55 protein-coding genes and 1 pseudogene (1 of these 56 only partly in view) are annotated in these 55,338 nt (G+C 73.5%); 26 read left to right on the forward strand and 30 right to left on the reverse strand.

From position 1 onward, the window contains the following. The 6 genes and pseudogenes from ACWERV_RS25340 to ACWERV_RS25365 all read right to left on the reverse strand — a co-directional run. Positions 1–476, reverse strand: a pseudogene (locus ACWERV_RS25340) (type VI secretion protein); the annotation flags it as partial. Between the two features lie 9 nt (positions 477–485). Next, complete coding sequence (locus tag ACWERV_RS25345; RefSeq protein ID WP_398192143.1) at positions 486–1,904, reverse strand: ATP-binding protein; 1,419 nt, start codon at positions 1,902–1,904, stop codon at positions 486–488. A 31-nt stretch (positions 1,905–1,935) separates the two neighbouring features. Continuing rightward, positions 1,936–3,480 (reverse strand): SCO6880 family protein, encoded by a 1,545-nt coding sequence (locus ACWERV_RS25350; protein WP_398191966.1) that lies wholly within the window; start codon positions 3,478–3,480, stop codon positions 1,936–1,938. Further along, positions 3,477–4,829 (reverse strand): hypothetical protein, encoded by a 1,353-nt coding sequence (locus ACWERV_RS25355; protein WP_452937009.1) that lies wholly within the window; start codon positions 4,827–4,829, stop codon positions 3,477–3,479. The genes ACWERV_RS25350 and ACWERV_RS25355 overlap by 4 nt, the downstream gene beginning before the upstream one ends. Continuing rightward, positions 4,819–5,697: a hypothetical protein gene (locus ACWERV_RS25360; RefSeq protein ID WP_452937012.1), complete on the reverse strand. Its 879-nt coding sequence runs from the start codon at positions 5,695–5,697 to the stop codon at positions 4,819–4,821. Before ACWERV_RS25360 ends, ACWERV_RS25355 begins: the two co-directional genes overlap by 11 nt. Before the next feature lie 238 nt (positions 5,698–5,935). Beyond that, the gene (locus ACWERV_RS25365) at positions 5,936–6,244 is read right to left on the reverse strand and encodes a hypothetical protein (RefSeq protein WP_031524459.1); all 309 of its coding nucleotides are present in this window, start codon (positions 6,242–6,244) and stop codon (positions 5,936–5,938) included. Between the two features lie 361 nt (positions 6,245–6,605). On the opposite strand from ACWERV_RS25365, the gene ACWERV_RS25370 reads away from it, so the two are divergent. Both ACWERV_RS25370 and ACWERV_RS25375 read left to right on the forward strand, forming a co-directional pair. Further along, the gene (locus ACWERV_RS25370) at positions 6,606–7,613 is read left to right on the forward strand and encodes a bifunctional lytic transglycosylase/C40 family peptidase (protein WP_398191971.1); all 1,008 of its coding nucleotides are present in this window, start codon (positions 6,606–6,608) and stop codon (positions 7,611–7,613) included. A gap of 368 nt (positions 7,614–7,981) precedes the next feature. Further along, positions 7,982–8,680 carry a phosphatase PAP2 family protein gene (locus ACWERV_RS25375; RefSeq protein ID WP_452937015.1) on the forward strand — a complete coding sequence of 233 codons (699 nt, stop codon included), beginning with the start codon at positions 7,982–7,984 and terminating at the stop codon, positions 8,678–8,680. 82 nt (positions 8,681–8,762) lie between these two features. Here ACWERV_RS25375 and ACWERV_RS25380 read toward each other — a convergent pair whose 3' ends face one another. Both ACWERV_RS25380 and ACWERV_RS25385 read right to left on the reverse strand, forming a co-directional pair. Next, entirely contained in the window at positions 8,763–10,355 is a 1,593-nt protein-coding gene (locus ACWERV_RS25380; RefSeq protein ID WP_452937018.1) for an FAD-binding oxidoreductase, read from the reverse strand. Positions 10,356–10,475: 120 nt separating this feature from the next. Continuing rightward, entirely contained in the window at positions 10,476–10,646 is a 171-nt protein-coding gene (locus ACWERV_RS25385) for a hypothetical protein (RefSeq protein ID WP_398191977.1), read from the reverse strand. An 84-nt stretch (positions 10,647–10,730) separates the two neighbouring features. Here ACWERV_RS25385 and ACWERV_RS25390 point away from each other — a divergent pair, with 84 nt between their 5' ends. Next, positions 10,731–11,585: a hypothetical protein gene (locus ACWERV_RS25390; protein ID WP_452937021.1), complete on the forward strand. Its 855-nt coding sequence runs from the start codon at positions 10,731–10,733 to the stop codon at positions 11,583–11,585. A gap of 338 nt (positions 11,586–11,923) precedes the next feature. Beyond that, on the forward strand, positions 11,924–12,079 hold the full coding sequence (locus ACWERV_RS25395; RefSeq protein WP_398191980.1) for a hypothetical protein: 156 nt from the start codon (positions 11,924–11,926) through the stop codon (positions 12,077–12,079). Positions 12,080–12,106: 27 nt separating this feature from the next. Here ACWERV_RS25395 and ACWERV_RS25400 read toward each other — a convergent pair whose 3' ends face one another. After that, the gene (locus tag ACWERV_RS25400; protein ID WP_398191982.1) at positions 12,107–12,481 is read right to left on the reverse strand and encodes a metal-sensitive transcriptional regulator; all 375 of its coding nucleotides are present in this window, start codon (positions 12,479–12,481) and stop codon (positions 12,107–12,109) included. Positions 12,482–12,670: 189 nt separating this feature from the next. On the opposite strand from ACWERV_RS25400, the gene ACWERV_RS25405 reads away from it, so the two are divergent. Both ACWERV_RS25405 and ACWERV_RS25410 read left to right on the forward strand, forming a co-directional pair. Then, entirely contained in the window at positions 12,671–13,291 is a 621-nt protein-coding gene (locus ACWERV_RS25405) for a DUF47 domain-containing protein (protein WP_398191984.1), read from the forward strand. Positions 13,292–13,296: 5 nt separating this feature from the next. Next, on the forward strand, positions 13,297–14,292 hold the full coding sequence (locus ACWERV_RS25410; protein WP_452937027.1) for an anion permease: 996 nt from the start codon (positions 13,297–13,299) through the stop codon (positions 14,290–14,292). A gap of 107 nt (positions 14,293–14,399) precedes the next feature. Here the strand turns inward: ACWERV_RS25410 and pstB are convergent, their stop codons facing one another. The 14 genes from pstB to ACWERV_RS25480 all read right to left on the reverse strand — a co-directional run bounded on the left by pstB (position 14,400) and on the right by ACWERV_RS25480 (position 31,220). Further along, positions 14,400–15,176: a phosphate ABC transporter ATP-binding protein PstB gene (gene pstB, locus ACWERV_RS25415; protein WP_398191988.1), complete on the reverse strand. Its 777-nt coding sequence runs from the start codon at positions 15,174–15,176 to the stop codon at positions 14,400–14,402. Positions 15,177–15,230: 54 nt separating this feature from the next. Then, positions 15,231–16,307, reverse strand: a complete 1,077-nt coding sequence (gene pstA, locus ACWERV_RS25420) for a phosphate ABC transporter permease PstA (protein ID WP_452937030.1) — start codon at positions 16,305–16,307, stop codon at positions 15,231–15,233. Further along, the gene (gene pstC / locus ACWERV_RS25425) at positions 16,304–17,290 is read right to left on the reverse strand and encodes a phosphate ABC transporter permease subunit PstC (RefSeq protein WP_452937033.1); all 987 of its coding nucleotides are present in this window, start codon (positions 17,288–17,290) and stop codon (positions 16,304–16,306) included. The genes pstA and pstC overlap by 4 nt, the downstream gene beginning before the upstream one ends. A 112-nt stretch (positions 17,291–17,402) precedes the next feature. Further along, entirely contained in the window at positions 17,403–18,569 is a 1,167-nt protein-coding gene (gene pstS / locus ACWERV_RS25430) for a phosphate ABC transporter substrate-binding protein PstS (RefSeq protein WP_452937035.1), read from the reverse strand. Positions 18,570–18,967: 398 nt separating this feature from the next. Further along, a complete protein-coding gene (locus tag ACWERV_RS25435; protein WP_398191996.1) occupies positions 18,968–19,432 on the reverse strand; it encodes an NUDIX hydrolase in 465 nt (154 codons plus the stop codon). Then, positions 19,429–20,499 carry a CHAD domain-containing protein gene (locus ACWERV_RS25440; RefSeq protein ID WP_452937038.1) on the reverse strand — a complete coding sequence of 357 codons (1,071 nt, stop codon included), beginning with the start codon at positions 20,497–20,499 and terminating at the stop codon, positions 19,429–19,431. Before ACWERV_RS25440 ends, ACWERV_RS25435 begins: the two co-directional genes overlap by 4 nt. A gap of 241 nt (positions 20,500–20,740) precedes the next feature. Continuing rightward, positions 20,741–22,972 (reverse strand): RNA degradosome polyphosphate kinase, encoded by a 2,232-nt coding sequence (locus tag ACWERV_RS25445; protein ID WP_452937041.1) that lies wholly within the window; start codon positions 22,970–22,972, stop codon positions 20,741–20,743. A gap of 553 nt (positions 22,973–23,525) precedes the next feature. Continuing rightward, positions 23,526–24,452: a mycothiol synthase gene (gene mshD, locus ACWERV_RS25450; protein WP_398192002.1), complete on the reverse strand. Its 927-nt coding sequence runs from the start codon at positions 24,450–24,452 to the stop codon at positions 23,526–23,528. After that, positions 24,449–25,645 (reverse strand): MFS transporter, encoded by a 1,197-nt coding sequence (locus ACWERV_RS25455; RefSeq protein ID WP_452937045.1) that lies wholly within the window; start codon positions 25,643–25,645, stop codon positions 24,449–24,451. The genes mshD and ACWERV_RS25455 overlap by 4 nt, the downstream gene beginning before the upstream one ends. Before the next feature lie 89 nt (positions 25,646–25,734). Continuing rightward, on the reverse strand, positions 25,735–27,153 hold the full coding sequence (locus ACWERV_RS25460; RefSeq protein ID WP_452937048.1) for a sensor histidine kinase: 1,419 nt from the start codon (positions 27,151–27,153) through the stop codon (positions 25,735–25,737). Then, positions 27,150–27,914 (reverse strand): response regulator transcription factor, encoded by a 765-nt coding sequence (locus ACWERV_RS25465; RefSeq protein ID WP_452937051.1) that lies wholly within the window; start codon positions 27,912–27,914, stop codon positions 27,150–27,152. Before ACWERV_RS25465 ends, ACWERV_RS25460 begins: the two co-directional genes overlap by 4 nt. A gap of 106 nt (positions 27,915–28,020) precedes the next feature. Then, positions 28,021–29,250 carry a S1C family serine protease gene (locus ACWERV_RS25470; protein WP_452937054.1) on the reverse strand — a complete coding sequence of 410 codons (1,230 nt, stop codon included), beginning with the start codon at positions 29,248–29,250 and terminating at the stop codon, positions 28,021–28,023. 145 nt (positions 29,251–29,395) lie between these two features. Next, a complete protein-coding gene (locus ACWERV_RS25475) occupies positions 29,396–30,418 on the reverse strand; it encodes a LacI family DNA-binding transcriptional regulator (RefSeq protein ID WP_398192012.1) in 1,023 nt (340 codons plus the stop codon). 43 nt (positions 30,419–30,461) lie between these two features. Further along, positions 30,462–31,220 (reverse strand): response regulator transcription factor, encoded by a 759-nt coding sequence (locus tag ACWERV_RS25480; protein ID WP_398192014.1) that lies wholly within the window; start codon positions 31,218–31,220, stop codon positions 30,462–30,464. A gap of 93 nt (positions 31,221–31,313) precedes the next feature. Here ACWERV_RS25480 and ACWERV_RS25485 point away from each other — a divergent pair, with 93 nt between their 5' ends. From ACWERV_RS25485 to ACWERV_RS25520, 8 genes are all read left to right on the forward strand, one after another. Beyond that, positions 31,314–32,141, forward strand: a complete 828-nt coding sequence (locus tag ACWERV_RS25485; RefSeq protein WP_452937058.1) for an alpha/beta hydrolase family protein — start codon at positions 31,314–31,316, stop codon at positions 32,139–32,141. Positions 32,142–32,264: 123 nt separating this feature from the next. Next, positions 32,265–32,558, forward strand: a complete 294-nt coding sequence (locus ACWERV_RS25490; protein WP_452937061.1) for a MoaD/ThiS family protein — start codon at positions 32,265–32,267, stop codon at positions 32,556–32,558. Next, the gene (locus tag ACWERV_RS25495; RefSeq protein ID WP_452937064.1) at positions 32,555–34,075 is read left to right on the forward strand and encodes a hypothetical protein; all 1,521 of its coding nucleotides are present in this window, start codon (positions 32,555–32,557) and stop codon (positions 34,073–34,075) included. The genes ACWERV_RS25490 and ACWERV_RS25495 overlap by 4 nt, the downstream gene beginning before the upstream one ends. Before the next feature lie 101 nt (positions 34,076–34,176). Next, positions 34,177–34,896: an LmeA family phospholipid-binding protein gene (locus tag ACWERV_RS25500; protein WP_452937067.1), complete on the forward strand. Its 720-nt coding sequence runs from the start codon at positions 34,177–34,179 to the stop codon at positions 34,894–34,896. A gap of 156 nt (positions 34,897–35,052) precedes the next feature. Further along, the gene (locus tag ACWERV_RS25505) at positions 35,053–35,133 is read left to right on the forward strand and encodes a putative leader peptide (RefSeq protein ID WP_355342331.1); all 81 of its coding nucleotides are present in this window, start codon (positions 35,053–35,055) and stop codon (positions 35,131–35,133) included. Positions 35,134–35,321: 188 nt separating this feature from the next. Then, a complete protein-coding gene (locus ACWERV_RS25510; RefSeq protein WP_398192024.1) occupies positions 35,322–36,158 on the forward strand; it encodes a sulfurtransferase in 837 nt (278 codons plus the stop codon). Between the two features lie 46 nt (positions 36,159–36,204). Beyond that, positions 36,205–36,495, forward strand: a complete 291-nt coding sequence (locus ACWERV_RS25515; protein ID WP_398192027.1) for a DUF1416 domain-containing protein — start codon at positions 36,205–36,207, stop codon at positions 36,493–36,495. A gap of 175 nt (positions 36,496–36,670) precedes the next feature. Next, the gene (locus ACWERV_RS25520; protein WP_452937152.1) at positions 36,671–36,976 is read left to right on the forward strand and encodes a DUF3099 domain-containing protein; all 306 of its coding nucleotides are present in this window, start codon (positions 36,671–36,673) and stop codon (positions 36,974–36,976) included. A 45-nt stretch (positions 36,977–37,021) separates the two neighbouring features. Here ACWERV_RS25520 and ACWERV_RS25525 read toward each other — a convergent pair whose 3' ends face one another. After that, positions 37,022–37,384 (reverse strand): DsrE family protein, encoded by a 363-nt coding sequence (locus ACWERV_RS25525; RefSeq protein ID WP_452937071.1) that lies wholly within the window; start codon positions 37,382–37,384, stop codon positions 37,022–37,024. A 341-nt stretch (positions 37,385–37,725) separates the two neighbouring features. On the opposite strand from ACWERV_RS25525, the gene ACWERV_RS25530 reads away from it, so the two are divergent. From ACWERV_RS25530 to ygfZ, 6 genes are all read left to right on the forward strand, one after another. Beyond that, the gene (locus tag ACWERV_RS25530) at positions 37,726–38,421 is read left to right on the forward strand and encodes a hypothetical protein (RefSeq protein ID WP_452937074.1); all 696 of its coding nucleotides are present in this window, start codon (positions 37,726–37,728) and stop codon (positions 38,419–38,421) included. Beyond that, positions 38,418–39,446, forward strand: coding sequence for a hypothetical protein (locus tag ACWERV_RS25535; protein WP_452937077.1), 1,029 nt, complete (start codon positions 38,418–38,420; stop codon positions 39,444–39,446). Before ACWERV_RS25530 ends, ACWERV_RS25535 begins: the two co-directional genes overlap by 4 nt. Next, positions 39,446–40,327 (forward strand): hypothetical protein, encoded by an 882-nt coding sequence (locus ACWERV_RS25540; RefSeq protein ID WP_452937080.1) that lies wholly within the window; start codon positions 39,446–39,448, stop codon positions 40,325–40,327. Before ACWERV_RS25535 ends, ACWERV_RS25540 begins: the two co-directional genes overlap by 1 nt. Positions 40,328–40,605: 278 nt before the next feature. Next, entirely contained in the window at positions 40,606–41,169 is a 564-nt protein-coding gene (locus tag ACWERV_RS25545; protein WP_452937083.1) for an FABP family protein, read from the forward strand. Between the two features lie 99 nt (positions 41,170–41,268). Beyond that, complete coding sequence (locus ACWERV_RS25550; RefSeq protein ID WP_398192037.1) at positions 41,269–41,742, forward strand: Fur family transcriptional regulator; 474 nt, start codon at positions 41,269–41,271, stop codon at positions 41,740–41,742. Between the two features lie 10 nt (positions 41,743–41,752). Beyond that, the gene (gene ygfZ / locus ACWERV_RS25555; protein ID WP_452937086.1) at positions 41,753–42,724 is read left to right on the forward strand and encodes a CAF17-like 4Fe-4S cluster assembly/insertion protein YgfZ; all 972 of its coding nucleotides are present in this window, start codon (positions 41,753–41,755) and stop codon (positions 42,722–42,724) included. 15 nt (positions 42,725–42,739) lie between these two features. Here the strand turns inward: ygfZ and dtd are convergent, their stop codons facing one another. Beyond that, positions 42,740–43,165: a D-aminoacyl-tRNA deacylase gene (gene dtd, locus ACWERV_RS25560; RefSeq protein WP_452937089.1), complete on the reverse strand. Its 426-nt coding sequence runs from the start codon at positions 43,163–43,165 to the stop codon at positions 42,740–42,742. A gap of 429 nt (positions 43,166–43,594) precedes the next feature. Here dtd and ACWERV_RS25565 point away from each other — a divergent pair, with 429 nt between their 5' ends. The 4 genes from ACWERV_RS25565 to ACWERV_RS25580 all read left to right on the forward strand — a co-directional run bounded on the left by ACWERV_RS25565 (position 43,595) and on the right by ACWERV_RS25580 (position 47,715). Continuing rightward, positions 43,595–44,179 (forward strand): RsiG family protein, encoded by a 585-nt coding sequence (locus ACWERV_RS25565; RefSeq protein ID WP_452937092.1) that lies wholly within the window; start codon positions 43,595–43,597, stop codon positions 44,177–44,179. Between the two features lie 228 nt (positions 44,180–44,407). Continuing rightward, entirely contained in the window at positions 44,408–45,667 is a 1,260-nt protein-coding gene (locus ACWERV_RS25570; RefSeq protein ID WP_452937094.1) for a GNAT family N-acetyltransferase, read from the forward strand. 77 nt (positions 45,668–45,744) lie between these two features. Further along, positions 45,745–46,599, forward strand: coding sequence for a dihydrodipicolinate synthase family protein (locus tag ACWERV_RS25575; protein WP_452937097.1), 855 nt, complete (start codon positions 45,745–45,747; stop codon positions 46,597–46,599). 93 nt (positions 46,600–46,692) lie between these two features. Further along, positions 46,693–47,715 carry an aspartate-semialdehyde dehydrogenase gene (locus ACWERV_RS25580; RefSeq protein WP_398192048.1) on the forward strand — a complete coding sequence of 341 codons (1,023 nt, stop codon included), beginning with the start codon at positions 46,693–46,695 and terminating at the stop codon, positions 47,713–47,715. Positions 47,716–48,078: 363 nt separating this feature from the next. Here ACWERV_RS25580 and ACWERV_RS25585 read toward each other — a convergent pair whose 3' ends face one another. From ACWERV_RS25585 to ACWERV_RS25595, 3 genes are all read right to left on the reverse strand, one after another. After that, complete coding sequence (locus ACWERV_RS25585; protein ID WP_452937100.1) at positions 48,079–49,341, reverse strand: M14 family zinc carboxypeptidase; 1,263 nt, start codon at positions 49,339–49,341, stop codon at positions 48,079–48,081. 248 nt (positions 49,342–49,589) lie between these two features. Beyond that, entirely contained in the window at positions 49,590–50,876 is a 1,287-nt protein-coding gene (locus ACWERV_RS25590; RefSeq protein ID WP_452937102.1) for a M14 family zinc carboxypeptidase, read from the reverse strand. A 251-nt stretch (positions 50,877–51,127) separates the two neighbouring features. After that, a complete protein-coding gene (locus ACWERV_RS25595; RefSeq protein WP_452937104.1) occupies positions 51,128–51,841 on the reverse strand; it encodes an MBL fold metallo-hydrolase in 714 nt (237 codons plus the stop codon). A gap of 130 nt (positions 51,842–51,971) precedes the next feature. Between ACWERV_RS25595 and ACWERV_RS25600 the strand changes: the two genes are divergently transcribed. Continuing rightward, positions 51,972–52,529, forward strand: a complete 558-nt coding sequence (locus ACWERV_RS25600; RefSeq protein ID WP_452937107.1) for a TetR/AcrR family transcriptional regulator — start codon at positions 51,972–51,974, stop codon at positions 52,527–52,529. On the opposite strand, the gene ACWERV_RS25605 is transcribed toward ACWERV_RS25600, so the two are convergent. Both ACWERV_RS25605 and ACWERV_RS25610 read right to left on the reverse strand, forming a co-directional pair. Further along, on the reverse strand, positions 52,519–53,235 hold the full coding sequence (locus ACWERV_RS25605) for a flavin reductase family protein (protein ID WP_452937109.1): 717 nt from the start codon (positions 53,233–53,235) through the stop codon (positions 52,519–52,521). The genes ACWERV_RS25600 and ACWERV_RS25605 overlap by 11 nt on opposite strands. Before the next feature lie 422 nt (positions 53,236–53,657). Beyond that, positions 53,658–54,452, reverse strand: coding sequence for an SDR family oxidoreductase (locus ACWERV_RS25610; RefSeq protein WP_452937112.1), 795 nt, complete (start codon positions 54,450–54,452; stop codon positions 53,658–53,660). 78 nt (positions 54,453–54,530) lie between these two features. On the opposite strand from ACWERV_RS25610, the gene ACWERV_RS25615 reads away from it, so the two are divergent. Further along, positions 54,531–55,338 carry the 5' portion of a sigma-70 family RNA polymerase sigma factor gene (locus ACWERV_RS25615; protein ID WP_452937115.1) on the forward strand. It continues 89 nt past the right edge of the window, so 808 of the gene's 897 nt are visible here — the first part of the coding sequence; its start codon is at positions 54,531–54,533; the stop codon falls past the right edge of the window.

Genomic DNA, 55,338 nt, shown 5'->3' on the forward strand with positions numbered 1-55,338 from the left:
GCGCGGCCGCGGCGGCGCGGCGCGGGCACGTCCGCCGGGGCCTCCGCCGGGCCTGCGACCGGCTCGGGCGCGGGCCCCGGCTCGGCGGCGGCGGCCACGGGTACCGGCCTGGGGACGGGGCGGCGGCCCTTGCCGCGCAGTTGGGCCGTCACGTTCATCGTCCACACCGCGACCGTGAACAGCACCATGAACTGCCCGATGAAGATGCCCCAGAACAGCCCCGGGCCCGAGAGCCCGCCCGCTTCGGCGTCCGGCCACGCGGCGGGGATGTCGTGCGGTTGGCCGACCAGCGCCCGCATCGCCCGCGGGGTGCGGGTGAAGTGCAGCCCCGCGGGCCACGAGCCGTGCGCCAGCAGCCCCGCGATACCGGTGGCCGTCCACACCAGCAGCGTGACGCCCAGCAGGAACGCGATGATGCCGACGACCAGCCCGTCCGGCAGGCCGCCGCCGTTCTGCTCCCGCTTCTGCGCCGCCATGCCCCCGCCTCACGCCACCGCGTCGTCGGCCATTTGCTTGGCGAGGGCGACCTGGGCGGCGGCGTGCGCCTCCGCCCGTGCCTCGGCCTCGGCTTCCGCCTCCGCCATGTCGGCGGCGTGCTCCGAGGAGGACTGGGTCATGGCGCGGTCGGTGAAGACCAGGGGGCGTTCGGCCTCGGTGATCAGGTGTTTGACGACCTGTACGTTGCCGTTGACGTCCCACACCGCGATGCCCGGCGTCAGTGTCGGGATGATCTCGACCGCCCAGCGTGGCAGCCCCAGCACTCGTCCCGTCGCGCGCGCCTCGTCCGCCTTCTGGGCGTAGATCGTGCGGGTCGAGGCCATCTTCAGGATCGCCGCGGCCTCCTTGGCGGCGGCCCCGTCCACGACGTCCGACAGGTGGTGCACGACGGCGACGAAGGACAGGCCGAGGCGGCGGCCGAACTTCAGCAGCCGCTGGAAGAGCTGCGCCACGAAGGGGGAGTTGATGATGTGCCAGGCCTCCTCGACCAGGAAGATGCGTTTCTTCCGGTCGGGCCTGATCCACGTGTGCTCCAGCCACACGCCGACGATCGCCATCAGGATCGGCATCGCGATCGAGTTGCGGTCGATGTGCGAGAGGTCGAAGACGATGAGCGGCGAATCCAGGTCGATGCCCGCGCTCGTCGGCCCGTCGAACATGCCGCGCAGGTCGCCGTCCACCAGCCGGTCGAGCACCAGCGCCACGTCCAGGCCCCAGGCCCGTACGTCGTCCAGGTCGACGTTCATCGCCTCGGCGGACTCCGGCATCGGGTGCCGCAGCCGCTCGACGATGTCGGTCAGGATGGGCTGGCGGTCCGTCACCGTGTCGGCCACGTAGGCGTGCGCGACCTTCAGCGCGAAGCCCGAGCGCTCGTCCAGCCCGCGGCCCATCGCGACCTCGATGATGGTGCGCAGCAGCGCCAGCTGGCCGGTCACGGTGATCGCCGGGTCCAGCGGGTTGAGCTTGATGCCGCCGTCCAGCGCCGCCATCGGGTCCAGCCGGATCGGGGTCAGGCCCATCGCCTGCGCGATGAGGTTCCACTCGCCGACGCCGTCCTCGCCCTGCGCGTCCAGCACGACCACCTGGCGGTCCCGGAAGCGCAGCTGGCGCAGCACGTACGTCTTCTCCAGCGCCGACTTGCCGTTGCCGGACTCGCCCAGCACCAGCCAGTGCGGCGCGGGCAGCTGCTGGCCGTAGAGCTGGAAGGGGTCGTAGATGTAGCCCTTGCCCGAGTAGACCTCGCGGCCGATGATCACCCCGGAGTCGCCCAGGCCCGGCGCCGCCGTCGGCAGGTAGACCGCCTGCGCCTGCCCCGTCGAGGTGCGCACCGGCAGCCGGGTGGTCTCGACACGGCCGAACAGGAAGCTGGTGAACGCCTCGGTGAGCGCCGCGAGCGGGTCCAGCATGGGCATGGCGACGGCCTCCTCAGGACGGCGACTAGCGGCGGATGCCGGTGGCGAACGGCAACGTATTGACGAATGCCCGGTGGTGCTCACGATCGCACCACTCAAGCTTCAAATACGACTTACCGGCGGAAGCGCGAATGGTGCGCTTGTCGCGCGCCAGCGCTTCCGGGGAGCGCGAGGACACCGTGAGGTAGCCCACCAGGTTCACCCCGGCCGCACCGCTCGCCAGGTCCTCGCCGCGCTGGTCGATCCGGCCGTGGTGCGCGATGTCGCGCGGGTCCACGGTGCGGTTCATCTTCGCGGCGCGGCTCGCCTCGGCGTCGTCGTTGGTCTTCTCCGTCAGCATCCGCTCGATCGCGACATCGGTCGGCTCCAGATCCATCGTCACCGCGACCGTACGGATCACGTCCGGGGTGTGGACCAGCAGCGGCGCCAGGAAGTTGACGCCCACCGGGGTCATCGGCCACTCCTTGACCCACGCCGTGGAGTGGTGCCAGGGCGCCCGCGTCGTCGACTCGCGCGTCTTGGCCTGGAGGAACGTCGGCTCGGTCGCGTCCAGTTCGGCCGGCCACGCGTTGCGCCGGGTCATCGCCTGGATGTGGTCGATGGGGTGGTCCGGGTCGTACATCGAGTGGATGAGCGACGCCAGCCGGGCCTGGCCCAGCGGCTGCCGCACCCGGATGTCGGCCTCCGCCAGCCGCGCACAGATGTCGTTGAGCTCGCGCGCCATGACCGCCGCGAGCCCCGCGTCCTTGTCGACCTTGCGGCCGCGCCCGCTCGACGCCCGCGCCAGCGCGTTGCCCTCGGCCGCCAGTTCACGGGTGAAGTGCATGCACGCCACCAGGTAGGCGCGGTGCTGCTCGGAGGACGTCGACACCATCGACTGGAGCTGGTCGTAGGAGTCCTTGAGCCACCGCTCGGCCTCCGGGTCGCCGCGCTGGGCCACGTCCTTGGCGTGCGCGTCCGGATCGGCGGGCAGCGTACGGGCCAGCATCTGCAGCCGGGTGACGAAGCCGTCGCCGTTGGCCACATGCTTCAGCAGCGTGCCGAACCGCTCGACCAGGGCCTCCTGGTCCTCGCTGTCCCGCAGGCCCACGCCCGGACCCTCGATCTCGATCGCCGCCGTCACAGTCCGCCGGTCCACGTGCAGCAGCACCGCGATCTCGTCCGGCCCGAACGGCGCCGCGAGCCAGCTGATCCGCCCGATCCCCGGCGGCGGCCCCACCTCGACCTCCCGCCCGTCCAGCGCCGTGCCCGCCTCCTGCACCGACGACCGGTACGTCGGCGCGACCCGCAGCGTACGGCGGTAGGTGCGGTTGATCTCGAACCAGCGGTAGAACGTCCGCCTGCGGTACGGCAGGAAGACCGCGGCCAGCGCCAGCACCGGCCACCCGATCAGGCCGACGATGCGCAGCAGCAGGAACGGCACCAGCAGCCCGTTGAGCATGCCGAGCCCCGCGCCGAGCACGATCAGCACGATCTCACCGGTCTCGCGGTTCTTGCCCACGATCGCGTTGGGCCGCGCCTTGCCGATCAGATACGTGCGCCGCGGCTGGGTGAAGGACTGGGTCGTCACCCGCGATCACCTCCCTGCGAAGTGCCGTTGTCCGTTCCCCGGTTCGCCCGGAAAGGCGCCCCCAAGCCGCCGCCCCCGCCACCCGGGCGGGGTGGCGTCGCGCCACCACCGCCCTGGCCGCCGCCGCGCGCGCTGTGCGCCGCGATGCCGCCCGCCACCGGGTTCGACGGCTGCGGGCCACCGCCCTGGGCCTGCTCCTGCGGGCCGCCACGGGCGCTGTGCGTCTTGATGCCCTGCTTGACGAGCGCGGCCGGCGACGAGATCACCGCGGCCGCCTGGCTCTGGCCGCTCGCCTTGCGGCTGTTGCGCAGGTTGACCACGTCGTCGCCGAAGCCCGGCACGAAGCGGTAGATCATGAAGCTCGCGAAGATCGCCAGCAGGATGATCGCCAGACCCGACACCACGGCCGAGAACGAGTCCGGCCCGTTGTCCGACGAGGACAGCGCGCCCGCCAGGCCCAGCACGATCACGATCACCGGCTTGACCAGGATGACCGCGATCATCACCCCCGCCCAGCGCCTGACGTGGTGCCACATGTTCTTGTCCACCAGCCCCGCGTACACCGCGGTGCCCAGCATCGCGCCCACGTACAGCAGCGCCGCCCGGATCACCAGCTCCAGCCACAGCACACCCGCCGCCAGCACCGACACCATCGACACCACGATCAGCATGATCGGACCGCCGCCGATGTCCGTGCCCTTGGTGAGGGCGGCGGAGAAGGAGCCGAAGAAGACGTCGGTGTCGGACTTCGTGCCCGACGACATCACATCCGTGACGGCGTCGGTCGCCGACACCACGGTGTAGAGGATCAGCGGCGTGAACGCGGACGCCAGCACCGTCAGCCACAGGAAGCCGACCGCCTCGGTCAGCGCCTCCGTCATCGGCACCCCGCGCACCGCCCGCTTGGCCACCGCGAGCAGCCACAGGATGAGCGTCAGGATCGTGGACGCGGCGAAGACGACGGCGTACTGGCGGAGGAAGGAGGTGTTGGTGAAGTCGACCGCGGTCGTCTTCGTCACCGCGGCCGACAGCTTGTCGATCGTCCACCCGGCGGCGTTGCCGCAGCCCTTGGCGAGGGAGGAGAGGGGGTCGAGGGAGTCGGTGGGGTTGGTGCCCTTGGCGGGGGTGCCGGTGTCGCCCTTGGTGCAATAGTCCTTGGCCGCGCCGATGAGGCCGTCGCAGGCGTTGTTCGTCGGGGCTGCAGTCGGCGTGGCCGTGGCCGTCGCCGTTGCTGTCGCCGTCGCCCCCGGCGTCGGCGTGTCGGCCAGGGCCGCGGAGACGGGGCCGAGGCTCAGTGCGAGGACGGCGGCGGTCACGAGGGACCGGCGCAGGAGGCGGCTACCTGGCATACGTGAACCCTCCGTAGTCCCGGACCGCGCCGGCGATTTCGTCGGCGGAGGCGGCCTGGTTGTCGGCGGCGACGGGGGCGGGGCCGTCCTTCTGGGAGGAGGAACGGAGCTTCCAGTCGCCGCCCGACCAGACCAGCTGCTCGGTGATGGTGAACCAGGCGGTGCTGACCGGCTTGGTGGAGCCCGTGCCGGCGAGGCCGACGAGGTCGGTGCACCAGACCTCGACGGTCGTGGTGCCGGAGCCGGCGGCGCCGCCCGCGGTGACCTTGGTGCCGATCGGGATGGTGCGGGAGACGAAGGTGAGGCCGTCCGGGGCGGTGCCGTCGGCGTCGAGGCCGAGGTTCTTGAGGGCGTCGCCGGAGTAGGCGCTGTCCAGGTCGTGCTGGAAGGTGGCGCTGACGGACGGGTCGTAGATGGCGGTGACGATGGCGTGCCGCCGGGTGGCGTTGAACATGTCGGCGGAGCCGAGCGCGACCGCGTAGTTGGCCGCCGCGGACTGGGCGCCCTGGTCGGTGTGGGCGAAGCCGGCCGGGATGCCGGCGGCGCTCTTGCCCTGGACGGGCTGCTGCCCGGTCGGGTCGGTGGGCGCGGTCTTGGCGCCGTGGCTGCCGGTCGCGGTGCCCGTGGAGCTGCCCGTGGAGCCACTCGTGGAACTGCCCGGGGTGCCGCCGCTGCCGTCCGCGTTGTCGTGCGCGGCGGACGGGTGGTCGCCGCGGTTGGCGAAGGCGAGCGCGGCGATCAGCAGCACGACGATGCCGACGACGGTGACCAGCGCGCGCCGCGGCTGCGGGCGGCGGGTGCCGCCGTGCGCGGAGTGGCCTTCCGGCAGCCGGGTCCTGGTCGGGGGTCCGTCCTGGCCGAGGCTCATCGCGCGACCGCCCCTCGGAGCGTTGCGGGCGTGCGGATGCCACGGTTCGGGCGGACGGCTCCGCTGCTTGGTCGAGTGGGCATCAGCACGCAGCCTCGGGTGGGAAGTGGAGCCGGGACGGGCTCCGCGGGACGTTGCTCGGATCGGACGGGAGAGGCGGGAGGAACCGGCGGGAGGAAGGAGGCGAGAACGGAACGGGGCCCGGATCCGGCGCTGCGGGGCCGGGCGCGTGAGCGGGCTACACGGCCATGCCGTAGACGATGGTGAACAGCGTGCCGAGCGAGCCGATGATGAACACGCCGGTCAGTCCGGCGATGATCAGTCCCTTGCCCTGCTCGGCGCTGAAGGTGTCGCGCAGCGCCGTCGCACCGATCCGCTGCTTGGCCGCACCCCAGATCGCCATGGCCAGGCACAGCAGGATCGCCACCGCCATGACCACCTCGATCATCACACGGGCTTCCTGGCCCAGTGACCCGAAGGGTCCCCAGTCGGGCGCGATGCCGCCGATGATGGTGTTGATATCGCCCTTGGGGGCTGCCACGAACATGTAACTCACCACCCCGCTCTGTCAGTTGGCTCCCCTGCCGGGGCGCAAGGGGCCAGCATCTATCTTGACGGACGTTTCCGCTGTTGCGCGTCGCTCGGCAACTTTCTCGGCGGATCGTCCGTGTGATCCGGCCCGGAGCCGTCAGACTGGTGGACGGACCGGTGTTCGATGGGACATGCTTGACTACTCTGTGTATCACGAGCATAACCGCTGGGCAACGAGGGGAACGCACGTTCCCGCGTGGTGCGGCGGCGGACGTCCGAGAAGATGACGGGGCGACGATCTGACGAGCTGACAGAAGGGGTCCGGCGAGGGGCCGGAGGCCGGAGGCCGGTGACCGGCGGAAGGGGAGGGGAGACTGATGGGGCGTAAGCTCTGGATGGGCTTCGGCATCGGTGCCGGCCTGTTCTTCTCCTTCCTGGCCCTGCTGGTCGTGGGCACCTTCTCGGCGGCCGCGGGCCTGGCGAGCCGCGGGACGAACGCGGTGGGCCTGGCCAAGGGCGCGGTGCCGGACGTCTACCAGTCGCTGGTGCGCGACTGGGGCGATCTGTGCCCGGCGCTCAACCCGGCGCTGCTGGCCGCCCAGCTCTATCAGGAGAGCGGCTGGAACCCGCGCGCCCAGAGCGGGGCGAACGCCCAGGGCATCGCCCAGTTCATCCCCGGCACCTGGGCCACCCACGGCATCGACGGCAACGGCGACGGCAAGGCCGACGTGTGGGACCCGCAGGACGCGATCCCGTCGGCCGCGCAGTACGACTGCGACCTGGCGTCGTACGTGAAGAACGTGCCGGGCGACGTCACCGACAACATGCTCGCGGCGTACAACGCGGGCGCCTACGCCGTCATCAAGGCCGGCGGGGTGCCGCCGTACGCGGAGACGCAGAACTACGTCAAGCGCATCCGCACGCTGGAGAAGAGCTTCGCCGCGCCGATCGGGGCGGTCGCGCCGTCGCAGCAGGCGGCGGGGGCGATCTACTTCGCGCAGCAGCGCCTCGGCACCCCCTATCTGTGGGGCGGTGAGGGGACGGCGGCGCAGGACGGGCGGTTCGACTGCTCCGGGCTCACGCAGGCCGCGTACGCGTCGGTGGGCATCACGCTGCCGCGGGTGGCCGCCGACCAGTGGAACGCCGGGCCGCACCCGGCGCGGGACGAGCTGCTGCCGGGCGACCTGGTCTTCTTCGCCACCAACCTGAGCGACCCGCGCACCATCCACCACGTGGGGATCTACGTCGGCGGCGGCCATATGATCAACGCCCCGCACACCGGCGCGCTCATCCGGTTCGACCCGATCGACGGAGCCGATTACATCGGCGCGACCCGGGTCACCCAGGACGGCGCGCGGGCGCTGCCTGCGGCCGCCACGTCCTGACCCCCGGACGGCGCCCCCGGCTCCTGAAGGCTGCTGACGGCTACGGACAGCTGCTGGCGGCTCCCGACGGTTCCTGACGGCTCCTGACGCAGAGTGTCCGGCGGGTGGACGGGGCTGCCGCCGCGGCCCGTGGGTTCGCCCGCTCCTCATCTGAGCGTCACCCTCTGGCCTACGGTCGGCCGTCAAACGGCCCGTGCGGTCACCCTTGCATAACAGCATGGTGATCTTCTGGCGAAGACCGGAACGCTACGTACAGTGCCGGGCGTTGTACGGGCGACAATGGCCTGGTACGCAAGCGACGGGGGTTGCAGACGTGCCGTGCCGCTGAGACACGGTCAGTTGCTAGTTGTTAGAGGGGCACCACCGCCATGGCACAGGGCGCCAACGACAGCGCGAACCCCGACGTCTCCCTGCTCCGATCGATCAACGACCTCGCCAAGCAGGCCCCGCACGGTGTGGACCGGGCCGTGGCGTTCGCCGGCGAGTACGGGCTGGTGGCGCTGGCGCTGCTGCTCGCCGGGTGGTGCTGGTGGCGGGTGGCCCGGCGGTCGGCCGACGCCCCGGCCGCGGTCGCCGGCGTGCTGTGGGCGGTCCTGGCCGCGGGCCTCGCGGTGCTGCTGGACTTCCCCGTGCGCGCGCTGGTCCGGCGCCCCGGGCCGTACGCCGACCACGACGGCATCGACGTGCTCGTCTCCGGCCACCACGGTACGTCCTTCGTGAGCGACCACACCGCGCTGGCCGCGGCGGTCGCGGTCGGGCTGTTCATGGTGAGCCGCAAGGCGGGGGCGGTCGCCCTCGTGGTCGCGCTCGCCGAGGGCTTCACCCGGGTCTACCTGGGCACGCACTACCCGACCGACGTCATCGGCGGCTTCGCCCTCGGGGCCGCGACCGTGCTGCTGCCGGCGCCCCTCGCGCTCGTCGGCCTCACCGCGCTGACCCGGCGGGTGGCCGGGACGCGGGCCCGGTTCCTGGTGGTGGCGCCGCGCCGCGAGCCGCACCGCCGGACGCGGGCGGCCGCCGCGCACCACCACCGGCACCGTGCGGACGACAAGGACCTCGCCGCCTGACCCCGCCCTGACCCGGCGTCAAGGCGCTTTCCGGCCGCCTCCGGCCCGGGATCCGCCCCGTCGCCCTCCCGCAGGGGCGGTCTCACACCGCCTGCGGGAAGTCGAAGAGCCGGTCCGGGTCCAGGCGGCGCTTGAGGGCGGACAGCCGGTCGGCGTTCGGCCCGTAGTAGGCGGTGCGCCAGTCGGTGAGGGCCGGGTCGGTGTAGTTCTGGTAGGCCGCGCCCGAGGCGTAGCGGCGCATCGCGTCGTGCGTCGTGTTCAGCCAGCCGGTCGTCGACAGAGCGCCGGAGGCCAGGTACTGGGCGAGGAAGCGCGAGCGGCGGTGGCTGAAGGCGGTCGCCGTCGGGTCCACCCGGTTGACGGCGCCGCCCAGCGCGGTCAGGGCGACGCTGCCCGCCCCGCCGCCCTTCGTTCCGGCCAGCCGCTGGACCTGCGAGAGCAGCGCGCTGATCCCGGCCGCGGACAGGTCGGTGTCGTAGAAGTCGGAACGCGCGGTGTACGTGTCGCGCCCGAGCCGCCCCGCGGGGGCCAGCTGGCACTGGGCGGCGGACCAGGAGCCGCAGCCCGCGTAGGAGAACATCGCGTCGTGGTAGCTGTGCGGGTGCAGCGAGACGGAGGAGGCGTCCGCGCCCACGGCCGAGGCGAGCTTGTCGGCCGCGGCGGCGAGGTCGGCGCGCGAGCCGCTGGAGAGCATCGGCACGGACACCGTGGGGGAGCCGCCGGGCGCGCAGTCCAGGTGCAGCGCCGACCATATGTGGTCGGGCTGGTCCGGGCCCCAGCCCTGCCAGCCGGCCACCACGTCGGCGGCCCGGCTCCACGGCCAGGTCAGGTACCCGGTGACGACCGCGGGCGCGGGGTGGGTGGTGAAGCGCAGCGAGGTGACGACGCCGAAGTTGCCGCAGCCGCCGCCGCGCAGCGCCCACAGCACGTCGGGCTCGCTGTCCTCGGAGATCTCGTGGACGGTGCCGTCCGCGGTCACCAGGGTCGCGCCGATCAGGTTGTCGCACGTCAGGCCCATGGAGCGGCTCATGACGCCGTGACCGCCGCCGAGTGCGAGACCGGACACGCCGACGGTGGGGCAGGAGCCGGCCGGGACGGTCCGGCCCTGCCGCCCGAGCGTGTCGTAGACGTCGATGAGCTTGGCGCCCGCGGCGGCGGTCGCGACCGTGCCGTCCAGCCGGACGGACTTCAGCCGCGAGACGTCGACGACGAGCCGCCCGTCGCCGGAGGAGTAGCCCGCGTACGAGTGGCCGCCGCTGCGGATCGCCGGGGTCGTGCCGGTGCGGTGGGCGAAGTCCAGGCAGCGGGCGATGTCGTCGGTGCCGGTGACGTACGCGATCGCCGCCGGGCGCAGGTTGTCGAAGCGGGTGTTGTACAGCCGCCGGTCGGTCGCGTAGGCGCTGTCCTTGGGGAGCACCAGGGTGCCCTGGAGGGCCGAGCCGAGCGCGGACCAGTCCGCGGCGGACGGCGGGCGGACGCTCGCGGACGGGGTGGCGGGCGTGGACGTGGGGGTGGCGGGGGTCGCGGACGGGGTGCCGGTGCCCGTGCTGCCGCTCGCCTTGCCGTCGTCGTCGGAGGGACCGCAGCCGCTGAGCCAGGCCGCGGCGAGGGCGCCGCCGGCCGCGAGCGCGCTACGCCGCCGCAGTTGCCGGGAGCCGGGGACCGGGTCGTTCACGCGATTCACCGCCGCATCCCGCCGGGGTCGCCGGCGACCGGAACTGATCAAGGGCTGTCTGCACAGTCCTAGACGTGACCGGGCGGGCGCCGGTTGCGGTCGGCGGCGGGCGGTACGCGATCAGCCGTCGGTGTGCTCCCGGGCGTCGCGCCGGGCCCGGTCGCGCGACCTGCGGGCGGGGCCGTGCCAGCCGCACGTGCAGCGCGCGGTGGCGAACGAGCCGCGCTCGGTGACCGACGTCCGGTGGCCCTCGGCGGCATGTGTCTCGTCGTGGGTACGAAGCTGCGGCACCCCACCACGGTAACGGGCGTGACGGGCCCCTTCCGACCGTCGTTACGGAGAAGGGGCCGAGGCGACGACGGGGATGGTTGAGGGATGACGGCGGCGAAGTCCACGGCGCTGCGGACGGTGACCGCGGTGGCCGTGGCCTGGTGCGCGACGGTGCTGCCGGCCGGCTGCGGCGCCGCCCACGGCGACACCGGCCGGGCCGCCCCGGCCCCCGCCGCCGACCCCGCGGCGCTGGTCCGGGGCGCCGCGGGCACGCTGGTACGGGCGGGCGGCTCGCTCGTCGGCACGTCCCTGCGGATGGCCAGCGGCGGCACCTGGGTCACCGTCACCGGCAGCGGCCGGTACGACTACGCGCAGGCGCGGGGCACGCTCACCCTCGTCCTGCCGCGCGACGCGGCCGGGGCGCAGGAGCACGCGCCGGTCACCGAGCTGCTCACGCCGGGCGCGCTCTACATGAAGAACCGGGGCGCGGGTGTGCCCGCGGACAAGTGGGTACGTGTCGATGTCGCCGCGCTGCCCGACGGCGATCTCGTCACCGGCGGCGCCACCGACCCGCTCGCCGCGGCGCAGTTGCTCCGCGGGGTGCTCACCGCGCGGCTCGCGGGGGAGCGGACGCTCGACGGGGTGCCCGTACGGCGCCTGACCGGGACCCTCGACATCGCGCGGGCGGCGCGCGCGTACGGGCCCCGGCCGCCGGTCGCGCTGTCCGCCGCCGCGAAGGGCTTCGCGGTGGGGCGGGTGCCCTTCGAGGTGTGGGTCGACGCGGGGGGCCGGCCGGCCCGGGTGACGCTGCGGTACGCGTACGGGCCGGCCCGGCACACGGTGGAGGTCGTCTCCACGACCACGTACTCCGGGTTCGGCGCGGCCGTCCCGCCCCTGGGGCTTCCGCCGGCGGCGGACATCTGGACCGGCAAGATCGTTTCTCCCCCCGCGTCCGGCTGACCCGGCGTCCGGCTGACCCGGCGTCCGGCTGACCCGGCGGTCGCGCCCCGGGCTGCCCCGGGGGTCCTTTGCGCGGCCTTCCCCCGGTGGTGGGCTTGTCGCGCAGTTCCCCGCGCCCCCAAAACGCCGACCCCCCGCGCAGAGGGCACCCCCGGCGGAGCCACCCACCGGCGGGAGGTCGTGCGGGTCACCGCGGCAGGCACCCCGGCGCGCCCCCGGAAATGGTCATTACGTGCCATGCGGCGGGGCAAGGAGTGTCCCTACGCTGGAGGACGGCCGCATGTGCGGCCGCAGGCATGCGCGGCCGCAAAAGGACGCACACCCGGCGAGGAGGGGGAATGGTGCCGTCGCCCGGCGCTACGCTCCAGGACGATCCGGTGGCTCTCGCCGAGATCGAGCTGACCTGCGAGCTGATGATCGCCGCGTCCACCGCCGTCGAGGACCGGCTGAGCTTCGCCCGGATCGACGAGGTCCTGGGCGTCCACCGCCCGTAGCGGGCGGCCGAGTGCGGCTGAGGGCGGCTAGGTGCGGAGCAGCCGCGCTATCGCCGCCGTCGCCTCGGCGACCTTCTCGTCGATCTCCGGTCCGCCGCCGACCGCCGCGGCGGCGACGCAGTGCCGCAGGTGCTCCTCCAGGAGCTGGAGGGCGAAGGACTGGAGCCCCTTCGTGCTGGCGGACACCTGGGTGAGGATGTCGATGCAGTAGACGTCCTGCTCGACCATCCGCTGGAGTCCGCGGATCTGGCCCTCGATGCGGCGCAGCCGCTTCAGGTGCGACTCTTTGTCATGGCTATAGCCATGCGGGCCCTGCGGCGCCACAATCTCGTCTGCTGCCGAAGCCGCTGGTTCCGCCACCGGTTCCGTCACCGCCGCCCGTTCCGTCGTCGCGTCCGTCATCCCGCCATCCGCCCTCTCTGTCCCCTTATACCCCTAGAGGGTATATCTTACCGAATCGATATCGTGTGCGAGGCATCCCCCGTCCGGGGGACTGTGTCCCATGGGCGACACTGGATGCGCCGGTTAGCTGTGGCCGGATGTTGCGCCTAGCATCAATGAGACGACTCCCATGTATCCCGAGGAACCCACGTGCGCTTTCGTCTGACCCCCAGGGAGACGAGCTTCTACGACATGTTCGCCGCCTCCGCGGACAACATCGTCACCGGTTCGAAGCTCCTCATGGAACTGCTGGGAGCCGATTCGGCCACCCGCGTCGAGATCGCCGAGCGCATGCGGGCGGCGGAGCACGCGGGGGACGACGCGACCCACGCGATCTTCCACCAGCTGAACTCCTCGTTCATCACGCCCTTCGACCGGGAGGACATCTACACTCTCGCCGGCTCGCTGGACGACATCATGGACTACATGGAGGAAGCCGTTGACCTGGTCGTCCTCTACAACGTGGAGGAGCTGCCGAAGGGCGTCGAGCAGCAGATCGAGGTGCTGGCGAGGGCCGCGGAGCTGACCGCGGAGGCGATGCCCAACCTGCGCACGATGTCCAACCTCACCGAGTACTGGATCGAGGTCAACCGGCTGGAGAACCAGGCCGACCAGATCCACCGCAAGCTGCTCGCACAGCTCTTCAACGGCAAGTACGAGGCCATCGAGGTGCTCAAGCTCAAGCAGATCGTGGACGTCCTGGAAGAGGCGGCGGACGCGTTCGAGCACGTGGCCAACACCGTGGAGACCATCGCGGTCAAGGAGTCCTGACCCACGTGGACACCTTCGTGCTGGTCGTCACCATCGCGGTGGCGCTCTTCTTCACGTACACCAACGGCTTCCACGACTCCGCGAACGCCATCGCCACCTCCGTGTCGACCCGGGCGCTGACCCCCAGGGCGGCGCTGGCGATGGCCGCGGTGATGAACCTGGCGGGCGCCTTCCTGGGCAGCGGCGTCGCCAAGACGGTCAGCAAGGGCCTGATCGACACCCCCGAGGGCCGCTCCGGGATGGGCATCCTGTTCGCCGCGCTCGCCGGGGCGATCGTGTGGAATCTGGTCACGTGGTATTTCGGTCTGCCGTCGAGTTCCAGCCATGCGCTGTTCGGCGGTCTGGTGGGCGCGGCGCTCGCCGGGGGCATCGCGGTGCACTGGTCGGGAGTGGTCGACAAGGTCGTCATCCCGATGTTCGTGTCGCCCGCGGTCGGTCTGGTGCTGGGCTATCTGGTGATGCTGGCGATCCTGTGGTTCTTCCGGCGCGCCAACCCGCACAAGGCCAAGCGCGGCTTCCGGATCGCGCAGACGGTGTCGGCCGCCGGAATGGCCCTCGGCCACGGCCTGCAGGACGCGCAGAAGACCATGGGCGTCGTGGTGCTGGCGCTGGTGATCCACGACCCGGGCAAGGGCTTCGGCATTCCCATCTGGGTCAAGCTGGTGTGCGCGGCGATGATGTCGCTGGGCACGTACGCGGGCGGCTGGCGCATCATGCGCACGCTGGGCCGCCGGATCATCGACCTGGACCCGCCGCAGGGCTTCGCGGCCGAGACGACCTCGGCGTCGATCCTCTACGCGACCTCGTACATCTTCCAGGCGCCGATCTCCACGACACACGTCATCACCTCGTCGATCATGGGTGTCGGCGCGACCCGCCGGGTCAAGGCGGTGCGCTGGGGCGTGGCCAAGAACATCGTCGCGGGCTGGTTCATCACGATGCCGGCCGCGGCGCTCGTCGCCGCCGGGTGCTACTGGGTCGTCGCGCTGGTCTTCGGCTGACGCACGGTGCCCGGCCCGCGGCACGGATCAGGCCCCGCCCCCCTTCCGGGGAGCGGGGCCTGCGCCTTGCGGTGGCACCGCCATGCAGCACCGCACGGCGGTCTTGATCACCCGAAGCGGCCCGAGATGTAGTCCTCGGTGGCCTGCACTGACGGGTTGGAGAAGATCCGCTCGGTCTCGTCGATCTCGATGAGCTTGCCGGGCTGGCCGACGGCCGCCAGGTTGAAGAAGGCGGTGCGGTCGGAGACGCGCGCGGCCTGCTGCATGTTGTGCGTCACGATGACGATGGTGAAACGGTTCTTGAGCTCGCCGATCAGGTCCTCGATGGCGAGGGTGGAGATCGGGTCGAGGGCCGAGCAGGGCTCGTCCATCAGCAGCACCTCGGGCTCGACCGCGATGGCGCGGGCGATGCACAGCCGCTGCTGCTGGCCGCCGGACAGGCCCGAGCCGGGCTTGTTCAGCCGGTCCTTGACCTCGTTCCACAGGTTGGCGCCCTTGAGGGAGCGCTCGACGATGGTGTCCAGCTCGCCCTTCCTGCGGATGCCGTTGAGCCGGAGGCCCGCCGCCACGTTGTCGTAGATCGACATGGTGGGGAACGGGTTGGGGCGCTGGAAGACCATGCCGACGGTGCGCCGGACGGTGACCGGGTCGACGCCCGAGCCGTACAGGTTCTCGTCGTCCAGCAGCACCTTGCCCTCGACCCGGCCGCCGGGGGTGACCTCGTGCATGCGGTTGAGGGTGCGCAGGAAGGTGGACTTGCCGCAGCCGGAGGGGCCGATGAAGGCCGTCACCGAGCCGGGCTCGATGGTCATGGAGATGTCGTCGATCGCCTTGTGGGCGGAGTAGTACGCGGACAGGCCGCTGACGTCGATGCGCTTGGCCATGGCTTGGATCACTTCTCTTCTGGGACGGTCTGGCTGACTGGTTGCATGGCCGCGTCAGCGACCGGCCTTCGGCGCTTTCCAGCGGGCGACGGCCCGCGCGACGAGGTTCAGGATCATCACGAACGCGATGAGCACCAGGGCGGCCCCCCAGGCCCGCTGGTAGCTCGGGTCGTTGCCGTTCTTGTACTGCTGGTAGATGTAGTACGGCAGCGACGACTGCGGGTCGTGGAACGGGTCGGTGTTGATCAGGTTGCTGCCGAACACCAGCAGCGCGATCGGGGCGCTCTCACCGGCGATACGGGCGACGGCCAGCATCACACCGGTGGTGATACCGCCGATCGACGTCGGCACGACGACCTTGACGATCGTGCGCCACTTGGGCACGCCGAGCGCGAGCGAGGCCTCGCGCAGCTCGTTCGGGACGAGCTTGAGCATCTCCTCGGTCGAGCGGACCACGACCGGCAGCATCAGGATCGCCAGCGCGAGGGAGCCCGCGAAGCCGTTCGCCGGTGCCTTGTCCAGCAGCACGAACCAGATCGACAGGATGAACAGACCGGCCACGATCGACGGGACACCGGTCATGACGTCGACGAAGAAGGTCACCCACTTCGCGAGCGCGCCCTTGCCGTACTCCACCAGGTAGACGGCGGTCAGCAGGCCGATGGGGGCCGCGATCACAGTCGCGATGCCGACCTGCTCCAGGGTGCCGATGATGGCGTGGTAGACGCCGCCGCCGGGCTGGATGGTCAGCACGTTGTTCATGGAGTGGGTCAGGAAGGTGCCGTCGATGACGCCGGCTCCCTTGGCGATCGTGGTCTCCACCAGGGAGTACAGCGGGATGACGGCCAGCACGAAGCTGGACCACACCAGGCTGGTGGCCACCCGGTCCTTGGCCTGGCGGCGGCCCTCGACCTGGGCGGTGATGACGTAGGAGCCCAGGACGAACAGCAGCAGGGCGATCAGACCCCACTGGATGTGGCTGCTCAGCCCGGCGCCGGCGCCGATGCCGCAGCCGATCGCGATGGCGCCCGCGGCGATGGCCAGCGGGGTCCAGCGGGGCAGGTGCCGGGTGGACAGGCGGACGGGGGCGGGACGGGCGGCGGGCGCCTCGTCGATGGTCGCGTCGGTCATGCGTTGGCCCCCGAGTACTCCTTGCGCCGCTGGATGATGATCCGCGCGGCACCGTTGACCAGCAGGGTGATGAGGAACAGCACCAGACCGGAGGCGATCAGCGCGTCCCGGCCGAAGTCGTCGGCCTCGCCGAACTTCGACACGATGTTCTGCGAGAAGGTGCCGCCGACCGGGTCGAGGATGTGCGCCGACAGCTCGGGCGAGGCGGACAGCACGGTCGCGACCGCCATGGTCTCGCCGAGCGCGCGGCCCAGGCCCAGCATGGAGGCGCTGATGATGCCGGAGCGCGCGAAGGGCAGGACCGACAGCCGGATGACCTCCCAGCGGGTCGCGCCGAGCGCGAGCGCCGCCTCCTCGTGCATCTTGGGCACCTGGTTGATCACTTCACGGCTGACGTTGGTGATGATCGGCAGCACCATGACCGCCAGCAGGACGCCCACGGTGAACAGCGAGCGGGCCGCCGAGTTGGGGTCCTGCTTGTCGAAGACGACCGTCCAGCCGAGGTAGTCGTCCAGCCAGAGGTTGAGCCCGCGCAGGTGCGGCACCAGGAAGAGGGCGCCCCACAGGCCGTAGATGATGCTGGGCACGGCGGCGAGCAGGTCGATCACGAAGGCGATCGGGCCGCCGAGCCTGCGCGGCGCGTAGTGCGTGATGAACAGGGCGATGCCGAGCGCGATCGGCACCGCGATGAGCATCGCGATGACCGCGCTGACGATCGTGCCGTAGGCCAGGACCGCGATACCGAAGACCGGCGGGTTCAGGCTCGGCGTCCACTCGAAGGTGGTGAGGAAGTTTCCGTGGTCCTTGGAGATCGCGTGGACCGCGCGGGTGGTGAGGAAGATGGCTATCGCGGCCATCACCACGAGGAGCAGGATGCCGGATCCGCGGGCGAGCCCCGCGAAGATCCGGTCACCGGGCCGGGTCACGGGCCCGCTGGCCCGGTGTGGCTCGGGTTTGGTGGGGGGTGGAGCGGTGGTTGTCATGTGATCGTTTCTCCGGTCTGGGTGGGGGAGGCGCTGGGCGTCCCCCGGCGGCGGTGCACCGGATACGCGACGGGCCCCGCGACCTCAGGGCCGCGGGACCCGTCGCGTGAGGTCAGGAGAGCGAACCGATGGTGGTGCGCACCTTGGTCGCGATCTCCGTCGGGAGCGGGGCGTAGCCGGCGGCGGACAGCTTCTGCTGGCCCTGCTCGCTGGCGATGTAGTTCAGGAAGGACTTGGTCAGCGAGAGCGTGTCCGCCTTGTTGCCCTTGTCGCAGGCGATCTCGTACGTGACCAGGACGATCGGGTAGGCGTTCGGCTCCTTGGTCGTGTACGCGGCGCTCAGGTCCAGGGCCAGGTCGGAGCCCGTGCCGACGACCTTCGCGGCACCGATGCCCGCGGAGGCGTTGGCCGTGGTGGCCTCGACCGGCTGCGGGGCGCCGGTGTTGATCTTGACGGTCGGGATGCTGTTCGCGGTCGCGTAGGACAGCTCGAAGTAACCGATCGAACCCTCGGTCTGCTTCACCAGCGCGGCGACACCGGAGGACTGCGGAGCGGCCTGGCCACCCTTGGCGGCCCACGCCTTGGCGTGCTCGTACGGCCAGTCGGCGGGGGCGGAGCCCTTGAGGAACTTGGTCAGGTTGTCCGTGGTGCCGGAGTCGTCCTGGCGGTGCACCGACTGGATCTTGGTGCTCGGGAGCTTGGCGCCCGGGTTGAGCTTGGCGATGGCCTGGTCGTTCCAGGTGGTGACCTTGCCGTTGAAGATCTTCGCCAGGGTCGAGCCGTCCAGGACCAGGTTGTCCACGCCGGGCAGGTTGTAACCGATGGCGATCGGGCCGCCGACCATCGGGATGTTGATGCCCTGGCCGCCGGTGCAGACCTTCTTCGACGCGTCGACCTCTTCGGGCTTCAGCGGCGAGTCGGAGCCCGCGAAGGCGTCCGTGCCCTGGTTGAAGTCGACGATGCCCTCGCCGGACGACGACGTCTTGTAGTTGATCGTCGAGCCCTTGCAGGACTGCTGGTAGTCCTTGACCCAGGCCTCGATCGCGTTCTGCTGGGCGCTGGAGCCGGAAGCCTTGATCTGGCCGGTGGCGCAGGTGATGCCCAGCGCGTTGGCGTCACCGCCCGAGCCGCCGGTGGTGCTGGCCGCCGAGGTCGACGTGTCCGAGCTGCTGCTGTCGCTGTTGTCGTCCGAGCCGCAGGCGGACAGGACCAGCGCACCGGTAATCGCGACCGCGCCGACGGTCAGGGCCCGCAGCCCGCTCTTACGCTGAAGCTTCACCTTCGTGTGTTCCTTCCGAGAGCCCGCCGGTGCACGGCGAAGCAGAGGGTTGGTGTTTCCGCGTTGGCGGCCGATGGCCGCCGGTAAGGCCGAAATTAGGCAGATCAGGTGAAGCGACCTGCGGGGGCGAGTGAACGCCGGGTGAACCTCACCCGTCAGCCCGGTGATGCCCCTTTGTGCCCCTCGCTGCCGCGCCGAGCACCCGTTTTTGCGCCGCCGCGCCGGGCCCTCGTTTTTTTAGGGGCGCGGGGAACTGCGCGGCCCGCCCCCACCGGGGCGCGGGTCGGATACCGACCCAAGGGGCCTCTTCGGTCCGATCCGGACCACCGGCCGGTGGTGGGTTGCTCGCGCAGTTCCCCGCGCCCCTAAAGGCACAAACGGGTGCCCGGCGGCGCGGGCTAGGGGTGCTCGCCCCGTGGGGGGAGGTCAGCTCTCGGGGAGGCCAGCGCCAGCAGCAGCGCATCGATGAGCGGGCGGTCCCGGTCGTGGGTGAGGCGGTGGCGGGCGGCCGCCGGGGGGAGCCACACCATCGCGTCCACCTCCGCGTTCGCGGCGAAGCCGCCCGCGTCCGCCGCGCGGGCCGCCCAGTAGCGGACCTCCTTGGGGCGCCCGGCGACGAGGTAGTGCCGGGCGGGCAGCGCGGCGCCGAGTTCGCAGTCGAGGCCGGTCTCCTCGCGGGTCTCGCGCAGTGCGGCCGCCGCGTAGCCCTCCCCGCGTTTGAGCTTGCCCTTGGGCAGGCTCCAGTCGTCGTAGCGGGGGCGGTGGATGAGCGCGATCTCGATGCCGCCCGGCGTGGCGCGCCACAGGACGGTGCCCGCCGCGCGTACGGCGGGGCTGTCCTGGCCGGGAGGGGGCGTGGTCATTCCCGGCGCGCCCCCGGGAGGGAGGGCTGCCACAGCCGGGAGAAGGCGAAGCGCGCGGCCTCGACCTCGTGCCGCTGGTCGGCGTGCAGGACGCCGAGGGCGTACGCGGTCGCCGGCGCTATGCGCGGGGTGCGGGCCGCGGAGGCGACGGCCGCGGCGGACTCGGCGGCCTCGCGGTGGCGTTCCAGCAGCCGGGCGGCGTCGGCGAGCCGCTGCCGGTCGGTGCCGTCGTCCTCGGGGCCGGACACCTCGGCGGCGTAGCGGCTGAGCCGCAGCAGGATGCGGACCTGGTGCCAGGGCGCGTCCTGGAGGTCGGCGGTCAGCTCGGCGCCGAGGGAGGCCTGGACGGCGTCGGCGTTGTACGGGTGGGCGGCGCGGTGCAGCGGCAGTGCGCCGACGGCGTCGGTGAGCCGCAGGTAGGCCTGCCCGGCGAGCTGCGGCAGCACGTTCGTCGCGGGTCCGGCGGCGGCGGGCGAGAGCGGCACCTCGGAGACGAGTACGGCGATGGCGTCGGCCAGCGCGTGGAACCGGCTGGAGCCCATGGCCTGCAGGGACGCCGAGTGGGCGCGGGTGCGGGCCAGGGTGAGCTGGCGTTCCAGCAGCGCGCCGGCGCGGGCGGCGCCCAGCGCGAGCGGCCCGGCGCCCGCGGCGGGTGCGGCCGGTGGCGCGGACGGCCCGGCCTTGGCGGTCCTGGTGGCGCCGGAGCCCCCCGCGAGCACCGGCTCCTGCCCCTCGGGTGCGGTGACCGACAGCCGGCGCAGCGCGTCGAGCAGCCGGGCCAGCCGCCCGGCGTGCTGCGGCTCGCGGCCGAGCGTGCTGGACAGCCAGGCCAGCTCGGCGCGCAGCGGCTCGGCCCACGCCGGGTCGGTGAGCGACCCGAAGGTGTGCAGGGCCCCGCCGATCCGCCGGGCGCTGCCGCGCAGCAGCGTGTCGGCCTCGGCCTCGTTCTCGCCGCGCAGGCTGAGCCCGCGCAGGAAGCCCGCGGCGCGTTCGTGCAGGTAGCGGGTCAGCACTTCGCCGGCGGTGGCATCGGCCTGCGGCATGACGTCGTACGGTTCGGCGTTCATGATGGTGCTGGTCCCCGTGTCCCCGTTGTCTGCCGGTGCCCTGCCGCCACGGGCGGACAGCAGGCGCGGTTGCCTGTTCCTGCTCGGTGCTGCCGCCGCCTGTCCGGGCGGCGGATGCGTCGCCGACTCACCGGCCGCGGGTGCGCCCGCGCGCCGTGCGGCCTGCGGTCCCGTCCCACCGGTGCTCCCGCCGTGGCCGGGGTCGGCGGCGTCCGGCGCGGCGGGGGCCGGGGGGACGCGGTCAGGTTGCTGCTGACGGGCCACGCCGGCGCCTCCGGGCGTCGATGAGCATCTCCTGGACGTTGCGCAGCGGGCGCCCTTCGGCGTCGGCGCTGTGCCGGGTCCAGTTCCCGTCGGCCGCCAGGTGCCAGGACGCCGTGGTGTCGGACATCCCGGTTTCCAGCAGGCGGTTCAGGGTGGCGCGGTGGGCCGGGTCGGCGACCCGGACGAGCGCCTCGATGCGGCGGTCGAGGTTGCGGTGCATCATGTCGGCGCTGCCGAACCACACCTCGGGCTCGCCGCCGTTGCCGAAGGCGAAGACCCGGGAGTGTTCCAGGAAGCGCCCGAGCACGCTGCGTACCCGGATGTTCTCCGAGAGCCCCGGCACCCCGGGGCGTACCGCGCAGATGCCGCGGACCCAGATGTCCACCGGGACACCGGCCTGCGAGGCGCGGTAGAGCGCGTCGATCACGGCCTCGTCGACGATCGAGTTGACCTTGATCCGGACGAAGGCCGGGTGGCCCGCCTTGTGGTGCTCGATCTCGGCCATGATGCGGGTGACCAGGCCGTCGCGCAGGCTGCGCGGGGCCACCAGCAGCCGGTTGTACGTGGCCCGGCGCGAGTAGCCGGACAGCCGGTTGAACAGGTGCGAGAGGTCCGCCCCGACCTGCGGGTCCGCGGTCAGCAGGCCCAGGTCCTCGTAGAGCCGGGCCGTCTTGGGGTGGTAGTTGCCGGTGCCGACGTGGCTGTAGCGGCGCAGCGTGTCGCCCTCCTGCCGGACGACCAGCGAGAGCTTGCAGTGCGTCTTGAGGCCGACCAGCCCGTAGACGACATGGCAGCCGGCCTCCTCCAGCTTCCTGGCCCATTTGATGTTGGCCTGCTCGTCGAAGCGGGCCTTGATCTCGACCAGCACCAGGACCTGCTTGCCGGCCTCGGCGGCGTCGATGAGCGCGTCGACGATCGGTGAGTCGCCGGAGGTGCGGTACAGCGTCTGCTTGATGGCCAGGACGTTCGGGTCGGCGGCCGCCTGGTCCAGGAAGGCCTGCACGGACGTCGAGAAGGAGTCGTACGGGTGGTGCAGCAGGATGTCGCGCTCGCGCATCGCCGCGAAGATGTCCGGCGCGGACGCCGACTCGACCTCCGCGAGGTCGCGGTGCGTGCCCGCGATGAAGCGCGGGTACTTCAGCTCCGGCCGGTCCAGCCCGGCTATGGCGAACAGCCCCGTCAGGTCCAGCGGGCCGGGCAGCGGGTAGACCTCGGTGTGCTTCATCTTCAGCTCGTGCACCAGCAGGTCCAGCACGCGCGGCGCGATCGACTCCTCGACCTCCAGCCGCACCGGCGGGCCGAAGCGGCGCCGCATGAGTTCCTTCTCCAGCGCCTGGAGCAGGTTCTCCGCGTCGTCCTCCTCGACCTCCAGGTCCTCGTTCCTGGTGACGCGGAACATGTGGTGGTCCAGCACGTCCATGCCCGGGAACAGCTCTTCCAGATGCGCCGCGATCACGTCCTCCAGCGGCACGTACCGCTGCGGGCCCGCCTCCAGGAAGCGCGACAGGATCGGCGGCACCTTCACCCGCGCGAAGTGCTCGTGCCCGGACACCGGGTTGCGCACCACGACCGCGAGGTTCAGCGACAGGCCGGAGATGTACGGGAAGGGGTGCGCCGGGTCCACCGCCAGCGGGGTGAGCACCGGGAAGATCTGCTGCCGGAAGAGCGTCGCGAGCCGCGCCTGCTCCTTGTCGGTCAGCTCGCCCCAGCGGATGACGTGGATGCCCTCGTCGGCGAGCTGCGGGGCGACGTCGTTCTGGAAGCAGGCGGCGTGCCGGGCCATGAGCTCGCGGGAGCGGGTGAGGATCAGGTCCAGCACGTCCCGGGGCTGGAGGCCGGACGCGGAGCGGGTCGCGACGCCCGTCGCCATCCGGCGCTTGAGGCCCGCGACGCGGACCATGAAGAACTCGTCCAGGTTGCTCGCGAATATCGCCAGGAAGTTCGCCCGCTCCAGCAGCGGGGTCGACGGGTCCTCGGCGAGCTCCAGCACCCGCTCGTTGAACGCGAGCCAGCTGCGCTCGCGGTCCAGGAAACGGCCCTCCGGGAGGGCCTCGCCGAACTCGCCCTCTCCGGCGATGCCGCTCGCCTCCGGGTCGGGTTCCAGATCCGGTACGACCCGGGGGCGGAAGGCGCCGAAGCCGTCGGTGTCGTCCTCGCCCTGCCCCGGCTGGGGCTGGACGGGGACGCTGGGATGATTCGTCTGGGCCATGATGTGCGAGCCCTCCTCCGGATCCGGCACGTGGTACGCGCGGCCGACACCCCCCGTCAGGCGGCCTCCAGCCGTCGCTCCATTGTCTCGTGCGGAGGTGCCTTCCGGCAGGTCGGGGGAGTTCGGCCGGTGGGGGGCGGCGGGTTGCATCCTGCGATGCTGGCGGTTGCGGTTGAACCGCTGGTAACGAGAGTCTTGCCGTCAGGCAAGCGCAGCGCCTCCGGCGGGGTTGCCGTCACCGCGCGGGTGACCCCCTCGGACCTCCGTTCCCCTTACGCCGGGCGGGTGACGCTCCGGGGTGCCCCCGGGGGTGCTTTACGCGATCTTCCCGCCGTCGTGGCTTGTCGCGCAGTTCCCCGCGCCCCTGAAAAACGAGGACCCTCGCCCGCAAGGCCAGAGCTCGCGTCTGCCGCGCAGGGCAGCAAACCAGGGGCGCGTGGGGGTACCCCCAGGCGAAGCTCTGGGGGAGAACTGCGCGACCAGCCACAGCGCGCGGACGATCGCGTAAAGCACCCCCGGGGGCAGCCCGGAGCGGACCCCGGGGGCCGAGCGGCTAGCTCTCTGTGCGGTACATGAGGTCGACCTCGTGCGTGGTGAAGCCGAGGCGTTCGTAGACGGAGACGGCCGCGGTGTTGTCCGCGTCGACGTAGAGGAGGACGCCGGGGAGGCCGCGGTCCGCGGCAAGGTGGCGCAGCCCGATCGTGGTGAGGGCGCGGCCGAGGCCGCCGCCCTGCTCGCCGGGGGCGACGGCCACGACGTACACCTCGCCGAGGCCCAGGTCGGCGTGCACCTTCGTCCAGTGGAAGCCCACGAGGCGGTCGCCGCGGAAGGCGAGGAAGAAGCCGTCGGGGTCGAACCAGGACTCGGCCTTGCGGTCGTCGAGGTCGCGCTGGGTGAGGGAGCCCTGCTCGGGGTGGTGGGCGAAGGCGGCGGCGTTGACGGCGAGCCATGCCGCGTCGTCCTCGCCGGGGCGGAACGTGCGGACGGTGACGCCCTCGGGCAGCACGGGCGCGGCGAGCCCGGACAGCTCCGCGTCCAGGGACCTGCGCATCTGCCGCAGCTCGCGGAAGAGCTGGAGGCCGAGCTGGACGGACAGGTGCCGGGCGGCGGGGTGGCCGCCGTGCGCCCAGACCCGCAGCCGCCGGGCGGTCGCGCCGAGCAGCGCCTCGCCGAGGGCCCGCCCGTGGCCGTGCAGCCGGTGCCGCGGGTGGACGAGGAATTCCGCGGCGGGTGCCTCGACGGGGTCGGTGTCCTCGATCTGCGCGTATCCGGCGAGCACGTCCTGTCCGCCGTCGCCCTCGGGCGCCCACAGCAGCAGGTGGCGCACCCCGGGGCGGCCGGGGTGGCGTACGTGCAGCCGGCCCTGTTCGGACACCGCGGGCTGGCCGTCGGCCGTCGCGGCGTCCGCGATCAGGTCCAGCACCGCGCGCGCGGTGCCGGCGGGCAGTTCGGTCAGGGTGTCGATCCGCCGGGCGCTCATGCGGGAATCGTACGGGGCCGGTCCGCGCGGTCCGCGGCGGGCACGGCTCGGGCCACCGGAATCAGCCCGGCGGAGGCGCATGTGGCGGCCGCGGCGAGGGCGAAGCCGGGCCAGTAGCCGGCGGCGCTGATGAGCGCGGCCATGAGCGGCGGTACGACGGCGGCGGTGAAGTTCTGCCCGGTGTTGTGGACGCCCAGTGCGCGGCCGGACCACGCGGGCCCGGCGTGCTCGGCGGTGGAGGTGAAGGACAGCCCGTTGGTGCTGGAGGTGATGGCGATCGACACGACCAGCAGCGCGGGGGTGAGCGGCGAGGGGAAGGCGATGCCCAGTGTGGTGGCGCCGACGACGGCCCCGGTCACCAGCGCCAGCTGCCGCATGGGCCGCAGCCTGCTGCCGACCCGGTCCGACCAGCGCCCGACCAGGATGCGCGACAGCGCCCCCAGGGCCTGTCCGGCGGCGATGAGCTGCCCGGCGTGCACGGGTGTCCAGCCGCGTACGTCCACCAGCAGCACCAGCGCGAAGGCACCGGCGGTGAACTGCGGGACGACCAGCAGGGCGGCGGAGCCGTGGATGCGCCACAGCAGGCTGGACCCGCGGTAGGGGTTGGGCGCGGGTTCGGCGGCGGCGGCCTGCGGGCGGGCCGGGTCGGCGGCGAAGACGGCGATCAGGACGGCGATGACCCCGCACGTGACGGCCAGGAAGCCGAAGGCGCCGGTCAGCCCGTGTCCGCTCGCCAGCGGCGGCATCGCGAGCGCGGCCACGCCCATGCCCAGGGGCGTGGAGGTCTGCCGGATGCCCATGGCGAGCCCGCGCTGCTCCTTGCCGAACCAGCCCATGACCAGCCGCCCGCTCGCGGAGTAGACGGACGCCCCGGCGGCCCCGGCGAGCGCCAGCAGCGCCCCGAGGGCGACCATGCCGTGCACGCCCCACGCGGCGGCGGCCAGTGCCCCGGCGGCTCCGCCGAGTCCGGCGGCGATGACCACCCGCTCGCCCCAGCGGTCGGCGGCGGCGCCCCACCCGTACAGCGCGAGCACCAGGCCCACGGTGGGGCAGGCGACGAGCACGCCGACCTGCGTGAGTGTGAGCCCCTCGCGTCCGCGCAGCTCGTCGGCGAGGTAGGGCACCCCGTAGACGAAGGCGCAGGCCGCGGTCTGCGCGGCGGTCCCCAGGCCCAGCATGATCCAACGCCGCATGTCCGGCGCACCTCCCTGATGTGGACGGTGCGACCGAGTATTCTCCGTCCGCCGGGATGTGAGACGGGTATTTCGTATGGTGAGACGACTCAGGTGTCCGGAAGCGTCTCCGGCGGGGCCGTGGGGGCGCCGGGGAGCTGGACGGTGGCGAGCGTGCCGCCGCCCTCGGCGGGGGCCAGGGTGATGGTGCCGCCCGCCTGCTGGACGGTGCGGGCCACGATCGACAGCCCGAGCCCGCTGCCCGGCAGCGAGCGCGCGGTGGGGGAGCGCCAGAAGCGCTCGAAGACGTGCGGCAGCTCCTCCGCCGGGATGCCCGGCCCGTGGTCGCGCACGGTGAGCCGCCCCTCGTGCAGGGCCACGTCGACCGCGCCCGACGGCGGGCTGAACTTCACCGCGTTGTCCAGCAGGTTGACGATGGCCCGCTCCAGCGCCGCCGCCTCGCCCCGGACGTACCAGGGCGCGAGGTCCGCGCCGATCGTCAGGCCGGGGCCGCGCAGCCGGGCGCGGCGCAGGGCGGTCCCGGCGATCTCGTGCAGCGGCACCACGGTGAGGGAGGGGGCGGCGGAGTCGGGCCGGTTCAGCTCCTGGAGGTCGCCGATGAGCGCGGCCAGCTCCGTCATCTGCGCCTTGACGGACGCGAGCAGCTCCCGGCGGTCCTCGGGCGGCAGCGGCCGGCCGGTCGCCTCGCTGCGCTCCAGCAGCTCGATGTTGGTGCGCAGCGACGTCAGCGGGGTGCGCAGTTCGTGCCCGGCGTCGGCGATGAGCTGCCGCTGGCGGTCCCGCGAGGAGGCGAGCGCCGCGGTCATCGCGTTGAAGGACTGCCCGAGCCGGGCGATCTCGTCCTCGCCCTCGACGGGCAGCCGGACGTTCAGGTCCTCGGTCGCGGCGACGTGCTCGACGGCCTCGGTCAGCCGGTCCACCGGCCGCAGCCCGGTCCGCGCGACCCACAGCCCCGCGGTCGCGGCGCCGACGACGCCGATCCCGGCGACGGCCAGCAGCAGCCAGGCGAGGTGGTCCAGGGTCCGGTCGATCTCGTCCAGCGGACGGGACACCGTGATCGCGAGGTTCGTCCGGGTGTTGTCCTGGAGCAGCGGCAGCGTCACGGCCCGCACGTGCTGCCCGCTGTCGGTGCGGGCGTTGTGCTTCGCGGCGTCCCGGGTGCCCTCGGCCACCTGCACGTCGGCGTGCTGCACCTTGAGCGCCACGGCTCCCGCGCCCACGCAGCGCTGCCCGTGGGAGTCGATGATCTGCACGCTGGTCAGGCCGGGCGGCAGGTTGCTGTTGCTGGGCGCGTTGGTCTGGCAGCGGGCGAGGATGGAGTCGATGTACGCGCTGCCGCCGCGCGGGGTGAGCTGGTTCTCCAACTGGGAGGTCAGCGTGGAGTCCAGCTGCGCGACGAGCTGGTCGCGTGTGATGAACCAGCACGCGAACGCCGCCGCCGCGACCGCGACGGCCACCGCCGCGGCCGTCAGCAGGGCCAGCCGCGAGCGCAGGGGGAGCCGTCTCACGCGTGACCGCCGTCCGGCGCGCGCAGCACGTAGCCGACGCCGCGCACGGTGTGGACCAGCCGCGGCATGCCGCCGGCCTCGGTCTTGCGGCGCAGGTACATGACGTAGACGTCCAGGGAGTTCGAGGACGGCTCGAAGTCGAAGCCCCAGACGGCCTTGAGGATCTGCTCGCGGGTGAGGACCTGCCGCGGGTGCGTGAGGAACAGCTCCAGCAGGGTGTATTCGGTGCGGGTCAGCTCGACGGGGGTGCCGCCGCGGGTGACCTCGCGGGTCGTGACGTCCATCCGCAGGTCGGCGAAGGACAGCGCCTGTTCGGCGCCGCCGCCCGCGGCGGCCGCGGTGGCGTAGGAGCTGCGGCGCAGCAGGGCGCGCAGCCGGGCGAGGAGTTCGTCCAGCTCGAAGGGTTTGACGAGGTAGTCGTCGGCGCCCGCGTCGAGGCCGGTGACCCGGTCGCCGACGGTGTCGCGGGCGGTGAGCATGAGGATGGGCGTGGTCACCCCGGTCGCGCGCAGCCGCCGGGCGGTGGTGAGGCCGTCCATCCGCGGCATGAGCACGTCCAGCACGATCGCGTCCGGGTGGTAGGTGTCGACGGCGTCGAGCGCGGCCAGGCCGTCGGCGGCAAGCGCGGTGTCGTAGCCCTCGAAGGCCAGGCTCCGGCGCAGTGCCTCGCGGACGGCGGGTTCGTCGTCGACGACCAGGACGCGGGCGGCGGTCTCGCCGGCGTCGGCGGTACCGGGGGCGGTGCCGGGACCAGGGTTCATCTGCATCCTCGCGAGGGGAACGGGGCCGGGTCGGGGGGAGGGCGGTGCGGGGGCGGGGCCGGCTCGCGGGGAGCCGGATCCCCAGCCTCGCACGCCGCCACGGGCGTCAGCTCGTGCCGGTCGTCCCGCTCGTGCTGTCGGTGCCGCCCGCGCGCAGCGTGGGCAGGTCGGCCTTGACGGTGTTGACGGGGATCGCGAAGCCCAGGCCGACGCTGCCCGACGACGACGAGGAGGAGCCGTCGGAGGAGGAGTCGGAGTACATGGCCGAGTTGATGCCGATGATCTGGCCGGACATGTTGATGAGGGCGCCGCCGGAGTTGCCGGGGTTGAGCGAGGCGTCGGTCTGGATCGCCTTGTACGTCGTGGTGGAGCTGCCGGTGTCGCCGTTGTACTGGTTGCCGCCGAAGGAGAAGGGCCACTGGTCGCCGCCGCGGCCGCCGTTGCCGCCCTGGCCGAAGCCCTGGCTGTTCTGGTTCTGGCCGGTCTCGACCGGCACGGTGACCTCACGGTTGAGCGCGGAGACGATGCCGCTGGTCACGGTGTTGCTGAGGCCTTCGGGGGAGCCGATGGCGACGACCTGGTCGCCGATGGCCACCGAGGAGGAGTCGCCGAGGCTCGCGGCGGGCAGGTTCGAGGCGCCCTGGATCTGGATGAGCGCGAGGTCCTTCTTGGCGTCGGTGCCGACCACCCGCGCGGTGGCCGACTTGCCCGAGGCGTACGTGACGCTGATCTGCTGGGCGCCGGCGACGACGTGGTTGTTGGTGACGACCTGACCGTCCGTGGTGATGATGACGCCCGAGCCGGTCGCCTTGCCCTGGCCGGAGGTGGCGGTGATCTCGACGACGCTGGGGTCGACGGCCTTCACGACGCCCGCCACGGTGCCGTCCAGCGCGGCGGCGTTGACGGCGGCGGAGCTGGTGGCGCTGACGTGCGCCGCGCTGCTCGCGGAGTCGTCGGTGGCGTGCCCGATGAAGGCGCCGACGCCGCCGCCGATCAGCCCGGCGGCGACGGCCGCGGCCGCCATGAGCGCGACGGGCCGCCGTACCCGGCGCCGCCGTCCCGCCGCCTCGCCGGGCGCGCCCGGGGCGGGGTGCCCGGCGGCGGCCTGGGCGTAGGGGTCGTACGGGGGCGGCGGCGGGAAGCCCGCGTGGCCGCCGGGGTGGACCGTGCCGGACAGGACCGGGTTCTCCGGCGCCGGGGGCCCGTACGGTGCCGGGGCGCCCTGCGGGTGCGGCGCGGACGGGGTGGCGTCCGGTGCCTGGGACTCGGAGTAGAGCGGAAGCTGCGGGTCGTGCGGGTGCTGGGGGTCGCCGTTGCGGCTGCTCTCGTCGGTCATGTCTACGACTGTGCGGCCGGATTATGAGAGCGGGCTGAGCACACGCTGAGAAGCCCGACAGAACCCCGTATGCCCGATATAAAGATGAGCGCCCGGCCGAGCGGGGTCGCCCCGCGCGGACGCCCCCCGTCATGTATCCCCGGGGTCAGTGGCAGCCGCAGGACTGCCGGACGACCAGCCGGGACGGGAACTGCCGCAGCCGCTCGCGGCGCGCCCCCGGCACCCGCAGCGAGTCGTCCAGCACCGCGTCCACCGCCGCGCGCGCCATGCCCTGCCGGTCGGAGGCGACCGTGGTCAGCGGCGGGTCGGCGAGTGCGGCCTCCTTGACGTCGTCGAAGCCCGCGACGGCGAGCTGCTCGGGCACCTCGATGCGCAGCTCGCGCGCGGCCCGCAGCACACCGAGCGCCTGGTCGTCGGTCGCGCAGAAGATCGCCGGCGGCCGGTCCGGGCCGGACAGCAGGCCGAGCGCGACCTGGTAGGCGTCGTAGCGGTTGTAGGGGGCCTGGAAGAGCCGGCCCTCGGTGCTGCGCCCGGCCTCCTCCATCGCCCGCCGCCAGCCCTCGACATGGTCAGTGACCGGGTCGCCGACCATGGGCGTGACCTCGGTGCCGCCCAGGCACGCCACGTACGGGTGGCCGTGCTCCAGCAGGTGCCGCACGGCGAGCTGCGCGCCGCCGATGTCGTCGGTGCGCACCGCGATGTCGTCGATCGCCTCGGGCCGCTCGTGCAGCAGCACCACCCGGGCGTCCCACGCGTCGATCTCGGTGGCCGCGTTGTCGCTGAGGCCCTGGCTGATGAGGATCAGCCCGGAGACCCGCATGCCGAGGAAGGCCCGCAGGTAGTGCGTCTCGCGCTCGTCGAGGTAGTCGGAGTTGCCGACCAGCACCATCTTGCCGCGCTCGGAGGCGGCCTGTTCGACGGCGTGCGCCATCTCCGCGAAGAAGGGCTGGCGCGCGTCCGGCACGATCAGGCCGATCAGGTCGGTACGGCGGCTGGCCATCGCCTGGGCCACACGGTCCGGGCGGTAGCCGAGCTGCTTGATGGCCGCGAGCACGCGCTCGCGGGTGGCCGGGGCAACCGGCCGGGGTCCGTTGTTGATGACGTAGCTGACGACCGCGGTGGAGGTCCCCGCCAGCCTGGCCACGTCGTCGCGCGTCACCTTGGGCACGACGGGAAGTCTACGCGTGTCTATCCGTTCGTCACACGGATTGTCATACCGTCTGCTCTGTGGACGAACGACTCCCGCGCCGGACCGCCGGTTCGGACGTCCCGGACGGCTCCTCGGCCGTCCGCTCCGCCTTCTCCGGGGTGACGAAACGGTAGCCCACGTTGCGCACCGTACCGATCAACGACTCGTGCTCGACGCCGAGTTTCGCCCGCAGCCGCCGTACGTGCACGTCCACCGTGCGGGTGCCGCCGAAGTAGTCGTAGCCCCACACCTCCTGGAGCAGCTGGGCGCGGGTGAAGACCCGGCCCGGGTGCTGGGCGAGGTATTTCAGCAGCTCGAACTCCTTGAAGGTCAGGTCCAGGACCCGGCCCTTGAGCTTGGCGCTGTAGGTGGCCTCGTCGACCGACAGGTCGCCGTTGCGGATCTCCATCGGGCTGTCGTCCCCGGCGATCTGCTGGCGCCCCATGGCGAGCCGCAGCCGCGCCTCGACCTCGGCGGGCCCCGCGGTGTCCAGCAGCACGTCGTCGATGCCCCAGTCCGCGGTCACCGCGGCCAGGCCGCCCTCGGTGACGACGAGCACGAGCGGGCAGCCCGGTCCCGTCGAGCGCAGCAGCTGGCACAGGCTGCGGACCTGCGGCAGGTCGCGGCGCCCGTCGATGAGGATGACGTCGGCGCCCGGGGTGTCCACGAGGGCGGGGCCCTCGGCGGGAGCGACCCGCACGTTGTGCAGCAGCAGCCCGAGCGCGGGCAGCACCTCGGTGGACGGCTGGAGTGCGTTCGTCAGCAGCAGCAGAGAACTCACACGGATCTCCCGTCGGTCGGACTGGTGCGAAAAAGCACGAAAGGACCCGGGGGCGGCATTGCCCAGGTCCTCTTGCACGGAAGAATAGCCGACATGACCACCGCTGCCGAGGCCGACGACCGGCGTTTGTGTGTTTCCGCGCTCACTTCGGGTGTCCGGCGTGCCGTTCTGTTGACGTCCGACGGCATCGCGATCGAAGCCGAACACCGTCCGGCGCCGGGCGGGGCGAAGGACCTCGCGGTGGTCGTCGCGCACGGTTTCACCGGCGCCCTGGAGCGTCCCGCGGTGCGCCGGGCGGCGGGCGTACTGGGCGCCGAGGGTGGTGTCGTGACCTTCTCCTTCCGCGGCCACGGCGGCTCGGGCGGGCGTTCCACGGTCGGCGACCGGGAGGTCCTGGACCTCGACGCGGCCGTGGGCTGGGCCCGCCGGATGGGCTACGCGCGGGTCGCCACGGTCGGCTTCTCGATGGGCGGTTCCGTGGTGCTGCGGCACGCCGGGGCGGGCTCCGGCGCCGGGCTGCGGCCGGTCGACGCGGTCGTGTCGGTCAGTTCGCCCGCCCGCTGGTACTACCGCGGGACGGCGCCGATGCGGCGGGTGCACTGGGTCATCACCCGGCCCGCCGGGCGGCTGGTCTCGCGGGTCGGCCTCGGCACCCGCATCCACACCCGCGACTGGGACCCGGTGCCGCGCTCGCCCGTCGAGTCCGTGCCGTACATCGCGCCCGTGCCGCTGCTGATCGTGCACGGCGACCGGGACACGTACTTCCCGCTCGACCACCCGCTCTCGCTCGCCGACGCGGCCGGCGAGGGCGGCGCCGAGCTGTGGATCGAACGCGGCTTCGGGCACGCCGAGAACGCCGCCGACGCCGCGCTGCTCGGGCGCGTCGGCGCCTGGATCACCGCGCACGGCGCGGGCCGGTGAGCGGCCGGTGAGCACGCCGGGCGGCGCGAAGGGCCATCATGGACGGCGCCGCACCCCGCACGGGACCGCGGTGACGTACCAGCGACACCCGCACCACGACGCACGATGAGGGACGGAGCCCCGATGGCCGCAACCGACACGGCCGCTCGCCCGGCAGCGGGCACGATCCGCTACTGGGCCGCCGCCAAGGCCGCCGCGGGCACGGCGGAGGAGGACTACCGCGCGGCGACGCTCGCCGACGCGCTGGACGCCGCCCGCCGCCGGCACGCCGCCCGGCCGGACTTCGCGCACGTGCTGCGCCGCTGCTCCTTCCTCGTCGACGGCCGCCCCGTCGGCACCCGCGACCACGCCGAGGTGCCGCTCCCGGACGGCGCGACCGTCGAGGTGCTGCCGCCCTTCGCGGGAGGCTCGGCATGAGCGACCACCGCGACGGCGTCCCGTACGGCTACGGGTACGGCCAGGGCGACCCGCAGGGCGGCGGCCACGACGAGCAGGCCCACGGCGCCCCCGCCCCCTACCCCGCGGACGGCGCCTACGTGCCCGAGCCGCTGCCCACCGGCCTGCCCCCGCACACCGACCAGGGCGGCACCCCCTTCGGCGCCCCGCCGCCCGGCGACGACTGGTCGGCCCACGCCCCGGGCCCGGACGGCGCCGCCTACGGCGTACCCGCCGCGGGCGACGGCTGGGGCTCCACCCCGCCCTCCGCCCACCCCTGGACGACCCCGCAGCCCCCGTACCCGGACGACCGGGCGGGCTACCCGGAGGGGGGCTACCCGGCGGAGGGCGGCTACGGCACCGCACCGGACTACGGCACGCCCGGCTACACCGACGCCGGCTACGGCACCTCCGGCTACGGCCCCGACCCCGCCGCCGGGCACGCCCCCGGCTACGGCGCCGACCCCGGTTACGGCCCGGACCACGTCACCCCCGGGCACGCCGTCGGCCACGGCCCGCTCGGCTACGACGCCACCGGCGTGGACACCGGCGCCCCCTGGCAGCCGCAGTCCCCGCACCCCCACCAGCAGGCGGCCCCGCACGCGTACGCCACCGCGCCCGCCGAGGCCGAGCCGTACGCGGCCGAGCACACCGCCGTACTGCCCCCGGTCCCGGCCGAGGACTCCGACGCCCCCGGCCCCCGGGCCTCCCGGCGCGGCGGGTCCGCACCCGTGCGGCCGGACGGGCGGACCGGTTCGCCGATCATCGCGCCCGGCATCCAGCCCGCAGCCCTCACCGCGGCGCTCGGCCTGCTGCTCGCGGGCGGCGCGGCGGTCGGCAAGCCGGGGCTCGCGGTCGTGCTGGTGCTGCTCCAGGCGGTCACGGCCGCCGGGTGGTTCCGGCTCAACGGCATGTGGCCCGCCCGGCAGGGCATCGTGCTGGCCTTCCTCGCGGGGGTGACCGCCGACGTCGGCATGCTCGCCGCGAACGGCGGCCACGCGCCCGCCGTGGTGCTGGGCACGCTCGGGGTGTGGCTGCTGCTCGTGCTCGTGCTGCAACTGCGCCACCACGGCAGCGCCGACGAGCGCCTGTCGTCCCTCACCGCGACTTCGGCCTCGACCCTGATCACCGTGCTGGCCTGCGGCTATCTCGCGACCCAGGTGTCGGACGCGGGCCACGGCCCGGTCGTCGCGGGCGCGGTCGCGGTGGCCGCCGCGACGCTGGTGCGGGCCCTGCCGCTGCCGGGCGGCGAGCCGGTGTCGCTCGGCGCCGCGCTGGCCGTGGCCGCGGCGACGGGCGCGCTGACCGGCCCGGCGGTGGATCTCGGCGCCGGGAAGGGCGTGCTGCTCGCGGTCGCGGCCGGGGCGTGCGCGCTGGTCGGGCTGCGGGTGGCGAGCTATGACTTCCCGTCGCGCTTCGTGCACTTCACCGCCGGGGTGGCCCTGCCGCTCACCGCTGCCGCACCCGTCGTCTACGCTCTGGGCCGCGCGCTGACCTGAGGTAACGGTTCGGAGCCGGGGGGAACCGCGGCACCCCCCTGGCCCGTCAGGCGATGCGGGAAGTGTCAGGGGCGGGACCGAGTGGGGAGTGTGGCGGGCGCATGGGTTCGTGGCGGGTATGGCGGACGATCCTGATCATCGTGGTGATACTCGGCGGCCTGTTCTACGCCGCCGACTGGTTCGCGGTGCGCGTGGTGGAGGACCGGGCCGCGGAGAAGGCCCGTACGTCCGAGGGCCTGGAGCACAAGCCGAAGCTGTCGATAGACCACTTCCCGCGGCCGTTCCTGACGCAGGCGCTCTTCGGCAAGATCAAGCACGTCTCGATCAAGGCCGAGGACGTCAACGCGGACGGCGGCCGCCAGGACGTCCGCATCACGACCTTCACCGCCGACCTGTACGGGGTGAAGCTCACCGACAACTTCTCCAGGGCGACCGCCGACCGGGCCACGGGCGACGCCTTCGTGAGCTACGACGACCTGTCGAAGTCGGCGCCCCCCGGGGTCAAGGTGAGCGCGGCCCCGCCGGCCGCCGACGGCACCGCGCGGGTCAAGCTGTCCGCGTCGCTGCCCGGCCTGGGCAGCGGTGACCTCAGCGTCTTCAGCCGGGTGCAGGTGAGCGGCCAGAAGATCACCCTGCACGCCGAGAGCATGCCCAAGGAGATCACCGCGCTGGGCCTGGAGAAGTCCGTCCGCGCCGAGATCGACTTCGACACGAACCTGACCCACCTGCCGTCCGGCATCTCGCTGACCAAGGCGGTGGGCACCGCGACCGGGATGGACATCAAGGCCGCGGGGCGGAACGTGGAGCTGGTGTCGGGCTGACCGGCGGGTCCGGCCGGGTCCGCCCGGCCGGGGACGATCACCGCGGAGGCGGGCGGGCGCTGCGGCGCCCGCCCGTTTTCCACTATATGGACAATCTTGTCTCGTCATGTGACACGCCGGTGACACTCGCGGGTCCGCTTCCCTACGATCGGGACCATGAAGCGACAGGCGGATCTCACGAAGCGGCGGGCAGTCGATCTGTGCCGCGTCGCCGCCATGCTCTGTCGCATGCCCTGAGGGGCGGCAGCTCTCCCGCACCGCGCGTCCGGCCGCAAGGCGTCAGCGCCCCTGCCTGCCCCGCGCCGTGCCGCGCGCCCACGGAGCCGCCGGCCGCACCGCACCCCCGCACCCCGCACCTCAACCGCATCGCGCGCCGCGTACCGCGCGGCCACCGCACCATCCGCACTGCCCCGGAGGAGAACAGCATGAGCCGCAGTGACGTCCTGGTCGACGCCGACTGGGTCGAGGCCCACATCGACGACCCGAAGGTGGTCATCGTCGAGGTGGACGAGGACACCTCGGCGTACGACAAGAACCACATCAAGAACGCCGTCCGCATCGACTGGAAGCAGGACCTCCAGGACCCGGTCCGCCGCGACTTCGTGGACCAGGCCGGCTTCGAGGCGCTGCTGTCCGCCAAGGGCATCGCCAACGACGACACGGTCGTCCTCTACGGCGGCAACAACAACTGGTTCGCTTCCTACGCCTACTGGTACTTCAAGCTCTACGGCCACGACTCGGTCAAGCTGCTCGACGGCGGCCGCAAGAAGTGGGAGCTGGACTCCCGCGACCTGGTCGCCGCCGTGCCCGAGCGCGCCGCGACCGAGTACAAGGCCAAGGCCCAGAACACCGCGATCCGCGCCTTCCGCGACGACGTCGTGGCCGCGATCGGCTCGCTGAACCTGGTCGACGTGCGCTCGCCCGACGAGTTCTCCGGCAAGCTGCTCGCCCCGGCCCACCTCCCGCAGGAGCAGTCGCAGCGCCCCGGCCACGTGCCGAGCGCCCGCAACATCCCGTGGTCGAAGAACGCCAACGACGACGGCACGTTCAAGTCCGACGACGAGCTGAAGAAGCTCTACGAGGACGAGAACGTCGACCTGGCCAAGGACACCATCGCGTACTGCCGCATCGGTGAGCGCTCCGCGCTCACCTGGTTCGTGCTGCACGAGCTGCTCGACCAGGGCAACGTCAAGAACTACGACGGCTCGTGGACCGAGTACGGCTCGCTGGTCGGCGTGCCGATCGAGCTCGGCGCCAACTGACCCCGGAACCGATCGACCCCCAGCGACAAGGCGAGGACTGAACGTTATGTGTGGAGCGAAGGCCGGCGGCCCGGAACTGGCGGGCATCGACGTGGCCAAGGAGACCATCATCCAGGGCTCCGTCACCCGTGACGGCGAGCCCGTCAGCGGGTACGTGCGACTCCTGGACGGCGGCGGCGAGTTCACCGCCGAGGTGCCGACCTCGGCGACCGGGCAGTTCCGCTTCTTCGCGGCGCCCGGCACCTGGACGCTGCGCGCGCTCGTTCCCGGCGCGACGGTGGACCGCACGGTCGTGGCCCAGCAGGGCACCCCGTCCGAGGTGGCCATCGCCGTCTGAGACGGCGTGACCGGCATACGGTCGCTGTACGGCGGAGGGCCGCATCCCGCGCGGATGCGGCCCTCCGCCGTGTCCCCGTACGGGCGCGGTCCGTTCCGTCCGTTCTGTTTCGGTATCCGCGTGGCGGACGTACCGTTGAGGTGTGGACGCACACCGCCGTCACTGGTACTTCGCCATGATGGGCACCTGCGTGGTGCTGTTCGTCATGGCGTGGGCGGTGGTGCGCCTGTGGTCCGTGCCCGCGGCGATCGTGATGTGCCTGGTGGCGATGACGATCCCGCCTTTCGCCGCGATCGTCGCCAACAAGCGCCGCCCCGGCGAGCGGTGGTTCGACGAGCAGGACGGCGACGAGGACGGCCAGGACACGGACGCCCCCCACACGAAGGGCCGCGGGGGCGACCCCGCCCACACCGGGGACCCGGAGTCGGACGCGTGGTGGAACGAACTGGAGGGGCGGGGCCGCAAGGACCACCGCAGATGAGACCGGGGCCGCGAGGCCCCGTTTTTTTCGCGCCCTCGGCGGACGTCAGTAGACGAGGGCCTGCACGCCGTCCGGCATGATCTCGCTGACGAAGACCTGCGCGCCCGCGATGCGGACACCCTCCAGGACGTCCCGCTCGCCGATGTCGCGGCGGGCGGCGCACTGGCTGCACAGGGTCACCTGCCCCGCTCCGATCACCGCGTCGAGCAGGTCGGGCAGCAGCGCCGCGTGCGGGAGTTCGAACTCCGCGGCCCTTCCCGGCAGCGCGAACCAGGCCGACTCGCCCGTCAGCCACAGCGACACCTCCACGCCGCTCGCCACCGCGACCGCCGCCACCGTGAAGGCCTGCGAGCACCGCTCGGGCGCGTCCGCGCCCGCCGTCACCTTGATCACCAGCTTGTTCGCCATCCGACCAGCGTAGGCGCCGCGTGTATGTGGCACACGTCACGTCGAGCCTGTGCATATTCGGTGGGGATGCGGTGTGGCGGCTGGACATAATACGAGTCCGTGTGTGATTGGTCGCACACGTGTGCGTTCACATGCCTGGGGGGGCATTCATGGAAGAAGTGGGCGGCGACGTGCGCCGCGACGACGGCGAAGCCGTCGGGGACCCGGCCCCGCACCTCACACCGGAACCGGCACCTGAACCAACGCCTGAACCGGCGCCGGAATCGACACCCGAACCGGCACCTGAACCGACGGAGGCCCCGGTCGCGGCGCCCGCGGCCGCCGAGCGGCCCTACCGGCCGATGGCCCGCCGCAAGCTCACCCTCGTCCTCGCCGCCGCCCTCGTGCTCGGCGTGCTGGCGGGCGGCGGCGCGGGCTACGCCGTGCAGAGCGGCCGGCCGGCCACGCCGCTGCCGCCGCTCGTCGCCGCGGGCCCGACCCAGCCCGCGGGCCCCGGGCCCACCGCGCCCGCGCCCCAGGCCGCCGACGACCGCAACGCGGTCTACGAGGGCAACCTACTGAAGCTGCTGGTCCCGGCCCCCGCCGGGGCGAAGAACGGCGAGCGCGGCTGGCTCACCCAGTCCGAGCTGGCCGACCAGCTCGGCACCTACCGCGCCTTCGAGAACCTCAACGAACGCGGTTTCCGGCGCGCGGTCGAGGCCACCTGGGACACCGGGCACGACGAGGCGGTCAACACCGACGTCACGCTCACCCAGTACCGCGACGACACCAGCATCTACACCGAGCAGGCGCTCCGCGACGCCGCCGGCTCGACCGACCACGGCCACCAGCAGCACGGCGTGCCGCTGCCCGGCACCGTCGACGGCACGGTCATGGCCTCGGCGGAGCCCTACGACGAGGACGACATCCGGGTCTACGTCGGCCAGGCCTTCGCCCGGGTCGGCAACATCTTCGTCGAGGTCTACATCTCCTCGCTGGACCCGGTGCACGAGAAGGACCTCCGGACCGTGATCACCGAGCAGCTGGAGCGGCTGTGAGCGACGAGACCCCGCGCCCCGCGCAGCCCACCCCGCCCGCCGAACCGGCCTCCGCGCCGGAGGAGCCCGCGGTGCCCGCGCCGGAGGTGCCCGCGGTGCCCGCGCCGGAGGAGCCCGCGGCGGACGTGCTTCCCGTGCAGCCCGCGGCCGTACCGCCGCCGCCTTCCGCGTACGGCTACCCGGGCGCGCAGCCGTACGCCCACCCGGCGTGGGGGGCGCCGGTGCCGCCGGTGCCGCCTGCGCGGAGGAAGCGGCGTACCGCGCTGCTCGTGGCCGGTGTCCTCGTGGTGGTCGCCGCGGCCGGCGGGGGCTACGCGCTCACCCGGGACGGCGACGGCAAGGGCACGCCCCTGGCGAAGCCCTCGGCGACGGCCACCCCGAAACCGACCCGCACGTACGCGGTGACCGCGGGCGGCACGCACGTCGGCGACCTCGGCCAGATGCTGCTGCCGATGCCGCAGGGCATGCGGCCCGGCCCGGACCTCGAACAGTTCGGCAACGACACCGTGCTGGACGCAGCGGGGGCGAAGAAGCTGCTCATGGGCGGCGACACCGGCTCCCGCTTCCCGTCCGCGCAGCGCCGTGCGCTCGAATCCCAGATCGACGCGATGCACGTCAAGGGCGCCGCCGTGCGCACCTACCGCACCGCGGACAACAGGCAGACGTACCAGATGGTGCTCGTCCAGGTCGGCAACAAGACGGCCGCGGGCGCCCAGCCCGAGGCCTTCCGGGGCCTGACGGCGGACTCGAAGTACCTCTCCAAGGGCCCGGAGGTGCCCGGCTACCCGCACGCGGTGTGCGTGCAGCCCACGGCGCCCGACGACTCGGACGACTCCAGCGGTGACGACTCCTACGACGACTCCTACGACGACCCGTCCGTCGACATGATGTTCTGCCAGGCCACGGAGGGCGACCTGATGGTGCAGTTCCAGGCGGTCGGGGAGGGCTCGGTGGACTGGGACGAGATCCCCGCACTGCTGCGTCGCCAGCTCGACCGCGTCAAGGCACCGGGGGAGGGCGTCTGATGTCCGACCTCTCCGCGACCCCCGCCGCAGAACAGCCCACCGCGCCGCCGCCTCCCGGGTACGCGCCGGCCGCCGGGCCCGAGTATCCGCAGCCCGGCTACCCGCCGGTGCCGGTCGTCGCGCCGCGGCGGAGGATGAGCCCGCGGACGCGGGTGACGCTGCGCTGGACCGCCGTCCTGCTGGTCTTCGCCGTCTTCGGTGCCGGTACGGCCTACGCCGTGACGCGCCCGGAGCGTACGAAGATCCCCGGCCTCGGGACGCCCGACGACGGCCGCTGGACGTACCCCGCGCTCGCGCTGCCGCAACTGCCGGGCGGCAGGCCGCGCCCCTTCGACACCCCGCGCAACCCCGCGGCCGTGCACTACGCCGACCTGCGGGCCCTGCTCCTGCCCGAGCCGGAGGACGCGGTGGACGACACCGCGCTCCCCGGCGCGAAGGGCTGGCTGCCGACCGCCGCGTACCTCGCGACGCGCCCGGGTGGCGACGGCCCGCAGCAGGAGGCCGCGCTCAAGGAGGGCGGTCTGCGGCACATCGCGGCCCGCGGCTGGACGATGCCGGACGGCACCCGCGGACAGGTCTACCTGCTCCAGTTCATCTCCCGGGCCTACGCGGACCGCTACCTGCAGAACCAGGGGACGACGCCTCCCCAGGGCGTGTCCGCGGGCGAGAAGGACACCGCGCCGGGCGACCTCGCCCATCCCCAGGGCACGGCCGTCCACGCGTTCGCCGAGAAGACGCCCTACGGCCCCGAGATGACGCGGTACGCCGCCGTGGGCGGGGGCGACACCGTCGCGGTCGTGCTGCTGACCCGCAAGGGCGGCGCCGCCCCGGAGCAGGCCTTCGCGCAGACCGTCGCCCTCCAGGCGCAGCTGCTCGGCTGACCCTTCCCCCGGCCCGTCCCCACGGGAACCCCGGCCCCCGCGCCCCGCCCGGCGCGGGGGCCGGGGTGCTTCCCGCCGCGTCCCACGTCAGACGGCCTGCCCGCGCCCGCGCGGGGCCGCGCACTAGACTTGGCGGCGGCCCTGCCCGATGCCCTCACGAGGAGCACGTCCCGTGCACATTGAGTACTACTTCGACGCCCTGCTCGTGCTGGTGTGCGTCGCCGTCGCCGCGTTCGCGCTCTACGCGGTCAAGAAGCTCTACCAGGGCCAGCGCTGACATGATCGAGATCCCGTCCGACCTGCACCCCGACCTCGTGCCGCTGGCCTTCCTGCTCGGCCGCTGGGAGGGCGCGGGGGTGTTCGACTTCCCCGGTGCCGAGAAGTGCAACTTCGGGCAGGAGGTCGTCTTCCGGCACGACGGCCGGCCGTTCCTGGAGTACACCTCGCACACCTGGGTGCTGGACGCCGAGGGCAAGAAGACCCGCCCGCTGGAGAGCGAGACCGGCTACTGGCGGATCGGCGCCGACCGCAAGGTCGATGTCACGACCACCCGTGACGAGGGTGTCGTCGAGATCTGGACCGGCGAGCTGGCCGAGGGCAAGCCGCAGATCGACCTGGTCACGGACGCGGTCGCCCGGCTGCCCGTCGCCCCGGAGTACAGCGGCGGCAAGCGGCTCTACGGTTATGTGAACAGCGACCTGATGTGGGTCGGCGAGAAGGCCACCCCGTCCGTCCCGCTGCGCGCCTACATGTCCGCGCACCTGAAGAAGGTCGTGGACCCGCGCGAGTGGGCCGCCGACCTCAAGGACCTCCCGGACGACGGGATCGCCTTCTTCAAGTGACGGCGGGCCGCGGTCCCGGCGGGCTCCGGGTAGGGGTCACACCCCTGTCCGCGGGTCCGGAGCGGCGGTGCACGGGTGCCTCCGCCCTACACTGGCCCCGTGGTCACCACCGACTGGAAGAGCGACCTGCGCCGCCGCGGCTACCGTCTCACGCCGCAGCGGCAGCTGGTGCTGGAAGCGGTCGACACCCTGGAGCACGCCACCCCCGACGGCATCCTGAGCGAGGTGCGCAGGACCGCCTCGGGGATCAACATCTCCACCGTCTACCGCACCCTGGAGCTGCTGGAGGAGCTGGGCCTGGTCAGCCACGCCCACCTGGGCCACGGCGCTCCCACCTACCACCTCGCGGACCGGCACGACCACATGCACCTGGTGTGCCGCGACTGCGACGTGGTCACCGAGGCCGACGTCTCGCTCGCCGCGCCGCTCGGCGAGGGCCTGCGCGAACACTTCGGCTTCGAGACGGACATGAAGCACTTCGCCATCTTCGGCCGCTGCCGGGACTGCGCGGCCAAGGCCGCGGCCCGGCAGGCGGCGGAGGACGCCGCGGAGTCCGCGCGGGGCGGGTCGTAGTCTTGACGGCATGACGACGAAGAGCCCTTTGCTGTCGCTGCCCGGCGCTGTTCCGGCGGAAGGCCCCGACGAAGGCGTGGCCGCGCACTACGGCGACCTCTTCCGCGAGCAGCGCGCGCTCGCCGACGGCCGCGGATTCGTGGACCTCTCGCACCGCGGTGTCGTCACCGTCACCGGCGACGACCGGCTCCCGTGGCTGCACCTGCTGCTCACCCAGCACGTCGAGCAGCTCCCGCCCGGACAGGCCACCGAGGCGCTCATCCTCTCCCCGAACGGGCACATCGAGCACGCGCTCTACCTCGTCGACGACGGCACGACGACGTGGATCCACGTCGAGCCCGGCACGCAGGGCGACCTGCTCGCGTACCTGGAGAGCATGAAGTTCTTCTACCGGGTCGAGACCGCCGACGCGACGGAGCGCTTCGCCCTCGTCCACCTCCCCGCGGGCTCCATCGTCCCCGTCCCGGACGACTGGGCGGTGCGCGAGACGCCGTACGGGCGGGACGTGTTCGTGCCGCGCGAGAGCCTGGAGGAGTTCGCCGCCCAGGCCGGACCGCCCGCCGGGGTGCTCGCCCACGAGGCGCTGCGCATCGAGGCGCACCGGCCGCGCCTCGGCCTGGAGACCGACCACCGCACCATCCCGCACGAGCTGGGCTGGCTGGAGACCGCCGTCCACCTGCACAAGGGCTGCTACCGCGGCCAGGAGACGGTGGCCCGCGTGCAGAACCTCGGCCGCCCGCCACGCCGCCTGGTCTTCCTGCACCTGGACGGCAGCGAGGTCCGGCTGCCCGGCCACGGCACCCCGCTGCGGGTCGCGGAGGAGGGCGGCGAGGGCCGCGTCGTCGGCACCGTCACGTCGTCCGCGCGGCACTGGGAGCTGGGGCCGATCGCCCTCGCCGTCGTCAAGCGCAACACCCCCGAGGGCGCGACGCTCGTCGCCGACGAGACCGCCGCGACACAGGAGACCGTCGTCGCGCCCTGAGCGGCCCCCGGGCGCTCACATCTCCAGGACGACGGTGAAGGGTCCGTCGTTGGTGAGCGACACCTTCATGTCGGCGCCGAACACGCCCGTCTCCACGGTCGCGCCCAGCGCCCGCAGCTCGGCCACCACCGCGTCCACGAGCGGCTCGGCGACCGCCCCGGGCGCGGCCGCGTTCCACGTCGGGCGGCGGCCTTTGCGCGCGTCGCCGTACAGCGTGAACTGGCTGATCACCAGCAGCGGCGCGCCGGTGTCCGAGCACGACGTCTCGTCCGGGAGGATGCGCAGCGTCCACAGCTTGCGGGCGAGCTGGGCCGCCTTCTCCTTGGTGTCGTCGTGCGTCACCCCCACCAGCACGCACAGGCCGGGCCCCGCGACGGCCCCGACCGTCCGCCCGTCGACCACGACCTTCGCCTCGCTCACCCGCTGGGCCACCGCACGCATGCGGCCATTGTGACGTGCGCGCCGGGGGCGCCGAGCCGCGGGTGGGGCGTACGCGAGGGGGCGCGCGGCACCCGCTCCCTGCGCCGGGGCAGCGGCTTCGCACAACTGTTGCGAGGTCCGTTCGGGTGCAGAGTCGCTGCGGGGCGTCGGGCCCAGGTGGCAGCATCGACGGCAGGAATCCCGGCCCGCGGCAGCCCGTCGCGTACCGGGGAACGACCCGCACCCGGCGTACCCGGCGGCCCGTTGGCGTACCGGGGCACCCGCGCACCGCGCGTGCCCCGGCCGCAGCGGGGCGTTCGCACCGCGCGTGTGCTGCGTGCGGGGGACGACACGCATGACCGCAACCGACGCCGGACAGACTCCCGGCACCGCCGCGCACACCGGCCGGCGGCGCCCAGGAAGCCCACGCCCACCAGGAAGGGCCACCCCATGCTCAAGGCCGACGCACCCGGGCCGTCCCGCCCGCCCGCGCCCCGTGCCCCGCTCGCCGACACCGCCGAGCCCGACCTGGGCGCCCTCGACCTGCCCGCGCTGCGCGCCCTGCGCCGCGAAGCCCAGCGCGAGGAGGCCGACCTGTCCTACCTGCGCCGCCTGCTGCACGGACGGATCGACATCCTGCGGGCCGAACTGCGCGGACGCGCCCCCGCCGGGACCCCCGGGCAGGAGCCCGGCCCGGACGCGCCCGTACCCGTCCTCGACCGCCTCCCCGAGATCCTCGCGGACGGCCCCTCCCGGGTCCGCACCTCCGCCCGCCACGTCACCCTCGGCACACCGCTCACGCCGCGCGTGCAGCGCCTCGCCGAGGAGATACTCGCCGAGGTGGAACTCTCCGACCTGGAGGCGCGCACGGACGCCGAACTCGACGAGGCGATGGCGCGCCTGGCGCGCCACGAGCAGGAGGTGTCGGGGCGCCGACAGCGCCTCCAGCACACCGTCGACGGCTGCTCGGCCGAGATCACCCGCCGCTACCGCGAGGGCGAGGCCCGCATCGACGATCTCCTCTGCGACGGCTGAGCCGGGGCTGCGCCCCGGGGTGCCCCCGGGGGTGCTTTGCGCGACCGTCCGCCGGTGGGCGGTCGCGCGCGCAGGGTGAGCGTTTTTAGGGGCGCGGGGAACTGCGCGAGCAACCACCCACCGGCGGGTGGTCCGGCGACCGCCGTAATCGTTCCCCGGGCGGCAGCCCCATCGCGGCGGGCGTTTAACCGGATGCGGCGCCCTGCACGGAGTGCATACCGTGCACCGATGGGGACAGAGATTCGTACGTTGGGCGACGACGACGTCGCAGAGTGGCTGAACGCACTGAACACCGGGTTCCACCGGGCGGTGGAGGTCACCCCGGAAGAGGTGCCGCTGCGCCGCGCGACGCTGGAGCTCGACCGTACGCGCGGCGCCTTCGACGGCGGCAGATGCGTCGCGACCTTCCGCAGCATGCCGCGTGAGCTGACCGTGCCGGGCGGCGGCACCGTCAGCGCCGACGCGGTCACCAACGTGTCGGTCACACCGACGCACCGGCGGCGCGGGCTGGCCAGCGCGATGATGGCCGCCGACCTCGCCGCGGCGAAGGACCGCGGGGACGCGGTGGCGATCCTGGTCGCCGCGGAGTACCCGATCTACGGCCGCTTCGGCTTCGGGCCCGCGACCTGGGTCACGGACTTCGAGGTGGACATCCACCGGGCGGGGCTGGACCGGCGCTACGCCGGGCCGGACCCGGCGCAGGGCACGGTCGAGCTGGTGGACGGCGCCGGGGTGCGGGCCGTCGGGCCCGCCCTGCACGAGCGGGTGCGGCGCGCGACGCCGGGCGCGATCAGCCGCAGCAAGGCCTGGTGGGACCAGAACACGGGCGCGGTGGTCTACCCGTCGAGCGGCTACAGCGCCCCCTTCTTCGCCGCCTACCGCGACACCGCGACGGGCGAGGTGGACGGCCTCGTGGCGTACCGCGTCAACGACCCGCACTGGCCGAACAAGCTGCCGCACGCGGACGTGACGGTGGTGAGCCTGACCGCCGCGACGCCCGCCGCGGAGGCGGCCCTGTGGCGGCACGTGCTGTCCCTGGACTGGCTCAGGAAGCTCACCACGGACCACCGCCCGCCGGACGACGTGCTGCCGCTGCTGCTGGGCGACCCGCGCGCCGCGAGCGTCGAGACGTACGCGGACTTCATGTGGCTGCGCGTGCTGGACGTGCCCGTGGCCCTGAGCGCCCGCGGCTACGCCCCGCTCACTGCGGACCTGGTGCTGGAGGTGCGCGACACGGCGGGCCTGTCGGGCGGCACCTTCCGGCTGGAGACCTCGCCGGACGGGGCGGCGAGCTGCACGCCCGCGCCGGGTGCCGCGCCCGATCTGAGCCTGGACGTCGCCGACCTCGGGCGGCTCTACCTCGGCGACGAGTCCGCGCTGCGGCTGGTCACGCTGGGCCTGCTGGCCGAGCACCGTCCTGGCGCGGCCGCCACGGCGGAGGTGCTCTTCCGTACCGCGCGCCGCCCGTGGTGCCCCGAGGTGTTCTGACATCTCACATCTGCTTAACGGTGTACCCGAGAACATTTCACTGGACCTACCACGTTGTTCCGGGTGAGACTCGGGGCATGACCGCAGCCCCGCCCGTGTACGTCCCCCTCGTGACCCCCTTCACCGCCTCCGGCGCCGTCGCCCTCGACGCGCTGGAGGCGCTGGCCCGCGGGCTGCTCGCGGACGGGGCGGCCGGTCTCCTCGCGCTCGGCACCACGGGGGAGCCGGAGAGCCTGGAGCCGGACGAGCGCGCCGCCGTCGCCGAGCTGGTCGGACGGGTCTGCCGCGAGGCGGGCGCGTACTTCGCCCTCGGCGTCGGCGGCGGGCGCGACCTCGGGCCGTGGCCGGTCGAGCCGGACGCGCTGCTCGCGACCGTCCCGGCGTTCGTCCGGCCCGGCGAGGCGGGCGTGGTCGCGCACTTCACCGCGCTCGCCGCACGCAGCCCGCTGCCGCTGCTCGTCTACCACGTGCCCTACCGCACCGGGCAGCCGCTCACCGCCCGCGCACTGCGCGCCCTCGCCGCGATCCCCGGCGTCACCGGCGTGAAGTACGCGGCCGGCGGCATCGACGCCGACACCGTCGACCTGCTGGGCGACCGCCCCGCGGGCTTCGACGTCCTCGCCGGGGACGACGTCTTCGCGCCCGCGCTGCTCGCCCTCGGCGCGACCGGCGTGATCGCCGCCTCGGCCCACCTGGACACCGCCGCCTGGGTGCGCCTGGCCGCCACCGGCGACCGCGCCCTCGGCCACCGGCTGGCCGCCCGCGCCGCCGCGCTCTTCCGCGAGCCCAACCCCACCGTCATCAAGGCCGCCCTGCACGCGGAGGGCCGTATCCCGACCGCGGACGTACGGCTGCCGCTGCTGCCCGCGGGCCCGGCCTCGCTGGCCGCGCTGCCGCCCGCGGTACGTCCCTCCGGACGTCTCGGCACCTGAAACCATTCGCCGCCCGCCACCGCCTGCGGTGATACTCGAACGGCGGGCACCCCCACAGACCACGACAGCCCCCGAGAGCGGAGAGTAGCGGCCATGAGGATCGGAATCGTCGGAGCGACCGGACAGGTCGGCGGAGTCGTACGCCAGGTGCTGGCCGAGCGGAAGTTCCCGGTGGACGAGCTGCGGCTGTTCGCGTCCGCGCGCTCCGCGGGCCGCACCCTGCCCTGGAACGGCACCGAGGTCACCGTCGAGGACGCCGGCACCGCTGACTTCTCCGGCCTCGACATCGTCATCTTCTCCGCGGGCGGCGCCACCAGCCGCGCCATCGCCGAGAAGGTCGCCGCGCAGGGCGCCGTCGTCATCGACAACTCCTCCGCCTGGCGCCGCGACCCCGAGGTCCCGCTCGTCGTCTCCGAGGTCAACCCGCACGCCCTCGCCGACCGCCCCAAGGGCATCATCGCCAACCCCAACTGCACGACGATGGCCGCGATGCCCGTGCTCAAGGCGCTGCACGCCGAGGCCGGGCTCGTCTCGCTGGTCGCCACGACCTACCAGGCCGTCTCCGGCTCCGGGCTCTCCGGCGTCGCCGAGCTGCACGGGCAGGCCCGCGCGGTCGTCGAGTCCGCGGACAAGCTCACGTTCGACGGCTCCGCCGTCGCCTTCCCCGAGCCCGCGGTGTACGCCCGCCCCATCGCCTTCAACGTCCTCCCGCTCGCCGGAAACCTCGTCGACGACGGCAGCTTCGAGACCGACGAGGAGCAGAAGCTGCGGAACGAGTCCCGCAAGATCCTGGAGATCCCCGAGCTCAAGGTCTCCGGCACGTGCGTGCGGGTGCCGGTCTTCTCCGGGCACTCGCTCCAGCTGAACGCCCGCTTCGAGCGGCCGCTCGGTGTGGAGCGCGCGTACGAGGTGCTCGCGGGCGCGCCCGGCGTGGAGATCTCGGAGATCCCCACGCCGCTGCAGGCCGCGGGCGGTGACGTGTCGTACGTCGGCCGGATCCGGGTCGACGAGACGGTCGAGAACGGGCTCGCGCTCTTCGTGTCGGGGGACAACCTCCGCAAGGGCGCTGCGCTGAACGCGGTGCAGCTCGCGGAGCTGGTTGCTGCCGCGCTCTGAGGGGGCGCTCCGGGGTGCCTTGTTGCGGTTCGCCGCGCGACCTTCTGCCGGTGGGGGTTGCTCGCGCCGTTCCTCGCGCCCCTTTCGCGGCGCGCCGCGGGGTGGGGCGGGGGCCGCCACGGGGCACCTCCTCGGAATGCGCGTTCGGCCTCTTGCCGTGTTGGTGAGCCACCGACAGCGCATTCCTGCGGGGGCACCCCGCACCGTCCCCCTCCAGGAGCGATGGCGGCTGCCTGCCGGTGGGGGTCGCCACCCACAGGTGGACAGAAAGCCGACGTCCTACTCGCACGGGTGGTGGGGGTGGGAAACACCCGCGCCGCCAGGCGCGGGAACCCCCCACCGGCGGGGAGCCGGAAAGCGGGCTCAGCCGAGGAGGAGGCGGGCCGTGGCCAGGACGGATTCGGACTGGGTGTCGACCTGGGTCGGGACCGGGAGCCACCGGGTGGCGTGGGCCGTGGCGAGGTCGGCGGACCAGGTGGTGAGGAGCCGGTCCGCCTCCTCCGCGAGGGCGCCCCGCGCGGGGGTGAGGCGGCGGAGGGTGCCCGCGGCGCGCAGGGGCATGCGGCGTGCGGCGATGTCGAGCGCGGCGACGTGCGCGCGGGTCAGGGGGACGGGTGGCGCGGCCTCCAGCGCCTCCCATTCGTCGGCGACCCGCGGGGCCATGGTGACGAGGCTTTCGGTGATGCGCAGGAGCTGGGGGTCGTCAGCGGTGGCGCGGGCGCGGTCGAGGAGTGCGGCGGTCGTGCGGTTCTGGGCGCGCAGCCGTGCGGCGGCGGCGGTGAGGGCCCGTCCGGGGTCGGGGTGCGGGGTGGAGTCGGCGATGCCCGCGCTCGCCCACATGGGCACTTCGAAGAGGGCGGTCATGCCGCCGTACGTGTGCGGCCGTATCCATGTGGAGCCGGCGACGTCCTCGGGCAGGCTGTCGAACTGGCTGCGTTCGCCGGGGCCGGGCATCGCGTAGACGCCGGGTCCTGACACCCGCCAGTACAGCGCGTCGTACGTGCCGGTCTGGACGGGGACGTCGCGTTCCGCGCAGATCTTGCCGAGTGCTTCGGACAGGCCGGGCAGTTCGCGGGTGACCTGTGCCCAGGCGCCGCCGATGTCGTTGCCGTGCAGGGAGCACTGGAGGGCGGGTCGCAGGTCGTCGATGAGGGCGAGCAGCGCCTCGGACTCCGGGAGCGGGTCGTGGGCGGGGCGGATGGACGGCGCCCATTCGGGCTGCTCGTCGGCGGGGGGCCGGTAGGCGTACCGGAAGTGGTCGGCGGGGGTGCGGCGGACGGCGGGGCCGTCCTCGGTGCGCAGGGCGCCGTCGGGGTCGAGGCAGAGGACGAAGTGCCAGGCGGCTCCGGCTCCGGCGTGCAACTGCGGGTCGCGGGCGACGCGTTCGGCGATCCGCAGGGCGCTCGCGCCGCCGATCCGTTCGTCGGCGTGGGCCCCGGCGACGACGAGGATGTTGCGGACCCGCGGCCGGTCGTGCCCGACGGTGAGGACGTAGAGGGGCCGTCCGTCGCGGGAGCGGCCCGCGACGCGCAGCGTGCACAGTCCGGGCCGGAAGCGGACGAACGCGGAGGCCGCCGCAACGACCCCCGCGACGCCCGGATACGCGTCGACCGTGGGATGGCTCACGTTCCGTTGGAGTTGCTGGCGCCGGTGGTTTCCTTCTTGTTCAGCCGTCGTACGACGAGGCGTTTCGTCATGGTGGCTCCCCCTTTTCTCGTGCTCACTGGCACTAGCGCACGGGAGTCGAGCACTCACCCCGGGTGACTCCCGCGTCCTGTCAGATTCCGGCGGACCCGAGGGGCTGTCAAGGCGCCCGGCAGCAACGGTTTGCGGCTCTTGTCCGGGGCCGGGTTCCGGTTCGTCCGGCGCGGGTGTCACAGCAGCCGGTCCACCGTGGCCAGGACGGTGCGGGCCTGGAGTTCGACCTGTTCGTAGACCGGGATCCAGCGCGCGTCCGTGCCCATGACCAGCTCGCGGGCGCCCGCGTCCAGGCGGCGTTCGAGCCGGGCGCGCAGCCGGCCGGGTTCGGCGGCCGGGTCGGGGTCGGTGAGCGGCTGCGCGTCGAGCAGCCGCAGCAGCATTCCGGCGGCGCGCAGTGGCAGGCGGCGGGCGGCGAGGTCGAGGGCGGCGAGGTGCGCCACGGTGAGCGGTACGGGGGTGTCGGCGGCGAGCGCGTCGTAGTCCGCGGCGAGTGCCGCGAAGGCGCCGACGGCCTGTTCGACGCCGCGCAGCAGCGCGGCGCAGCCGTCCGGTGCGTCGGGGGCGGCCGCGTCGCCGAGCAGCGGCAGCGCGCGGTCCAGGCTGCCGGTGAGCGCGGTGCCGTCCTTGCGCAGCCGGGCGGCGAGCGCGTGCAGGGCGGTCGTGGGCTCGGGGTGCGGCGCCGGGTCGGCGACGCGCCGGGTGGCCCACATCGGCACCTCGACGGCGGCGGTGAGCCCGCCGTGCCGGTGCGGGCGCGACCAGGTGGAGCCGTCGAGCCGCTCCTGCCCGGGGCCGTCCGGAAGCTGGTTGACGCCGGGGCCGGCGCAGTCCCAGAAGAGCGCGTCGTAGCTGCCGGTCTGCACGGGCACGTCCAGCTCGGCCGCGTACTTCCCGAACGGCTCGGCCAGGCCCGGCACTTCCCCGGTCAGCTGCACCCGGGCGCCGCCCACGTCCGTGCCGTGCAGGGTGCACTGCACGAAGGGCCGCAGTTCGTCGATGAGGGCCAGGAGCGCGTGGGTCTCGGGGAGTTCGTCGCCGGGGGCGCGGAAGGTGCTCGCCCATTCCGGCTGGTCGCGGGCGGCGGGGCGGTAGGTGTGCCGGAAGTGGACGGCGGGCGGGCGGCGCCCGGCCGGTCCGGTCTGGTTGAGCACGGTGCCGTCCGGGTCGAGGCACAGCAGCAGGTCCCAGGTCAGGTCGGCGTCGGCGAGGCGTTCCCGGTCGGCGACGGCCTGTTCGGCGAGCCACAGCGCGGTGCCGCCGCCGGCCTGTTCGTCCGCGTGCGGCCCGGCCACGACGAGTGCGTGCCGCCGCCCGTGCCCCACCGACAGCAGCCACAGCGGGCGGCCGGTCCGCGACTCCCCGGCCAGCCGCATCCGGACCAGGTCGGGGTGCCGTGCGCTGAGCAGTCGCGCCGCCGCCGCGACTCCTGAGACGGTCGGATACGCGTCTGGCCCGCGCATGACGGCTCCTCCTCGGCTGTGCGGCTCCGCGGCGGCCCGCCCGCCCGCGGTGCGGCTCCGCGCGGCCTTCCCCCGAGCACCGCCCGAACCCCCCTGGCGCGCGCCGGATGTGATGCCGCGCCGGCTCATGCGCCCCGGGGCACGCCCTGCTCAGACTCTGCGGCCACCCGCCACGTGTCAAGGCCGCCCCCTGCCGCGCGGCACGCTCCGGGGCGCCGCTGCGGGCGCCCCCGCGCCCGAGGGTGTTCGCCTCAGTGGCCCGCCGAGCGGACCTGGCGCACCGCTTCCTGCGTGCCGCCGTTCCAGGGGGTGCCGTGGCCCGGGAGGACCCAGGTGGCGTCCAGGGCGGCGAGGCGGTCGAGGGAGGTGAGGGCCTGGTCCGGCTCGTCGGTGAAGGGGGCCGGCTGGGGGCCGTGCTGCCCGGTGAGGACGTGGCGGGTCGTCAGGCCGTCACCGACGAAGACCGCGTCGGCGAGGGGCACGTGGACGGCGATGCTGCCGGGCGAGTGGCCGGGCATGCCGACGATCCGGGGGGAGCCGGGCAGGTCCAGCACGTCGCCGTCGGCGACCTCCGTGACCTCGGTCAGGTACGTCGTGCGCAGGCCGCCCTTGCGGGCCGCGTACCAGAGGAAGCCCGCGGCGGCGCCGACCTTGGCGTGCCCCCATTCCGGCTTGGTCTTGACCTCGCCGCGGGCGCGGGCGGCGTCGGCGGCGTGCACGTACACCGGGACGCCGTGGTCGCGGCGCAGGCGCTCGGCGAAGCCGATGTGGTCGGTGTCGCCGTGGGTGAGGACGAGGCCGCGGATGTCGTCGGGGGTGCGGCCGAGGGTGGCCAGTTCGGCGGTCAGCTCCCCCCAGTGGCCGGCCAGCCCGGCGTCGACGACCGTGACGCCCTCGTCGGTGACGACCAGATAGACGGCCACGATGTCGTTGCCGATGCGGTGCAGGTGCTGACCGAGCTTCATGTGCGTCTCCTCGTGAGCCGTTCTTGATGGCTACGATACATAGCCATCATGGCTACTGTCCATAGCTATGATGGAGAGCACACGACGGGCGGGCCGCACGGGCGCGGCCCCGCCGGAAGGAGCAGCACGCATGCCGACACCCGAACGCACCTCGCTCGACGCCATCGTCGCGGCGGCCCGCGACATCCTGGAGACGCAGGGCCTCGACCGGCTCACCATGCAGGCCGTCGCCGAGCGGGTCGGCGTCCGCGCGCCCTCCCTCTACAAGCGCGTCCGCAACCGCGACGCCCTCGTCCGGCTCGTCACCGAGGCCACGCTCGCCGACCTGGAACGCGCCCTCCAGGCCGTGCCGCCCGCCGCCGACCCCCGCGACACCCTCGCCGCGCTGCTGCGCGCCTTCCGGGCGTTCGCCCACGCCCGCCCCGCCGCCTACCGGCTGGTCTTCGCCGACACCCCGGCGCCCGCCCGCCCCGACGTCGCCCTGCTCGCCCGCGCCGCCGCCCCCGTCCTCCAGGTCACCGAGGTCCTGGCGGGCCCCGAGCACTCCCTGGAGGCGGCCCGTACCGTCACCGCGTGGGCGCACGGCTTCATCAGCATGGAGCTGGCCGACGCCTTCAACCTCGGCGGCGACGTCGATCGCTCCTTCTCCTACGGCATGACCCGGCTGGCCGCCGCGCTCACCCCCTGAGCGCGTCGGCCGCACCCGCCAGGCGGGAGCGCTCGATGTCGGGGCCGCGGTACATCCGCTCCGGGATGCGCGCGAGCGTGGACTCGCGCAGCCGCGGCCCCAGCCCGTACAGCTGCTGGAAGCTCATGATCAGCGGGCGCCAGCGGTCGGGGTCGATGTGGTCGTCGGTGCCGGGGACGCGGATCGCGTCGTGCACCAGCACCCGCTGGATCCGCACCTCGAAGACGAGGATGCCGCCGCGCTGCTCCGGGTCGTCCTCGGCGAGCGGGTGCACGGCCTCCACCACGGCCTCCATCGCGACCGGGCACTCCGCGGCCCGCGGCGGCGCGACCGTCTCCGAGGGCACCGGGGTCAGCCCCGCGCGCCCGAACTTGTCGCCCTCGTGGCGGTATCCGCGCAGCGCCTTGCCCTCCGGTACTGGGTTCCGCCCGGTGGTCAGCGCCAGCCGGTCCACCGCGTCGGCGAGCGTGTCGTCCGGCAGGTTCAGTACGCACTCCCGCTCCCGCAGCAGGTTCATCGCCGTGTGGGACCGCGCCCCGAGCCCCAGCATCCCCCGCCAGCCCAGCCAGAAGGCCGACGACATCGGCGCGAGGTTCGCCGTCCCGTCCTCGTTGCGGGTGGAGAGCAGCACGACCGGCGTGCCGCAGTAGAGGATGCCGGGCTCGATCCGCCCGTGCAGGTCAGTGCGTGTGTCATCAGTGCTCATGCCCTCCACCCTGCCGTTGCGGAAGCCCGCTTTCCGGCGGCTTTCGGACACCGCGATGGGACCGGGCGGCGCGCCCGACGGGGGAGTGGGAACGCGCCGCCCGGCCGTCCGGGGGGAGCTGGGCGCCTGCGGCGACCGGCCGTGGTCCGACAGTAGGACCATGCGTACGGCATATGCCAGCGGCATGGGAAAGGATCACCCGGCGGGGTGGTGCGGAGTCACTCCCGGCGCGGACAGGGGGCGCCCGGCGGCGCCGTGCGCGCCCCCTCGGACGGTCGGCCCAGGGCGTCGGCGGCGCGCTTCGCGGTCGCGGCCGGGCCGCGTCACGGGGTACGGGGCCGTGGCCGCGCCCTGGCGGCTGCGGGCGCTCCGGCCGGCCCTGCTCCCCCGTGGACGCGGCCCGAGGGCCGGACCGCGCGGCCTCAGCGCACCAGTTCGGCCAGGAAGTCCTCCCACGTGCGGGTGCCGAGGTCGGCGCCCTCCAGGGTGAGGTTGACGCCGTCGCGGTAGGCGCGGCCCGCCTTGCCCGGCATCGGCGCCGGGAGGACCAGCCGGCGCTTGCCCGTCGCCCTGAGGTAGTCGCGCAGCAGGTCGTTCAGCGGGTGCACGGCCGGACCCGCGAGGTCGGGGGCGCGACCCGCGGGCTCGCCCAGCGCGAGGGCGGCGACACGCTCGGCGCAGTCGCGTACGTCCACGGTCTGCGCGCGCATGATGCCCGGCAGCGGGATGACCGGCGACTTCGCCAGCGTCTTGAACATGTTCGTCGCGAAGTCGTGGAACTGCGCGGCCCGCAGGATCGTGTACGGCAGCCCCGAGGCGAGGACCGCCTCCTCCGCCGCGATCTTGCTGCGGAAGTAGCCGAACGGGACCTGGTCCGCGCCGATGACCGACATGTACAGGAAGTGCCGCACCCCGCCCGCCGCGACCGCGGCCTTCAGCAGGTGACCGGTCGTCACCTCGTCGCCCTTCGGGTTGCCCGCGAGGTGCACGACGGTCTCCACACCCTCCAGGGCCCCGGCCGTCCCCGGGTCGCCGTCCTGCGACAGGTCGCCGGTCACGTACACGACGCCGTCGTCGTCCGACGCGTGCGCCGACCGGCTCAGGACGCGCACGGTACGCCCCGCCTCACGCAGCAGCGGCAGCACGTGCCGCCCCAGGTTGCCGGTCCCGCCGGTCAGCAGGATCGGGGCCGCGGGGGTCTTCTCGGTGTTCGACATGTGGACGTCACTCCTCTTCGGTGGGCCGCCGTGCGGCAGGTTACCGTGATGACCCGCGGCAGAAGGGGAATGTGACCGATGGACCAAAGCGCCCTGCCGGCCGAGCAGTTCGAGGCGGAGCGGCCCCGGCTGCGGGGCGTCGCCTACCGCATGCTCGGCTCCGCCGCGGAAGCCGACGACGCCGTGCAGGAGGCGTGGCTGCGGCTGAGCCGCGCGGGCGCGGAAGGCATCGACAGCCTGCCCGCGTGGCTGACCACCGTCGTCGGCCGGATCTGCCTCAACGTGCTGCGCTCGCGCGCCACCCACCGCGAGGACCCGCTCGACGTCGCGCTGCTGCGGGAGCCCGCGGCGGCCGGTGACGAGGCGCGCGACCCCGAGGAGGAGGCGGTCCTCGCCGACTCCGTCGGCCTGGCCATGATGGTCGTGCTCGACACGCTCACGCCGCCGGAGCGGGTCGCGTTCGTGCTGCACGACATGTTCGCCGTGCCCTTCGACGAGATCGGCGCGCTCACGGAGCGGACACCGGCCGCGGCCCGGCAGCTCGCGAGCCGCGCCCGGCGCCGGGTCCGCGGCGCGTCCACGCCGCCGCCCGCGACCGGCGGGCAGCAGCGGCTCGTCGAGGCGTTCCGCGCCGCCTCCCGCGGCGGCGACCTGCAAGGCCTCGTCGCCGTCCTCGACCCCGACGTCGTCCTGCACGCCGACCGCGCCGCGGGCCCCACGCCCGAGCCGGTCCACATCCGGGGCCGCGACCGCGTCGCCCACGGCGCCTCCGCGGCCGCCGCGCGCGTCGCCTTCACGGAGATCGCCCTCGTCGACGGCCGCCCCGGCCTCGTCATGGCCCCCGCGGGGCGGCTGCGCCTGGTGCTCGCCTTCTCCTTCACGGAGG

It is taken from the genome of Streptomyces sp. NPDC004031 (assembly GCF_053604375.1).

Bases quoted from the DNA above. Each gene is read 5' to 3' on its own strand.
- ACWERV_RS25455 (WP_452937045.1), bottom strand. From the start codon at position 25,645: ATGCGGCGTTGGATCATGCTGGGCCTGGGGACCGCCGCGCAGACCGCG.
- ACWERV_RS25345 (WP_398192143.1), bottom strand. From the start codon at position 1,904: ATGCTGGACCCGCTCGCGGCGCTCACCGAGGCGTTCACCAGCTTCCTG.
- ACWERV_RS25565 (WP_452937092.1), top strand. From the start codon at position 43,595: ATGCTCAAGGCCGACGCACCCGGGCCGTCCCGCCCGCCCGCGCCCCGT.
- ACWERV_RS25435 (WP_398191996.1), bottom strand. From the start codon at position 19,432: ATGACCACGCCCCCTCCCGGCCAGGACAGCCCCGCCGTACGCGCGGCG.
- ACWERV_RS25400 (WP_398191982.1), bottom strand. From the start codon at position 12,481: ATGACGGACGCGACGACGGAACGGGCGGCGGTGACGGAACCGGTGGCG.
- ACWERV_RS25570 (WP_452937094.1), top strand. From the start codon at position 44,408: ATGGGGACAGAGATTCGTACGTTGGGCGACGACGACGTCGCAGAGTGG.
- ACWERV_RS25390 (WP_452937021.1), top strand. From the start codon at position 10,731: ATGACGGCGGCGAAGTCCACGGCGCTGCGGACGGTGACCGCGGTGGCC.
- ACWERV_RS25490 (WP_452937061.1), top strand. From the start codon at position 32,265: ATGGCCGCAACCGACACGGCCGCTCGCCCGGCAGCGGGCACGATCCGC.
- dtd (WP_452937089.1), bottom strand. From the start codon at position 43,165: ATGCGTGCGGTGGCCCAGCGGGTGAGCGAGGCGAAGGTCGTGGTCGAC.
- ACWERV_RS25370 (WP_398191971.1), top strand. From the start codon at position 6,606: ATGGGGCGTAAGCTCTGGATGGGCTTCGGCATCGGTGCCGGCCTGTTC.
- pstA (WP_452937030.1), bottom strand. From the start codon at position 16,307: ATGACCGACGCGACCATCGACGAGGCGCCCGCCGCCCGTCCCGCCCCC.
- ACWERV_RS25545 (WP_452937083.1), top strand. From the start codon at position 40,606: ATGATCGAGATCCCGTCCGACCTGCACCCCGACCTCGTGCCGCTGGCC.
- ACWERV_RS25395 (WP_398191980.1), top strand. From the start codon at position 11,924: ATGGTGCCGTCGCCCGGCGCTACGCTCCAGGACGATCCGGTGGCTCTC.
- ACWERV_RS25590 (WP_452937102.1), bottom strand. From the start codon at position 50,876: ATGCGCGGGCCAGACGCGTATCCGACCGTCTCAGGAGTCGCGGCGGCG.
- ACWERV_RS25505 (WP_355342331.1), top strand. From the start codon at position 35,053: ATGAAGCGACAGGCGGATCTCACGAAGCGGCGGGCAGTCGATCTGTGC.
- ACWERV_RS25445 (WP_452937041.1), bottom strand. From the start codon at position 22,972: ATGGCCCAGACGAATCATCCCAGCGTCCCCGTCCAGCCCCAGCCGGGG.
- ACWERV_RS25360 (WP_452937012.1), bottom strand. From the start codon at position 5,697: ATGAGCCTCGGCCAGGACGGACCCCCGACCAGGACCCGGCTGCCGGAA.
- ACWERV_RS25610 (WP_452937112.1), bottom strand. From the start codon at position 54,452: ATGTCGAACACCGAGAAGACCCCCGCGGCCCCGATCCTGCTGACCGGC.
- ACWERV_RS25595 (WP_452937104.1), bottom strand. From the start codon at position 51,841: ATGAAGCTCGGTCAGCACCTGCACCGCATCGGCAACGACATCGTGGCC.
- ygfZ (WP_452937086.1), top strand. From the start codon at position 41,753: ATGACGACGAAGAGCCCTTTGCTGTCGCTGCCCGGCGCTGTTCCGGCG.
- ACWERV_RS25580 (WP_398192048.1), top strand. From the start codon at position 46,693: ATGAGGATCGGAATCGTCGGAGCGACCGGACAGGTCGGCGGAGTCGTA.
- ACWERV_RS25520 (WP_452937152.1), top strand. From the start codon at position 36,671: ATGATGGGCACCTGCGTGGTGCTGTTCGTCATGGCGTGGGCGGTGGTG.
- ACWERV_RS25530 (WP_452937074.1), top strand. From the start codon at position 37,726: ATGGCCCGCCGCAAGCTCACCCTCGTCCTCGCCGCCGCCCTCGTGCTC.
- ACWERV_RS25375 (WP_452937015.1), top strand. From the start codon at position 7,982: ATGGCACAGGGCGCCAACGACAGCGCGAACCCCGACGTCTCCCTGCTC.
- ACWERV_RS25500 (WP_452937067.1), top strand. From the start codon at position 34,177: ATGGGTTCGTGGCGGGTATGGCGGACGATCCTGATCATCGTGGTGATA.
- ACWERV_RS25485 (WP_452937058.1), top strand. From the start codon at position 31,314: ATGACCACCGCTGCCGAGGCCGACGACCGGCGTTTGTGTGTTTCCGCG.
- mshD (WP_398192002.1), bottom strand. From the start codon at position 24,452: ATGAGCGCCCGGCGGATCGACACCCTGACCGAACTGCCCGCCGGCACC.
- ACWERV_RS25540 (WP_452937080.1), top strand. From the start codon at position 39,446: ATGTCCGACCTCTCCGCGACCCCCGCCGCAGAACAGCCCACCGCGCCG.
- pstB (WP_398191988.1), bottom strand. From the start codon at position 15,176: ATGGCCAAGCGCATCGACGTCAGCGGCCTGTCCGCGTACTACTCCGCC.
- ACWERV_RS25355 (WP_452937009.1), bottom strand. From the start codon at position 4,829: ATGCCAGGTAGCCGCCTCCTGCGCCGGTCCCTCGTGACCGCCGCCGTC.
- ACWERV_RS25440 (WP_452937038.1), bottom strand. From the start codon at position 20,499: ATGAACGCCGAACCGTACGACGTCATGCCGCAGGCCGATGCCACCGCC.
- ACWERV_RS25470 (WP_452937054.1), bottom strand. From the start codon at position 29,250: ATGACCGACGAGAGCAGCCGCAACGGCGACCCCCAGCACCCGCACGAC.
- ACWERV_RS25495 (WP_452937064.1), top strand. From the start codon at position 32,555: ATGAGCGACCACCGCGACGGCGTCCCGTACGGCTACGGGTACGGCCAG.
- ACWERV_RS25365 (WP_031524459.1), bottom strand. From the start codon at position 6,244: ATGTTCGTGGCAGCCCCCAAGGGCGATATCAACACCATCATCGGCGGC.
- ACWERV_RS25600 (WP_452937107.1), top strand. From the start codon at position 51,972: ATGCCGACACCCGAACGCACCTCGCTCGACGCCATCGTCGCGGCGGCC.
- ACWERV_RS25575 (WP_452937097.1), top strand. From the start codon at position 45,745: ATGACCGCAGCCCCGCCCGTGTACGTCCCCCTCGTGACCCCCTTCACC.
- ACWERV_RS25515 (WP_398192027.1), top strand. From the start codon at position 36,205: ATGTGTGGAGCGAAGGCCGGCGGCCCGGAACTGGCGGGCATCGACGTG.
- ACWERV_RS25465 (WP_452937051.1), bottom strand. From the start codon at position 27,914: ATGAACCCTGGTCCCGGCACCGCCCCCGGTACCGCCGACGCCGGCGAG.
- ACWERV_RS25525 (WP_452937071.1), bottom strand. From the start codon at position 37,384: ATGGCGAACAAGCTGGTGATCAAGGTGACGGCGGGCGCGGACGCGCCC.
- ACWERV_RS25605 (WP_452937109.1), bottom strand. From the start codon at position 53,235: ATGAGCACTGATGACACACGCACTGACCTGCACGGGCGGATCGAGCCC.
- pstC (WP_452937033.1), bottom strand. From the start codon at position 17,290: ATGACAACCACCGCTCCACCCCCCACCAAACCCGAGCCACACCGGGCC.
- ACWERV_RS25510 (WP_398192024.1), top strand. From the start codon at position 35,322: ATGAGCCGCAGTGACGTCCTGGTCGACGCCGACTGGGTCGAGGCCCAC.